The following is a 55,828-nucleotide window of genomic DNA, read 5'->3' on the forward strand; positions in this document are numbered from 1 at the left end:
GAAAAACCCTAAAGCGCGGTCACATCGCGCTTCAGTCTGCGCCGCCGGGATCTGGATGGTCGCGGTTCAGCCGCTCGCGCATTTCCTTGCCGGTCTTGAAGAACGGAACGCTCTTCTGGTCGACTGGCACATGGGCGCCGGTGCGTGGATTGCGCCCTGCGCGGGCAGGGCGGTGCTTGACCGAGAAGGCACCGAAGCCGCGCAACTCGACGCGATCACCGCGCGCGAGGGCCGCTACGATCTCTTCGAGAATCGCATTCACAATGTTCTCGACATCCCGCTGGTACAGATGCGGGTTGTGCTCGGCGATACGCTGAACAAGTTCGGATTTGATCATCGAGAGATAGGACCCGGAAGCGTGCGGATGACCATTTCCGTGAAAATACCGTGATCTGTCAAGACGCTAAATCAAGGCTGAGCGTCGCGAAAATACGTGACAAATGCCGAAAAAGCGTGCTGCGCCGGCACTCGTCCCACGAGAAAACCTCGCGGAACTCGCCTGCTCCAGTCAGTTTGATGCGGCCGGCTGCCACAGGGCCAGCATTCCATCCATTCCGAGCCGGTCGACCGCCTGCGCGACACCGGTTTGGCCGATTTGATGCGCAATCGAGCCCAAACCGAGCGCTTCCAGCGTCACGGCGGCGGCGGTCTTGAGGAAAGTCAGATCGCCAAAGCGCGGCTCAAGCTTGTAATCGCGTACCGGAAGTCCCTTTTTGACGCCCTTGTGCTCGATCAGCCAGGTCACCGCCGTCTTCTCGTCACCGATCTGGTCGATCAGCTTGAGATCGATCGCCTGGCGCCCGGTAAAGACACGACCATCGGCGACTTTTTCGAGCTGCGTGTCATCCATGCCACGCCGCTCCTTCACCATTCCCTTGAACCAGGCGTAGGAATCCTTGACCAGCGCATCGAGCGCGGCACGCGCCTCCGGACTGGTCGGCTCAAAACCGTTGGGAGCTGCCTTCAGCGGCGAGGACTTCACCTCCTCGACCCTGACGCCGATGGTCTTCAGCAGCTCGGAGACATTGGGATACTGGAACAGCACGCCGATCGAGCCGACCAGCGAGCTCTGCTGGGCGACGATGTGGTCGCTCGCGATCGCCGTGATGTAGCCCCCCGATGCGGCGAGGCCCTCGACGACGACGACCAGCGGCTTCTTCGCTTTCAGCCGGGTGAGCGAGTCGTAGAGCTGCTCGGAGCCGGCGGTGGTGCCGCCCGGCGAGTTGATGTGAACGATGACGGCGGCGGCCCGCGAGCTCTCGAGCCGCTCCAGCGCCTGCGTGCGCTCGGAATCGCTGCGGATCAATCCATCGATGTGAACGCGTGCGATCGAGCCGGCGGATGCGAAGGTACCGCGCGCTCCGGGCGTCGCGATCAGCGCAAAGCTCGCAATCGCCGCGATCGCGATCAGCGCGGCCATCACACGCCAGAACGTGAGCTTGCGGCGGATCCTGCGGCGATCGACGATGATGTCCGAATCGAGCGACATCGGAGTATCTCCAAATGAAAGGCTGGGCGCGTTGTGCCGTCACAGCGTGACCATTGGCTTAGCTGAATACATCAATTGCGGCGCAATTAGAAGAAAACAAGGCCTGCGGCGACGTAGCCCGGATGGAGCGCAGCGTAATCCGGGATTCGTGCCACACTGGGGCGGTCCGGATTTCGCTCCGCTCCATCCGGGCTACAGAAAGACAAGCACAACAAAAAAGCCCCGGCTCGCGCCGGGGCTTCGATGCAGCAAAACGGAAGTTTCGCTTACTTGCTGTCGCGGTTCTTGAGCGCGGTGCCCAGGATGTCGCCGAGCGTCGCGCCCGAATCGGAAGAGCCGTACTGCGCGATGGCTTCCTTCTCTTCGGCCACTTCGAGCGCCTTGATCGACACCTGGACCTTGCGGGCCTTCTTGTCGAACTGGATCACGCGGGCATCGACCTTCTCGCCGACGGCGAAGCGTTCGGCGCGCTGGTCGTTGCGATCACGCGCGAGCTCGGAGCGCTTGATGAAGGTGGTGAAATCGGTACCGGCGATCTTCACCTCGATACCGCTCTCCTTCACTTCGAGCACTTCGCAGGTCACGACCGCGCCCTTCTTGACATCGCCCGGCTCGGCGAAGGGGTCGCCTTCGAGCTGCTTGATGCCGAGCGAGATACGCTCCTTCTCGACGTCCACATCGAGCACCACGGCCTTCACCATGTCGCCCTTCTTGTAGTTGTCGATCACCTGCTCGCCCGGAAGCTTCCAGTCGAGGTCGGAGAGGTGGACCATGCCGTCGACGTCGCCCTCGAGGCCGAGGAACAGGCCGAACTCGGTCTTGTTCTTGACCTCGCCCTCGACCACCGAACCGGTCGGGTGGCTTTCGACGAAGACCTCCCACGGATTGCGCATGGTCTGCTTGAGGCCGAGCGAGATGCGGCGCTTGACGGAATCGACTTCCAGCACCTGCACGTCGACTTCCTGCGAGGTCGAGACGATCTTGCCGGGATGCATGTTCTTCTTGGTCCACGACATCTCGGAGACGTGGATCAGGCCTTCGATGCCCGGCTCGAGCTCGACGAACGCACCGTAGTCGGTGATGTTGGTGACGCGGCCTGTGAAGCGGGCACCCAGCGGGTACTTGGCTTCGATGCCCTGCCACGGATCGTCCAGCAGCTGCTTCATGCCCAGCGAGATGCGGTGCGTCTCGTGGTTGATCTTGATGATCTTGACCTTCACGGTCTGACCGATCGAGAGCACCTCGGTCGGGTGGTTGACGCGGCGCCACGCGATGTCGGTGACGTGCAGCAGACCGTCGATGCCGCCGAGGTCGACGAACGCACCGTAGTCGGTGATATTCTTGACCACGCCGTCGATGACCTGACCCTCTTCGAGGTTCTGCACCAGCTCCTGACGCTGCTCGGCGCGGGTCTCTTCCAGCACCGTGCGCCGGGAGACGACGATGTTGCCGCGGCGGCGATCCATCTTGAGGATCTGGAACGGCTGCGAGTTGTTCATCAGCGGCGCAACGTCGCGGATCGGGCGGATGTCGACCTGCGAGCGCGGCAGGAACGCCACCGCACCGTCGAGGTCGACCGTGAAGCCGCCCTTGACCTGGTTGAAGATGACGCCGTTGACCTTCTCGTTGTTCTGGAACGCCTTCTCGAGCTTGCCCCAGCTCTCTTCGCGGCGCGCCTTGTCGCGCGACAGCACGGCTTCGCCGAGGGCGTTTTCGATGCGATCGAGGAACACTTCCACCTCGTCGCCGACCTTGAGATCGCTTTCACGGCCGGGGCCGGAAAATTCGCGCAGCGCGACGCGGCCCTCGGTCTTCAGGCCGACGTCGATGACGGCCATGTCCTTTTCAATTGCAACCACCTTGCCCTTGACGACGGAGCTTTCCTGCAGGTTGCCGCCTGCAAAGGACTCGTCGAGCATCGCGGCGAAATCGTCACGCGAGGGGCTATAGGTATCAGCAGAAGTCGAAGCCATTTGTTCTCCAATTGCGGATGTCTTGCCGGCCGTTGGGTTCGTGGGCGCATCGCACGCGCAGTGTCGGAAGGTCCGCAAAACCTTCGAGCGACCGCTCGCTGCCCCGGCCTGCGACCGGAACGGCGGAAGCGGGCCGGCTGAGGCCCGCGCGTTCGATACGTGGAATCTTTGTCCGGACCCTGGATCGCGCCGGACCCTGAAGCAGGGACCGAGGGTATCGACATCAAAGAGGCGGGAGCGGGCGCTTCCTCCAATGACGGCAGCGGCTTAACCCCGCGACCGGCCCGCTCGGACGGCCTCGATAATGTCGATGGCGGCCCGGACGCCGCCTTCTATATCCAGTTGGGAGTTATCTAGCAAGTAAGCATCCGGGGCCGGCTTTAAAGGCGCAATCGGCCGGTTCTTGTCGCGTTCGTCACGCTGGATGATGTCGGCGAGCACGGCGGCCTCGTCCGCCTCCTCGCCCCTCGCCCTGGCCTCCATGGTGCGGCGGCGCGCGCGCACCTTGGGGTCTGCGACGACGAAGATCTTCACGTCGGCATGGGGGCAGATCACGGTTCCAATGTCCCGGCCGTCCAGCACCGCCCCCGGCGGATCGGCGGCGAATTGCCGCTGGAAATTGACCAGGGCCTCGCGGACCCTCGGGATTGCCGAGACGATCGAGGCGCCCTCGCCGGCCTTTTGGGTCTTCAGCGCGGGATTGCCGAACTTCTCGGGATCAAGTTCCAATGCAGCCTGCACCGCGGCTGCCTCGTCGCGCAGATCATGGCCGGACTGCATCAGCTCGTAAGCCACCGCGCGGTAGATCACGCCGGTATCCAAGTGGCGATAGCCGTAATGGTGGGCGAGACGCTTGCCGAGCGTCCCCTTGCCCGAGGCCGCCGGCCCGTCGATGGCAATGATCATGAGAACTCGGCCCCTAGCGAACGCATCATCGGAATGAAATCCGGGAAACTGGTGGCAATGAAAGCGGTGTCGTCGACCGTCACCGGCTGGTCGGAGGCGCAGCCCATCACCAGGGCCGACATCGCGATGCGATGGTCCATGTGGGTGGCGACGATCCCGCCACCGGGAACATGGCCGCGGCCCTCGACGATCAGATCATCGCCCGAGATCTCGACCTTGACGCCGTTGACGCGGAGCATGGCGGCGGTCGCCTCCAACCGGTCGGATTCCTTGACGCGCAACTCCTGCAGGCCGCGCATGATCGTCGTGCCCTCGGCGAAGGAGGCCGCCACCGCCAGCACCAGATATTCGTCGATCATCGAGGGCGCGCGCTCCGGCGGCACTTCGACACCGCGCAGCTTCGAGGCGCGCACACGAAGCTGCGCCATCGGCTCGCCGGCATCGCCCCGCACTTCGCTCTCCTCGATCGAGGCGCCCATTTCGCGAAGCGTGGTGAACAGACCGATGCGCAGCGGATTGGTCATGACGTCGGACAGCACGACATCGGAGCCTTCGACGATCAGCGCTGCGACGATTGGGAAGGCCGCCGAAGAGGGATCGGCGGGCACGACGACGGTCGCGCCGTGCAGCTCGGGCTGGCCCACCAGCGTGATGCGGCGGCTATGCTGGCCTTCCCGGGCCGAGGTGATGTCCGCGCCGAAATGCTTCAGCATCAGCTCGGTGTGGTCGCGGCTGGCCTCGCTCTCGATCACCGTCGTGGTGCCCGGCGCAGCCAGGCCCGCCAGCAGCACGGCCGATTTGATCTGGGCCGAGGCGACCGGGGTCTTGTAGGTGATCGGCAGCGGATCGCGCGCGCCCTGGAGGGTCAGCGGCAGACGGCCGCCCTCGCCGCCGGAGATGACCCTGGCGCCCATCTTTTCCAGCGGATCGAGGATCCGGCGCATGGGGCGGCTGCGCAGCGAGGCGTCGCCGTCGAACACCGCCGAGATCGGGCAGCCGGCGACGGCGCCCATGACCAGCCGGCAGCCGGTGCCGGAGTTGCCGAAATCGAGCGGCGCCTTGGGCTGGGCGAAGCCGGCGACACCAACGCCCTGCACTTTCCACGCGAAATCGCCGATGCGCTCGACGCTGGCGCCGAGCGCCTGCATGGATTTGGCTGTGTTGAGGACGTCCTCGCCCTCCAGCAGGCCCGAAACCCTGGTCTCGCCGACCGCGAGCGCACCCAGGATGAGGGCACGGTGGGAGATCGACTTGTCCCCGGGCACCCGTACTTTCCCGGTCAGGGGACCGCTGGCACGAGCCTTGAGCGGCCTCGGTTGGTCGGAATGGGTCAAGATTGTGTCCTTGAATAGGCCCTGTGGGCTGGCGCGCAGGTACCACATGGTCTGGCCCCCGTCACGGCATGTCGTTCTGCCGTAATGCGCTATTGACAGCGGGCCGCCAACTAGCCAAGTGAAGCACCGCTTTTCAGACATTCCCAGGATTCCTGCCGTGGCCAAGTCCGAACTCGGAACCAAACGTATTTGCCCGACCACGGGCAAGAAGTTCTATGACCTCAACAAGAATCCGGTGATCTCGCCCTATACCGGCGAGGTGGTGCCGATCGCCCCGATCGCCCCTGCGCGCGCGCCCCGCGGCGCCGATGCCCGCAATATGGCCCAGGACACCGCGCCGGAGCCGGCAGAGACCGAGGAATTGGTCTCCCTCGAGGAGGCCGATGCCGAGGAGAACACCGGCAAGGTCAAGGCCGTCGTGCCCGAATCCGAGGACGATATCGAGGTCGACGAAACGATCGACGACGACGATGACGATGATTCGACCTTCATTGCCGACGAAGAAGAGGGCGATGAGGACGTGACCGACATCATTGGTGACGTCGGAGGTGATGAAGAGACTTGAGATCAGCCCTGATCTGTGAAAAAGGGTGCACCGCGCGAGTCGCTCGGCTCGCCGGTCTGGGGTGATCAACCAGGTTCACCCCGGTGAAGGACTAAGGGGCCATAGCTCAGCTGGGAGAGCGCTTGCATGGCATGCAAGAGGTCGGCGGTTCGATCCCGCCTGGCTCCACCAGCCTTCGCTCGCTTCGCGAGCTTCGGCTGGGCAAGCCTAGGGAAGTCCCTCGTAGCGAAGTGAGTGAAGGCTGCCCCGCCATAGCCCGAAGGGCGACGGCGGGCTCCATCTACGAGCGCGAGCAAAAGCCCCACACTGGTTCCAGGCTGCTATCCTGCCCTCTGGGGGGAAGCAGAATGAAATACGTCTATATCCTCGAAAGCCTCGATTCCCAGCATTTCTATGTCGGCATCACGGACGACCTACGAGCCCGTTTGGCGAAGCATAACGCCGGCGAGGTGTCGCACACCTCGAAATACGGGCCTTGGCGAATTCGGACCTATTTTGCGTTCGATGACGCTGCACGCGCTGTCGCATTCGAGCGATATCTCAAATCTGGCTCGGGGCGAGCATTTGCGAAGAAGCATTTCTGATCGCGCGTAGCAGCCCCCCTACTCCCCAATCACCGCATTCAGCCTGTCGCGCAACGCGACGATCTCGTCCTTCATCGCGACCAGCTCCGACACCGAGCAGTCCGACGCCGCCAGGATCGACTGCGGCACGCTGCGTGCCTTTTCCTTCAGTGCATGGCCCTGTGGCGTCAGCGCGATCAGCACCTGACGCTCGTCCTCGCGCGAGCGGCTGCGCTTGACGAGATGGGCGGCCTCGAGCCGCTTGAGCAGCGGCGTCAGCGTGCCCGAATCCAGGAACAGCTTGTCGCCGATGTCCTTGACCGGCACGTCGTCGCGCTCCCACAGCACCAGCATGACGAGATATTGCGGATAAGTCAGGCCGAGCCCGTCGAGCAGCGGCTTGTAGACGCGGTTGAAGGCATGCGCGGCGGAATAGACTGCGAAGCAGATCTGGTTGTCGAGCCGCAGCGGCGCGTCCGCTGCCGATGGTTTCCGGGCCATTGCAGAATCTCACGAGGTTCGGCCGCATTGTGAGGCCGGTCGGCGGCACATTCAATTGCGAACAATTAAATGTGAGACGGTGCAATTTCAATTGCGCACAATCTAATTGCCTGCAATAAAGATCGCGTCCCACCCCAAAACCCCAGGGAGACCACAATGTCCGTGAACGTCCTTTACAAGACCAGCGCCAAGGCCACCGGCGGCCGCGACGGCCATGCTGCGACCCTCGACGGCGCGCTTGACGTCAAGCTCACCACGCCGAAGGAGCTCGGCGGCGGTGGCGGCGCCGGCAACAATCCCGAGCAGCTGTTTGCGGCCGGCTATGCCGCCTGCTTCATCGGCGCGATGAAGTTCGTGGCGTCGCAGGGCGGCCCGAAGGTTCCGGCCGACGCCTCCGTCACCTCGACCGTCGGCATCGGACCGCGCTCCGAAGGCGGCTTCGGCCTCGACATCGACCTCGCCGTCTCGCTGCCGGGCCTTGGCCGCGCGGAAGCCGAGGCGCTGGTCGCGAAGGCGCATCAGGTGTGCCCCTACTCCAATGCCACGCGCGGCAATGTCGATGTTCGCCTGACGGTGGTCTGATCGAAAGTGCGGATGGGCTGGCCCGGGATCCCCCTCGGGCCGGCCTTCGTCGTTTTGCCACGCCGCGGCATTGACGCGCGACAGCGCATGCAGCCCCACGCCAGGAGCCATTGCTGCTCCTGGCAAACCTCGCTAGGCCTGTGACCGAACCTCGACACAGGAGAAGCGAAGGCATGACTGAAGCAGCAACGGGCGCAATGAGCGGACTGCGAGTCATCGATCTCACGCGCGTGCTCGGCGGTCCCTACTGCACCCAGATCCTCGCCGACCATGGCGCCGACGTGATCAAGGTCGAGCCACCCGCGGGCGACGAGGTGCGCGAATGGGGCCCTCCCTTCCACGAGGAGGATGCGGCCTATTTCGTCGGCATCAACCGCAACAAGCGCTCGATCGGCCTCGACCTCGCCTCCGAGGGCGGCCGCGCCGTGCTGCTCAAGATGCTGGAGACCGCCGACGTCCTGATCGAGAATTTCAAGCCGGGCACGCTGGAGAAATGGGGCATCGGCAACGATGTCCTCAGCAAGAAATATCCGCGCCTCGTGCATTGCCGGATCTGCGGCTTCGGCGCCGACGGCCCGCGCGGCGGCAATCCCGGCTACGACGCCATCATCCAGGCCATGACCGGCATGATCGCGGCGACCGGCTCGCCCGAGAGCGGTCCGATGCGGATCGGCGTGCCCTTGGTCGACATCACCACCGGACTTTATGCCGCGATCGGCATCCTGATGGCGCTGTCGGAGCGGCAGCGCTCCGGCAAGGGCCAGTTCCTGGAAACGACCCTGTACGAGACCGGTCTTGCCATCATGCATCCGCACACCGCGAACTATTTCATGCATGGCAAGCCGCCTGGTCTCACCGGCAACGAGCACCCCAACCTCGTGCCCTACGCGATCTTCCCGACCAAGACCGACGACATCTTCATCGGCGTCGGCAATGACGGCACCTTCCGCAAGCTGGCCAAGGAGATCGGCAAGCCCGAGCTCGGCACCGACCCGCGCTTTGCCCGCAACAAGGACCGCATCGCCAATCGCGAGCTGCTGCGCGCCGAGCTTGCCGCGGTGTTCAGCCAGCACGAGGCCGAGCCGCTGTGCAATCGCCTGCTCGCGGCAGGACTGCCCGCTGGCCCGGTGCAGAAGATCGACCAGGCGTTGACCAACCCGCACACGCTCTACCGCGGCGATATTATCGAGAAGGACTGGTACAAGGGCGTGGCGTCACCGATCCGGCTCGATCGCTCAAAGCCGAGCCTGCGCCGTCTGCCGCCGAAATTCAGCCAGCACGCGGCGGAGGTGCTCGGCGAGTTCGGCTACTCCAAGGCCGAGATCGACGCGATGGTCCAGAAGGGCACGGTCTGCGGCCCCGAGCGCAAGCGCTGAGATAAGACACAGATCGAGCGGCAGCGCCCAGGTGCGCTCCCTCCCCGCTTGCGGGAGAGGGCTGGGGAGAGGGTGTCTCCGCAATGGGACTACCCCCAAGGGGAGAAAGCCCTCACCCGCGCCTTCGGCGCGACCTCTCCCGCATCCGCCTTCGCCAAGGCTTCGGTGGACAAGAGCGGCGGAGGTTAAGAGAGCCCGGAGCTGCGTCCATTCCGCCCAACGTCATTCGGCGCTGACGGCGCTCACCTTCCCACATTCACCCATGCCGCACTGCGGCGCGCGTACGCCTGTGCAGCGCGAACGGCTGCGGCTGTCGCTGCGTATTCGCCTATTTGACGGCTTCCCTTTTCCAGCGCTTGCCGCTTTCGTTTCGGCCGCTTACACAGTCATGTGAACGTCATATGGCGCTGCTAGCGCAAGCGCTTCTTTAGTGACGGGCAAGGGAGGATTCTTGATGGCTCTTCGACATTTTGGTGCGGCTGCCGCATTTGCACTCACGGTCGGCTTGTCGGCTTCGCCGGCGCTGGCCGTGACCGAGATCCAGTGGTGGCACGCGATGACCGGCGCCAACAACGACGTCATCGTCAAGCTCGCCAACGACTTCAACGCCGCGCAGAGCGACTACAAGGTGATCCCGACCTACAAGGGCAACTACGCCGACACGATGAACGCCGGCATCGCGGCGTTCCGCGCCGGCAACGCCCCGCACATCATGCAGGTGTTCGAGGTCGGCACCGCCACCATGATGGCCGCGACCGGCGCCGTGAAGCCGGTCTACAAGCTGATGGCCGAGACCGGCGAGAAGTTCGACCCCAAGGCCTATCTGCCCGCGATCACCGGCTACTATTCGACCTCGAAGGGCGAGATGCTGTCCTTCCCCTTCAACTCGTCGTCGACCGTGATGTGGGTCAACCTCGACGAGCTGAAGAAGGCGAATGTCACGATCCCGAAGACCTGGCCTGAAGTGTTCGACGCCGCCAAGAAGCTGCACGACAACGGCCATCCCACCTGCGGCTTCTCCAACTCCTGGGTCACCTGGGTCAATCTCGAGCAGCTCTCCGCCTGGCACAACGTGCCGCTGGCCAGCAAGGCCAACGGCCTCGACGGCTTCGACACCGTGCTGCAGTTCAACGGACCGCTCCAGGTCAAGCACCTCGAGAAGCTGGTCGAGCTCCAGAAGGACAAGACCTACGATTATGCCGGCCGCACCAACACCGGCGAAGGCCGCTTCACGTCAGGCGAATGCCCACTCTACCTGACCTCGTCGGCCTTCTTCGGTAACGTCAAGGCGCAGGCCAAGTTCAACTTCACCGCGGTGCCGATGCCCTATTATCCCGACGTGAAGGGCGCGCCGCAGAACTCGATCATCGGCGGCGCTTCGCTCTGGGTGATGGGCGGCAAGCCGGCCGACGACTACAAGGGCGTCGCGAAATTCCTTTCCTTCCTGTCGGACACCGATCGCCAGGTCTACATCCACAAGGCATCGGGCTATCTGCCGATCACCAAGGCCGCGTATGAGAAGGCCAAGGCCGAAGGCTTCTACAAGGACCAGCCCTATCTCGAGACCCCGCTGCTCGAGCTGACCAACAAGGAGCCGACCGAGAACTCCCGCGGCCTGCGCCTCGGCAACATGGTGCAGCTCCGCGACGTCTGGGCCGAAGAGATCGAGCAGGCGCTGGCCGGCAAGAAGACCGCCAAGCAGGCGCTGGACTCGGCCGTCGAGCGCGGCAACACCATGCTGCGGCAGTTCGAAAAGACCGCCGTGAAGTGAGGCGACAAGCGGCAGGCCGGTGAAGCCGGCCTGCCGCTGCTGCGGGCATCATGCAAAAGCAAGCCATTTTCCAGTCGAAGCTATTGCCCTACGCGCTGGTTGCGCCGCAGCTCGCGATCGTCCTGATTTTCTTCTACTGGCCGGCGTTGCAGGCGGTGATCCAGTCCTTCCTGCTCCAGGACGCCTTCGGCCTCTCGACCAGCTTCGTCTGGTTCGAGAACTATATCGACCTGTTCAAGGAGCCCGCCTATTTCGAGGCGATCCTGCGCACCTTCTTCTTCTCCTTCGCGATCGCGGTGTCGTCGCTGTCGTTTGCGCTGCTGCTTGCCGTGATGGCGGACAAGCCGCTGCGCGGCTCGATGCTGTACCGCACGCTTCTGATCTGGCCCTACGCGGTGGCGCCGCCGGTCGTCGGCGTGCTCTGGATTTTCATGCTGCATCCCTCGCTCGGCGTGCTCTCACGCTACCTGCGCGCGCTCGGCATCGACTGGAATCCGCTGCTCGACGGCGACCAGGCCGCCGCGCTGATCATCCTCGCCGCCGCCTGGAAGCAGATCTCCTACAATTTCCTGTTCTTCCTCGCCGGCCTGCAGAGCATCCCGAAGAGCGTGCTCGAGGCCGCCGCGATCGACGGCGCGCGGCCGATGCGGCGGTTCTGGACCGTGACCTTCCCGCTGCTGTCGCCGACCATCTTCTTCCTCCTGGTCGTCAACATCGTCTACGCGTTCTTCGACACGTTCGGCATCATCGACACCATGACCCGGGGCGGCCCCGGCAAGTCGACCGAGACGCTGGTCTACAAGGTCTATACCGACGGCCTGCTCGGCGGAAATCTCGGCAGCTCCGCGGCGCAGTCGGTGATCCTGATGATCATGGTCATCGTGCTGACGGGCATCCAGTTCCGCTTCGTCGAACGCAAGGTGACCTACTGATGGTCGAGGAAGAAGGCTTCCGGCGCTACATCGCCCACATCATCCTCTGGATCGGAATCGCGATCGTCGCCTTCCCGGTCTATCTCGCCTTCATCGCCTCCACGCAGGACAACGCGGTGATCGCCAACGGCCAGATGTCGCTGCTGCCGGGCGGTCATTTCTTCGAGACTTACTACCAGACGATCTTCGTCGGCACGAGCGGCTCGACCCGCGAGCCGGTCGGCAACATGATGCTGAACTCGCTGGTGATGGCGCTCTTGATCGCGGTCGGCAAGATCGCGATCTCGATCATCTCGGCCTATGCGATCGTGTATTTCCGCTTCCCGTTCCGGATGGCGCTGTTCTGGCTGATCTTCATCACCCTGATGCTGCCGGTCGAGGTCCGCATCTATCCGACCTACAAGATCGTCGCCGACCTGCACATGCTCGACAGCTATGCCGGCCTGTCGCTGCCGCTGATCGCCTCGGCCACCGCGACGCTGCTGTTCCGCCAGTTCTTCATGACCGTTCCGGACGAGCTCCTGGAGGCCTCGCGCATCGACGGCGCAGGCCCCTTCCGCTTCTTCTGGGATACGCTGCTGCCGCTGTCGCGCACCAACATGGCGGCGCTGTTCGTGATCCTGTTCATCCTCGGCTGGAATCAGTATCTCTGGCCGCTGCTGATCACCACGCGCGACGACATGCAGACCATCCAGATCGGCATCCGCAAGATGATCACCACCACCGACGCGCTGACCGAATGGCCGATCGTGATGGCGACCGCCGTGCTGGCGATGCTGCCGCCGGTGTTCGTCGTCGTGGTCATGCAGAAGCTGTTCGTGCGCGGACTGGTCGAGACGGAAAAGTAAGAAGCGAGTTTTCATGGCTAACGTCACCCTGCGCAACGTCCGCAAGACCTATACCGGCGGCTTCGAGGCCATCAAAGGCGTCGACGTCGATGTCGGCGACGGACAGTTCTGCGTGCTGGTCGGACCTAGCGGCTGCGGCAAGTCCACGCTGCTGCGCATGGTCGCCGGGCTTGAGACGGTCACCGACGGCGAGATCGACATCGGCGGCCGCGTCGTCAACGGAATCGAGCCCGCCGACCGCGACATCGCGATGGTGTTCCAGAACTACGCGCTCTATCCGCACATGAGCGTCTACAACAACATGGCCTATGGCCTGCGCAACCGCGGCATGGCGGAAGCCGAGATCAGGACCCGCGTCGACGAAGCCGCGCGCATCCTCGAGCTCACGTCGATGCTGGAGCGCAAGCCGCGCCAGCTCTCGGGCGGCCAGCGCCAGCGCGTCGCCATGGGCCGCGCCATCGTACGCCAGCCCAAGGTGTTCCTGTTCGACGAACCGCTGTCGAACCTCGATGCCAAGCTGCGCATCGCGATGCGGGTCGAGATCCGCAAATTGCAGCGCCGGCTCAACACGACATCGATCTACGTCACCCACGACCAGCTCGAAGCGATGACACTCGCCGACATCCTCGTCGTGATGAACGGCGGCCAGGTCGAGCAGGTCGGCAATCCCCTTGATATCTACGAGAAGCCGGCGACGACCTTCGTCGCCTCCTTCATCGGCGCGCCGCCGATGAACCTGATGTCGACGCGCCCTGAGGAGATCCGTTCGCAGCTCGCCGGCAGCGCCGCGGCCGACGCCGGCATCCTCGGCATCCGCCCGGAAGACTTCGTCATCACCGACCAGACCCCGGATGGCGGCGTCGCACTGCCGCTGACGGTGGAGGCAAGCGAGCGCGTCGGTGCCGAAACCTTCGTCTACGGCTCCCGCGAGCAGGAGGAGCAGCGCGTCGCCGCCACCCCCGGCGAGCTGCCGCCCGGCGAGATCATCGTCCGCATTCCCGGAACCCACGCCCCCGCGATCGGCACGAGGATCCGCGTCGCGGCGGTGCGCGCCAAGCTGCATCTGTTCAGCGCCGACGGGCGGACGCGGCTCGAGGCCTGAGGGGTTCCGCAGAGCCAAACGCCAAAGTGCGAAAACAACCCCATGCACAGTAGAACGGGGGTTGTTTTCACTAGAGAATATTCAGCGACAGAGTCGTCATGCCAGGACAAGCCCGGCCGCGACGATCCGCGACTATCCGAGGGCGCAATGCCCGTCCACAGCCTCCGGCTACGTCCTTGAACCCACAGCAGAACGTGCCCATATTGCTGGTCAAGGGGTGCCACTACGGGCCCTGAAACACCAAAGTCGCTTCTGCGAGGACTTTGTAAACTATGTCTCGTGTTCCAACGCTCTCCAGTCCCTTTCTGCTGGGCTTCGACGAGATCGAGCGCGTGCTCGACCGCGTCGTCAAAGGCGCCGACGGCTACCCTCCCTACAATATCGAGAGGTGCGGCGGCGCGGACGGCCAGCCCGAGCGTTTGCGCATCACGCTGGCGGTCGCCGGATTCACCCGCGATCAACTCGATGTAACCATTGAGGAAAACCAGCTCGTGATCCGCGGGCGGCAGCAGGACGACAAGTCTCGGCAATACATCCATCGCGGCATCGCCGCGCGCCACTTCCAGCGCACCTTCGTGCTGGCGGAGGGAATGCTGGTGCTGGGTGCGGATCTGAAGAACGGGCTGTTGTCGATCGATCTGGCCCGGCCAGAACCGGAGAGGATCGTTAAGACAATCGCTATCAATGAGCACGAATAATGGAACGAGTAGCGGACTCGACCGCTTAGTGTTCCAGAGGAGTCGAGACCATGAGTGAAGGTCACGTTGCGTTCGAATACGAAGCCAAGAACGTCTCTCCGGAGACACTGGCAACCCTGGGCGAAGGCCATATCGCCTATGTGAAGCAGATCCGTTCCGAGGACGTGCCGGACCTGTTCCCCGAGGCGCCCAAGATTGCGCCGGGCCTCAAGCTTTTCGCGCTCCACGCCGCCGACGGCACGCCGATCATGCTGACCGACAGCCGCGAAGCCGCGGTCGCCAACGCCTGGAGCAACGAGCTGCAAGCGGTGAGCGTGCACTAGAGCGCGCGCGTCGCATAAATAGAGTTTCAAGCGGGCATGCCTTCACGCGAAGGCGTGCCCGTCTTGCTTTGTCGACAAGTTCGGATATTCTAAAATCTGGTTGATCCGATCAGAAAGAGCGACATGACGGCAAAGCGCCCCTCTTCGAAGAAGGGCCTTCAATCGAGGCGATGGAGCCTTCAGGATGCGAAAACGCACCTAAGCCAGATTGTCAGAGAGGCCCAACGGTCCGGGCCACAGCGCGTGACGGTGCACGGAAAGGATGCCGCAGTCATTGTCGCGGCAGAGGAGCTGGATAACACGCTTCGGCCGTTGTTCGCAGGGCGAGTTCTCGGCATCACGGAGGACGTGATCGTTCGAGGGAGAACGATCGTCGCCGAGGGGCGCAAGCGCCGCCACACCTTCGGAGAACCGGATTTGTTCATCGCAGCCGTCGCCGCTTTACAGGACCTGATCGTGGTTACACGCGATATCAACGAATTCGTCGAGACGCGCGCCCCGGTATTTGACCCGTGGACACACAGGTTTCATCGTCACGGCAAAGCGACGCTCATGCGGCAACCGGTGACGCTCGAAGCACTCTCTATGACATAAGTGCAAGCCGTCGCTATTGCCGATCTCGCAAGCAGCAGTGACTGCACGAGTCGATCGCATGGTGTTCCGCAATCGTGCGACGCCTTCACGCGAAGGCGTGCTTGTTTTGCTTTTGCGCGATGAATTTTCCGCATCGTCATTGCGAGCGCGGCGAAGCAATCCAGGATCTTTCCGCGGCGGAGCTCAGGTCGCAAAGGCTTCCCGCTTCAACGCACCGCCGGGATCAGCGCCCGCATGATCTCAGGCTTCCAGGTCTGACGCGCGCTGTCGAAGGCCGCGAAATCATGGTCGAACTGCCAGTAGGCCCAGGCCCAGCCAAGCCGCTCCGCGCTTCGCGCGACGAACGACAGATATCTGGTCCGGGCTTCGGCTGGGGCGGCCTCGTACACGCCGAACTCGCCGAGATAGATCGGACGCTTTTCGCGTTCGGACCAGATACGAACCTTCTCGAAATCGGCGCGTGCCTTTCGTTCGTCCTCCGGCGTGCCCCAATCGAGCGGCCCTATTCGCGAAAACGTTTCGGACCACGGCGCGCCCTGATGGGTGAAACGGATCGGCGCGTAATAGTGAAACGTCACGATGAGGTTTCTGTCCTCTGAGGGCAGAACCAGTTCTTCGACCGGCATGTCATCGACGTTGAGAACGGCAGCAATGACCGTCCGCCCGGGGTTGGTTCTGCGGATGATGCCGAGACACTCGTTCAGAAGGGCGTTCCAGCCGGCGGACGTCATCTGCCCGCCCGGCTCGTTGAGAACCTCGAAGACGAGCGCCGGATATTTTCCGGCATAGCGCTCGGCGATCTGCGTCCAGAACGCCTTCAGCTTCTCGGCGCATTCGGACACATCGCGCTGGCAGGTATTGGTATCGTGCTCGTCGAGGACGGGGATGAGATTGCGGGCGAGCACCTCCTCGATGACGGCGTCAAGCCGCCTCAAGACGATTTCATCCAGCAGATTTCCGGGGCCCATGAACTTGAAGCCGAAGAAATTGATCCGAACGTGCGAGAAGCCGGCCTTTCTGATCGAAATGAGGTTGTCCAGGCGAAACGGCGCGTTCCGGCCTCCTTCCCAGATGCCGTCGTAACCAAGGATGTTGATGCCGCGCCTCAATTTCGGGGGAGCGGGCGCGGCGCCCTGCCCGGCTGCCTCGGCCTGCGAGACGATCGCAAGCGCGGATATTGCCAGGGTGAGGCCGCAAATTACCGACCAGCGGGCGCAGACGGCTTTCATCCTGCTTGCCTCATCATTGCTGCAGGATTTGCTGCCGCACCGGCCTGCACACCGCAAAGAAGAATGCGACCAGCAGCACCGACGTGAACATCGTCGAGCGAAGGAACATCGTCTCCGTGAAATTCGATTGAAAGCTCAGGACGACGAATCCGATGACGAGAGCGCAGTGGCAACGATCGATCGACCGAGTTGCGATCAAATACAGGACCTTCTCCGAAAACAGATAGACGCTCGCGACGAACAGCACGTATCCCAGAAATCCCGTTTCAATCGCCACCGCGATGTAACCGCTGTGATAATTGTCGAGCACCCAGCCATGGTTCTGGTTGAAATAGTCGTAAATTGCGGGACGCGTCCAGAATCCGTTGATGCCGAAGCCCAGCAGCGGCGCATCGTCGAAATGGCTGATGGCGTACTGCCAAATGAAGGTCCGCTCGGTCAAATTGATGGTGGATTCGCCGAGATGGATGGAATCGTACCCCGTCACGTAGAAATACAGGATCAGCAGGGTGGCCAGGATGCACATGATGAAGGGCAGAACCGCGTAAACTCTCATGCAGCGGATCGACCACATCGAGGTCACGAGCAGTGCACCCGCGGCCACGGCAACGGCACCGGCACCACGGGATTCCGAGGCGATGACGCACGTCGATGCCAGGAGAAACGTCGCGAGAAAAACGGTCCATTTCTGCCCCGTCATCTTCTGGTAGCAGGCAAAGAACATCAGATATGCGCTGATGAAGCCGAGCGTCTGCTTCGATTCATATATTCCCTGCCATTGGCCCTTGTGCATCCAGCTCTGGTCTACGCCGATCTCGGGCACGAAGACCGCACACAAGGCGGAGGCGGCGACCAGCATGAAGAGCCCCAGCGTCGTCGATCCGACGATCTCGTCGATGTCGATGCGCGTGATGAGGCAGTACGCACCGAAGGTCGTCACCGCAAGTGCCGCGCTCTTCATGATCGCTGCGGTGGCGAGGCTGGTCCAGAGAACCGAAGCGACGGCGAGAGCATAGAATGCGACCAGCGCGATGAGATCGGGATTGCACTGCACTCTCACGCGCGGGCGTACGAAGGCACTGGCGTAGATCAGGATGATCCACATCAGGAGCGCAACGGCCTGTTGCACATAGCTCCACTCTGCCGGAAGCAACCCGGGGTTGAAGACGCCCATCGAGGCGATCACGTTGACGGTGATCGAAATGCGGATCACGTTTCTGGCAAGCGTTTCCACGCCGGCGCCGCGCGCTTTCCAGATCGCGCTGTCGTATGCCTCGGAATCAGCTACGGTGTGCAGGCTGGCCATGAGCTGACCTTCCAGAAGCACGGTTAATATTGTCCTTAATGCCCATCGCGACCGCCTTCGCGCCGGCGGCGTTCCCAGGGCTTGAGATTCATCCGATGCTGAGATCCCGAGGCAGCGGACGAAGCTTGGCATCGCACGTGCAATCGATTCTCGCCAACCGCGGCGCGCACGCCTCGCTTTGCTCGTCTATCACGTCGAGCAAAGGGTGCAGTCCGCCCCCGAGCGATGTCGACAGTCGGCCTAGGCCGCCGTCGCCGGCGGCAGCGCGAGCACGGAATAGATCGCCTGGGCATCGCGCGAGGCGCGGAGCTTCTTGGCGATGTCCTGGTCGCGCAACAGGCGGGCGATGCGGGCGAGCGCCTTCAAATGATCGGCGCCGGCGCCTTCGGGGGCGAGCAGCAGGAAGACGAGATCGACCGGCTGGCCGTCCATCGCCTCGAAATCGATCGGACGATCGAGCCGCGCGAACAGGCCGAAGATCTTTTCCAGCTTGGGCAGCTTGCCGTGCGGAATGGCGACGCCATAGCCGACTGCGGTGGTGCCGAGCTTCTCCCGCTGCAGCAGCACCTCGAACACCGAGCGCTCGTTCTGCCCGGTCAGCTCGGCGGCCTTGGCTGCGAGCTCCTGCAAGGCCTGCTTCTTGCTGTTGACCTTCAATGCCGGGAGAATCGCCTCGGGTGCGACCAGATCGGTAATCGGCATGGAGGGTTTCCGAGGTGAATTAAACCGTCAGGTTCCGATTTGGCCAGCTTGATAGACCAAGCTGAGCCGGCGTCAATAACATGAAGCAGGAGGCGCACTTAGCCCCGGTCGAGATGTGGGGGGCTTCTACTCCAACGCAATCCCGGTGCCAACTCCCGCGTGTGGCTTTGCCACCGTCAATGTTAAGGGCCGGGACGGGAACCATGCCCGAATCCCGGGCCTAGCCTTGCGATTGGCCGTCCACCTTCGCCCCCGGCGGGTCAATCCAGCCCACATTGCCGTCCGCCCGGCGGTAAATGATGTTCACCCGGCCTGACGAACCGTGCTGGAACACCATGCAGGGCGCCCCGCTGAGGTCGAGTTCCATGACCGCTTCGCTGACCGAGAGCCGCTTCAGCGACGTGGTTTGCTCCGCGATGATGACCGGGCTGTAGCCGGTGATCTCCTCCTCGCCCTCTCCGGGCGCTTCCAGCACGTAAGACGTGGCGTCGAGCGCAGCCATCGCCTCGGAGGCGGCATGGGCCTTGCGCGCGGAGCGGTCCTTGAGCCGGTTCTTGTAGCGACGCAGCCGCTTCTCGATCATCAGCAGCGCCTGGTCGGCGCTGGCATAGGCATCCGGTGCGTTCGAATCGGCCTCCAGCGTGATTCCCGAATCGAGATGCAGGGCACAATCGGTACGAAAGCCGAAGCCGTCCTTGCTGAGCGTGATGTGGCCGGAATAGTTGCCGTCGAAATATTTGCGCAGCACCTCGTCGGTGCGGTCTGCAACGCGGCCGCGCAGAGCCTCGCCGACGCTGATGCTCTTTCCCGAAATCCGGAGAGTCATTTGATGCCTCGCTTGCTTTGTTGCCGCAGCTGCGATGACGAATCATCGCAGCTGAAGTTGCTCCTCGCGCATGATCTTCGCGCAAACGCGCTCCGCGTTTGTCGCGAGGGAAAGCCGCTGCACATTTTTCCGGATCACGCGCATGCCTGGATCGGTCTCGAAGGACGACGAGAGTAGCGCGATTTCGCGTCGGCGCAATCAGGCCGGCTCGGTGTTGCGGGAGCGATCGGACAATGCTGTGGAGAGAACGTTACCAAGGGCGCTCTGCTTGTCGCGGCGGCGTTGCACCGAGGAGGGTATGCGCATGGCTTCGCGGTACTTCGCGACCGTGCGGCGGGCAATATCAATGCCCGAAGCGCGCAAGCGTTCCACGATGGTGTCATCCGACAGGATCGCGGAGGGCTCCTCCGAATCGATCAGCTGCTTGATGTGGTGACGCACGGCTTCGGCCGAGTGCGCCTCGCCGCCGTCGGCCGAGGCGATCGAGGCCGTGAAGAAATATTTCAGCTCGAACGTGCCGCGATTGGTCGCCATGTATTTGTTGGCGGTGACGCGCGACACCGTGGATTCATGCATCTGAATGGCATCGGCGACGGCCTTCAGATTGAGCGGCCGCAGGTGCGCCACGCCATGGGTGAAGAAGCCGTCCTGCTGGCGCACGATCTCGGTTGCAACTTTCAGGATGGTGCGGGCGCGCTGGTCGAGCGCGCGCACGAGCCAGGTCGCGTTCTGAAGCGCGTCGGTGAAATAGGACTTGTCGCCGTCCTTGCCGACCTTCTTCGACAGCTCGGAATAATAGGTCTGGTTGACCAGCACGCGCGGCAAGGTGTCGCTGTTGAGCTCGACATGCCAGCCGCCGTCGGGACCCGGACGGACATAGACGTCGGGCACCATGGTCTGCAGGCGCGCCGAGCCGAACTTCATGCCGGGTTTGGGATTGAGGCGGCGGATCTCGCCGATCATGTCGGCGATGTCCTCGTCGTCGACACCGCAGATCTTGCGCAGGGCAACGATGTCGCGCTTGGCAAGCAGATCGAGATGCTCGACCAGGGCCTGCATCGCGGGGTCGTAGCGGTCGAGCTCGCGGAGCTGGATCGCCAGGCATTCGCTCAAATTGCGCGCGAAGACGCCGGGTGGATCGAATTTCTGCAGCACGGCGAGGACGGCTTCGACTTCGGCTTGCGATGCGCCAAGACGCTCGGCGGCCTGGCCGAGATCGGCCGGCAGATAGCCGGCCTCGTCGATGAGGTCGATCAGGTACTGGCCGATCATGCGCTGGGCGGGTGCGGTGAAGGCGACCGAGAGCTGCTCGGCGAGATGGTCCGACAACGTTGTCTCGGCCGCGACAAAAGCTTCGAGATTGTAGTCTTCGGCACCAGAGGCGCCGCCGCCCCATTCCGTATAGGTGGTCGGCGCAGCGTCCTGGGCGTTGCGCGCCGCAGCCTCGGCGGGCTCCTCGGAAAAGACGTTATCCAGGCCCGTATCCAGGGTCTGCTCGATCTCGGCACGGCTGCCGAGCTCCTTGCTCATCCATTCTTCCTGGCCCGGCTCGAAGCCCTCGGCGCCCCCGCCGAAGCCGTCCTCGCCTTGACCGTCGCCTTGGCCATCGCCTTGGCCGTCGGAATCGCCGTAACTCCTGGCCTCGACGGAACCCTCCTCCGCGGGGGCCTCGTCACTGGCCCGTTCCAGCAGCGGATTGCGCTCGAGCTCCTCTTCCACGAACGTCGTGAGATCGAGATTGGACAATTGCAGCAGCTTGATCGCCTGCATCAGCTGCGGCGTCATCACCAGCGACTGCGACTGCCGGAACTCTAATCTCTGCGTGAGCGCCATGAAGCAAGAACCGTTCCCAACGTTTGGTCCGATTTTTGCTTATCCTAGTCCGAGCCCGATGTACACGTCTTGACGAAACGCAAAAAAGGGCTAGAGGCGGAATTCCTCGCCAAGGTAAAGGCGGCGGACATCCGGATCGGCAACGATCTCATCCGGGGTTCCCTCGGTCAGGATTTCCCCGGCATAGACGATATAGGCGCGGTCGGTCAGGCCGAGCGTCTCGCGCACATTGTGATCCGTGATCAGGACGCCGATGCCGCGATTGGTGAGATGGCGGACGAGATCCTGGATGTCGCCGACCGCGATCGGGTCGATGCCGGCGAAGGGCTCGTCGAGCAGCATGTAGTTCGGCCGCGTCGCCAGCGCGCGCGCGATCTCGACGCGGCGGCGCTCGCCGCCGGACAGCGCGATCGACGGCGATTTGCGCAGCCGCGTGATGTTGAACTCGTCGAGCAACGAATCGAGCTGCTGCTCGCGCTTCTTGCGCGAGGGCTCGACCACTTCGAGCACCGCGCGGATGTTCTGCTCGACGGTGAGGCCGCGAAAGATCGAGGCCTCCTGCGGCAGGTAGCCGATGCCGAGCCGCGCGCGCTGATACATCGGAAGCTTCGTCACGTCGTGGCCGTCGAGCTCGATTGCACCGCGGTCGGCCTTGATCAGGCCGGTGATCATGTAGAACACGGTGGTCTTGCCGGCGCCGTTCGGCCCGAGCAGGCCGACCGCCTCGCCGCGGCGCACATAGATGCTGACGCCGCGCACCACCTGGCGGCTGCCGAAGCTCTTTTCCACGCTATGCACAGCCAGGAAGCCGGGCCGATTCAGCAGCTGCGGCCCGCCCTCGCCATTGGGCTTGGCGGCGGCCCTGACCGGGTGAACGGCCTGCGGACGCGCCGGCTCGACCTGATAGTCGGCCTGGTAGTCGCCCTGGAACTGGTCTGGCGCACGCTTCCGCTGGTCGCGGGCGATCGGCGGCACGTCCCTGACAGGACTGGTCACCAAGCCGCCGACGCCGTCACCGAGCGCGGTGATGTCCTGACGCGCAAATCCTGGCCGGCCACGTTTGGCGGGGCGCCGACGGAACATGCTGAAGAGATCGACCATCCCGCCTTCCAGCCTTTTCGCGACGATCCTGCGCGAATTCGTGCGATCTGCCGCACCGGCCTTTCGATTCGCCGTTGCAGCATGAGTGAAGGGATGTCTCATGCCCAGTGAAACACGCCCGAAAAGCGGCGGATCCCGCTTCGAAAGCCCTGCGCGCTAAATACAGTCTCGCCGGGCAAGCTTCAACCTCGGATCGCGAGCATCCGGGACAAGCGATTGAATTTACTTTTGTTTACTTGCGCCGGGCAACTGCAAAGGCGGTGCCGCGCCGGGTTTGGCTCCTTGTCCCCCTTGGCCGCAATCGTTGCTGCCCCCCTGCGGCAGCAGGGCCTGTACCCGGCCGCTGTCGGATTCGACACGTGACACGCCGGTCGTCATGTCGACCATCAGGCGGTCGCCGCGCAGCACGTTCTTGCACTGCGTCAGAACCACCTGGCCGCCCGCGCCGCCGAGCATGGTGATGAGATTGGTCCTGGTGTCGAACACGGCGGTCTCGCCGGTCACCACCTGGTCCTTCTGAGTCACGACGACATTGCCGCGCGCCTCCAGCCGCTTGATCGACGAGCTGCCGCCCGGGCCCGGCGTCGCCGACTGCATCGGCGCCGATTTCGCGCCCTTCGGCGCAGGCTGAGGCGCGGCCGGCTTGTCGCCGCCGGACTCGTAGAACACCACCAGCGTCTTCGAGGTCATGGTGGTGTCGCCCTGCACGACCTTCACATTGCCGGCGAAGGTCGCCTCCTTCTTCTTGTCACGCATCTCCAGCGAGGCGGCTTCGATCTGGATCGGCTGATCGCGGTTCTGCGAGAAGCCCTGCATCGCGTTGGGCACGCCCTGCATCGTGCTCTGTGCGATGGCGGCGCCCGTTGCGACCAGCGCGACAGCGGCGGCGAACGCGGCCGCACCGAGGATGGCGCCACGCTTGTCTTCGCTGCGCGGAAAAAACCTGATCATGAAAATCACTTTGAATTGGCGGACTTGTTTTGCGGCGTACGTGTCTTCACCGGCGGTGCTGGCGGCGTCGGCTCGACCGGCGCAGGCTGAGCCGTAGCCGGGCCATCCAGCTTGTCCAGGTGCATCACCACATTGCCCTCGAAGCGGATGACGTCACCACCTTCGGTAATTCGCAAGCGATCCGCGGTCAGCGTGCCATTGGTCAGCGTGACGTCGACGCGCTCGTCCGAGGAGACCGTGCCCTTGCCCATGTCGACGAACGCCGAGTTCAGCCGCGCCTCATAGCCGGTCGAGGTGCGCAGGAAGATGTCCTTGTGCAGGTCGAGCTGCTGCTGCTTGTTGTCGAAACGGCCGGTGCGGGCATCGAGGAACAGCGTCGATTGATCCTCCATCAACACCTTCGCGCGCAGGTCCTTGAGATCGACATGATCTGGGTCGGTGATGTCCTGGGTCGCGGTCTTGGCCCAGAGCTCGTAGGGCCGCTGGTCCGGCGTGAAACCGGCGAGGTGCGGCGATTCCATCGTGATCTTGGTGCCCGACACCACCATGTTTCCGGAATCGAGCGGCAGCTTCGGCATCAGCATGCGGAACGGATTGAAGATCGAGACGCCGACGATAGCAGCCATGGACAACAGCACCGCGCCCGGAACCGCAATGCGCAGAATCCGCACCAGGCGGCTGTGTCGCGCCGCGCTGGCGAACTTCGCCGCAAGCGCGGCGTCGTAGGTGGGATTCTGGGCCGAATTCACCTGGGTTCCTACTTGCCTGGGCTCCTGAAGTCTCGTCCGCCGTGTCCGGCTCCGGGCACCCCATTCTATCCCGTGCCGCCCGAATATGCAGCCGGCGACAGGCCGTTACGAAAGTGTCCGAAACGGGGCGGCAATCTCAGGCTAACCGCCGCGCCGGGCCTTCAGGAATGCGCGAAAATGTCCTCTTCCGCCCAGCCCTGGAGATCGAGCAGGGCGCGGGTCGGCAGGAAGTCGAAACAGGCCTGTGCCAGCTGGCTGCGGCCCTCCCGGACCAGCATGGCATCGAGCCGCTCGCGCAAGGCGTGCAGATGCAGCACGTCGGAGGCGGCGTAGGCGAGCTGCGGCTCGGTCAGGCTGTCGGAACCCCAGTCGCTCGACTGCTGCTGCTTGGAGAGGTCGATGTTGAGCACCTCGCGCACGAGGTCCTTGAGGCCATGGCGGTCGGTATAGGTGCGGGTCAGGCGGGAGGCGATCTTGGTGCAGTAGATCGGCCCGGTCATGATACCGAAGGTCTGGTACAGCACCGCGATATCGAACCGCGCGAAGTGGAAGATTTTCGTGACGGCCGGATTGGCCAGGAGCGCCTTCAGGTTCGGCGCGTCGGTGTGCCCCTTGGGGATCTGCACCACGTCGGCGCTGCCGTCGCCGGGCGAGAGCTGCACCACGCAGAGCCGGTCGCGGTGCGGGTTCAGCCCCATGGTCTCGGTGTCGATCGCCACCGCTCCGGTGTAGCGGGACAGGTCAGGCAGGTCGCCGCGGTGCAGGCGTACGGTCATGGCGTGTCAAAACCTCGGGTCGAATCGGTGCGTCGATATCATAGGCTAAAACGGATGGACCGCGATGTAGCCACTGGCGACAGGTCACGCAAGCGGCCGCCGCGGCCTTACGGGCGATCAGATCGCGGCGATGACGTGCAGGTCGCGACTGGAGGGATCGGCTGGCCCTGCGTTCGCGAGCCAGTCGCGACGCAATCAAAGTGATTCACATCCTCCACGGCGCGCGAGATGATGAGCCGCTGCTCTCCCCGGCGGAGCAGGTTTTCAGGCCAGCCCGCTGCAATTCGCCCCGGCGCACCCTATCTGTTGCCGGCCTCTCCGCCCTCGCCCGCTCACGACGAATAGAAGTGCCAATGACCGAACAGACGCTCGCCGCGCCGATCGACGACCAAGGCAAACGCCAGCGCGGCTTCTCGCGCTACCAGGCGCTCCTCATCGCGCTGCTAACGTTCACGCAGTTCACGATCATTCTCGATTTCATCATCATGTCGCCGCTCGGCGCCATCCTGATGCCCTCGCTCGACATCACGGCGGGGCAGTTCGGCGTCGCGGTGTCGGCCTATGCGTTCAGTGCGGGACTATCGGGGATTCTCGCCGCCGGCTTCGCCGATCGCTTCGATCGCAAGCGGCTGTTGCTGTTCTTCTATGTCGGCTTCACGCTCGGCACTGCGCTCTGCGCGGCCGCGCAGAATTACCATGTGCTGCTGCTCGGCCGGATCGTGACCGGATTGTTCGGCGGCGTGATCGGCGCGGTCGTGCTCGCCATCGTCACCGACCTGTTTCCACTGCACCTGCGCGGCCGTGTCATGGGCTTCCTCCAGACGGCGTTCGCCGCGAGCCAGGTGCTCGGCATTCCCGCCGGGCTGTTTCTCGCCAATCACTGGAATTGGCATGTCTGCTTCGCGGCGATCGTCGTGGTGTCGATCGCAGCGATCGCAATCATCACCCTGGTCATGGAGCCGGTCGATGCGCATCTGAAACCGAAGCAGGACAGGAACGCGTTCCGCCATCTGATCGCGACGCTCGGCGAGCCACGCTATACGCTGGCCTTCGCCGTCACGACGCTGCTGGCGACGGGCGGCTACATGCTGATGCCGTTCTCCAGCGCCTTCACCGTGCACAATCTCGGCATCGACATCACGCATCTGCCGACGATCTATCTCGTCTCCGGCCTGTTCAGCATCGTCACGGGACCGCTGGTCGGCCGTGCCAGCGATGCGTTCGGCAAATATCCGACCTTCGTGTTCGGCTGCGCGATGACCGTGGTCATGGTGCTGATCTACACACATCTCGGCCACGTCTCGCTCGCGACCGCGATCCTCGTCAACGTCCTGATGTTCGTCGGCATCTTCTCACGGATGATCCCGTCGCAGGCGCTGATGTCGGCGATTCCCGACGCGAGCCAGCGCGGCTCGTTCAGCGCGGTCAGCGCCTCGCTGCAGCAGCTCTCCGGGGGGCTCGGCTCGGTGCTCGCCGGCGCGATCATCGCGCAGGCGCCCGACGGTTCGCTGATCCATTTCGACCGGATCGGCTACGTCGTCGTCGCGACGACGATCGTCACATTGGTGATGATGTACTTCGTGCAGAAGGCGGTGGCGGAGCGGATGGGGAAGCAGGTGGTGTGATCAGCCGCCGCCGAACTTGGATGGATCGTCATAGGCGGGAGGGTCGTCGTGGTCGGTCCGCAGACCGCCGGGAACGGAATCGTCGCGATAGATGCGCACACCATTCGGAGTGACATAGACCGGAGCCGCGGCCTGGCCCGGCCGAACGGTGACATGTCGCAACTTGTGATGCCCTCTTGCTGCGGCGTTCGCGGAAGCACACGCACCGACCAAGAGGCACAAGCCCAAAGCACACGATCCCAAGACACAGCGCACTGCACTTTCTCGGCTCATGGCCCCGATGCCAACGCAACACTCTGAAAGGGCTTATCTATCTGGATTTGTTTGCGATCCAGAAATGTATGGTGCCCAGGAAAGGACTCGAACCTTCACGGCCGTTAAGCCACTGGCACCTGAAGCCAGCGCGTCTACCAATTCCACCACCTGGGCATGCCGTTTGGGGCACGGAGGCGGTTACTACGGTTCGGTGACGCCGTTGTCAATTCATGCGTGAGGCCGGCTTCCGGATGCCGATTGCGCATCGCAAACCGGCCCGATACAAGCCTGACAAGACGCACTCTTTTCCGCAGGAACGGACACCCCCATGGCATCGAATCTGGACACGCTCGTCACGGTTTTCGGCGGATCGGGGTTTTTGGGCCGCAGCGTCGTCCGCGCCCTGTGCAAGAGGGATTACCGTATCCGGGTCGCGGTGCGGCGGCCGGAACTCGCCGGATACCTCCAGCCTCTGGGCCGGGTCGGGCAGGTCCACACCGTACAGGCGAATCTGCGCTATCCGGCCTCGGTGGAGGCGGCGCTGCGTGATTCGCATGTCGCGATCAACCTCGTCGGCGTCCTCACCGAGGGCGGCGAGCAGACCTTCGACGCCGTCCAGGCCAGGGGCGCCGAAACCGTCGCAAAGGCGGCGGCCGCGGCCGATGCCAGCCTCGTGCATGTCTCCGCGATCGGCGCGGACGCGGAATCGCCGTCGCGCTACGCCAGGGCCAAGGCGGCCGGCGAAGCCGCGGTCCTGGCCGCGGTTCCCTCCGCCACGATCTTCCGCCCCTCCGTGATGTTCGGCCCCGAGGACCAGTTCACCAACCGCTTTGCCGCGCTGGCCCGGATGTCGCCGGTGCTGCCGCTGATCGGCGGAACGACCCGGATGCAGCCGGTCTATGTCGGCGACGTCGCCACCGCGATCGCGGATGCCGTCGACGGCAAGGCCAAGGCGGGCGCTGCTTACGAGCTCGGCGGGCCGGAAGTGCTGACCATGCGTGAGATCATCGAGACCATCCTTGCCATCACCGACCGCAAGCGGATGCTGATGCCGCTGACGTTCGGCCTCGCCCGCTTCCAGGCCGCCTTCCTGCAATTCGCGCCGGGCGCGTTCAAGCTGACACCGGACCAGGTCACGCTGCTCGAGCGCGACAACGTCGTCTCGGAGGCGGCGAAGGCGGCCGGCCTGACGCTGGAAGGCCTCGGCATCACCCCCGATTCGCTGGAAGCAATCGCCCCGCAATATCTCTGGCGCTTCCGCGCCGCCGGTCAGTTCCAGCGCATGAGCGTGTGAGGCAGGTTTGCTTCTCCCGCTTGCGGGCGAGGGAGCGCACCAAGCGAGTTGCTGCTCTAAAGCGCGATGCGATCAGGATGAATCGTCATCGCGCTTCAGGTTGTTGTTTAAGCATGATATTTCCGGAAAACCGCTGCGCACTTTTCCGGATCATGCTTCAGTGGCCCAGCGCCAGCGCGATCAGGCCGAGCGTGCCGACGATGACGCGCCACCAGGCGAACACCACGAAGCCGTGCCGGGTGACGTAGGTCAGGAACGTCTTCACCACGATGATGGCGGTGATGAACGACACCACGAATCCAATCGCGACGATGTTCATGTGGTCCATCGTCATCTCGGCACGGCTCTTGTAGAAGTCGTAGGCGAACGCACCGATCATGGTGGGAATGGCGAGGAAGAACGAGAACTCCGCCGCCGCGCGCTTGTCGGCCCCGAGCAGCATCGCCGCGACGATGCTGGCGCCGGAACGTGACACGCCCGGGATCATCGCCACGCACTGCGCGATGCCGATATAGAGATACATCAGCAGCGGAAATCTGGTGGCGTCGTGCTCGCGCGGCTTGAGATCGAGCTTGTCGACCCAGAGCAGGATGGCGCCGCCGACGATCAGCGTGAAGCAGATGACCCAGGGATTGAACAGCAGGCTCTTGATGTACTTGCCGGCGACGAGGCCGACGACCACGGCCGGCAGGAACGCCACCAGCACGCCGATCACGAAGCGCCGCGCATCGGCATCGCCCGTGAACAGGCCGATCACGACGTCCCACAACTTCCTGAAATACAGCCCGACGATCGCGAGGATCGCGCCCAGCTGGATCAGAACCGTAAACGAATCCCAGAACGCGCCTTCGCCGAGATGGAAGAAGCGCTCCGCGAGCAAGAGGTGACCGGTCGAGGACACGGGAAGGAACTCGGTCACACCCTCGATGATGCCGAGGATCACTGCCCGTATTGCGTCTGACATATTTACGGTCCATTTCGGCTGGAAAAGCGAGGCTCTTCTCGCCTATTCGTCCCCATGCCGCAATCGCAAAATACGAAATCACGACCTTGCTTCGCGGTTTTGAGGGCCTGGTGTGGCGCCGCACAAACATTGATGGATTCTTAAGCACCATCAAATAGTCAAAGGCTTCATGTTTACGCTGTTTCATCATCCGTTCTGTCCGCATTCGCGCTTCGTCCGCCTGATCGCGGGCGAATACGGGCTTGACCTGAAGCTGATCGAAGAGCGCAGCTGGGAGCGGCGCGAGGCGTTTCTGCTGCTCAACGCGGCCGGCACCACGCCGGTGCTCGTCGACGAGGAGCAGCCGCCGATCCCCGGCGCAGCCATCATCGCCGAATATGTCGACGAGGCCTATGGTGCCGAGATGGGGCCGAAACGCCTGATGCCGCAGACGACCTTCGAACGCGTCGAGGTGCGCCGGCTGATGGCCTGGTTCAACGAGAAGTTCTTCGAGGAGGTCTCGCACCCGCTCGTCACCGAGCGCATCTACAAGCGCTTCATGAGCGAGGAGAACGGCGGCGGCCCGCCTTCGGCCGACGTGATGCGCGCCGCGAAGGCAAATGTGCGCTATCATCTGGCCTATATCGGCTGGCTGGCGCAGACGCGCAATTTCCTCGCCGGCGACCGGCTCACCTACGCGGATCTCGCCGCCGCGGCCCATCTCTCGGCGATCGACTATCTGGGCGACGTGCCATGGAGCGAGGACGACGCAGCAAAGGCGTGGTACGCGCGGGTGAAATCCCGCCCGTCGTTCCGTCCGCTGCTCAGCGAATGGCTCGCCGGCGTGCCGGCGTCGCGGACCTACGTGGACCTGGATTTCTGAGCTCCGATCCGACTGAACTGAAGGCGGCGCTTGCCCGCGAAGCGCGCGCGCTCGGCTTCGACTGCATCGGCATCACCGCGCCGGGCACGATCGAGAGTGCCGGCAAACACTTCCTCGAATTCATCGCATCGGGCGGCCATGGCGACATGGATTGGCTCGCAGCGCAGCCGGAGCGCCGCGTCGATCCGCGCGGGCTGTGGCAGGACGTGCGCAGCGTCATCATGCTCGGCGTCAATTACGGTCCCGACTCCGATCCGCTGGCGATTCTCGAGCAGCCCACGCGCGCGGCGATCTCGGTCTATGCGCAGGGCGACGATTATCACGACCTCATCAAGAAGCGCCTGAAGGCGCTGGCCCGCTGGCTGGTCGCGACCGCGCCGTCGGACGTGAAAGTGTTCGTCGACACCGCGGCGGTGATGGAGAAACCGCTGGCACAGGCGGCGCATCTGGGCTGGCAGGGCAAGCACACCAACCTCGTCTCGCGCGAGTTCGGCTCATGGCTGTTTCTCGGCGCGATCTACACCACGCTGGAGCTGCCGCGCGATGCAGCCGAGATCGATCATTGCGGCTCGTGCCGGGCCTGTCTCGACATCTGCCCAACGGCGGCGTTCCCCGCACCCTACAAGCTCGATGCGCGACGCTGCATCTCGTATCTCACCATCGAGAACAAGGGACCGATCCCGCGCGAATTTCGCAGAGCCATCGGCAATCGCATCTATGGCTGCGACGATTGCCTTGCAGCCTGCCCCTGGAACAAGTTTGCGCAAGAGGGGCGCGAGGCCAAGCTCGCGGCGCGCGACGAATTGCGCGCGCCTGATCTCGCCGAGCTGGCACGGCTCGACGACGCGGCGTTTCGCGCGCTGTTCACGAAGTCGCCGGTGAAGCGCATCGGCCGCGACCGGTTCTTGCGGAACGTGCTGATTGCGATCGGCAATTCGGGCGAGGTCGCGCTGGCTGGGGAGGCGCGGCGCTTGCTGGATGACGCAAGCCCGCTGGTGCGCGGGGCTGCGGTGTGGGCGCTCGGGCAATTGGTGGCGCGGGAGGCGTTTGCGGCGATGAGGAGCGCGGCGATGAGTGGCGAGCTGGACGAAGGTGTGCGCGAAGAATGGCACGCCGCCTCCTAACTCTCCGCTGTCATTCCCCGCGAAGGCGCGGAATCCAGTACGCCGCGGCTCCTCGACTCCATCACTGCCGTCTCGGAATACTGGATCGCCCGGTCAAGCCGGGCGATGACACCTTTTGTGTGGCGAGCACGCATGCACCTCCCCATACTTGATTTCCCCATCCATTCCCGCAATCTCGCGCGCATGACAAACATGCCTTTCTTCACCCGCGACGGCGAGACATTCCACCCGACGGAAGTTGCCAATGGTCCCTGGGATCCGAAGTCGCTGCACGGGCGCGTCATCGTCGGCCTGCTCGGCTTCGCCATCGAGGAACGCCATTCCGGGCCAGAGTTCGTGCCCGCGAGGCTCACCGTCGACATGTTTCGGCTGCCGACCATCGACAAGCCAATTCAGGTCACGACGCGTCTGGTGCGCGATGGAATGCGCATCCGCGTGGTGGAAGCGGAATTTTTCTCCGGCGGGATCAGCATGGCGCGCGCCTCGTGCCAGCTGCTGCGCAAGACGCAGAATCCGGACGGCAATGTCTGGTCGCCGCCGAACTGGGACGCGCCGAAGCCGGCCGACATTCCCAAGCCCACCGATCCCAGGCTCGGCATGAATGGCAAATGGGCGACGCGCCCGATCGTCGGCCATATGGGCTCGCTCGGCCCGCGCCGGCTCTGGATGAGCGAGGTGCGCGAGCTCGTTGCGGCCGTGCCGATGACACCGTTCGTCCATGTCGCCACCGGCGCCGATTTCGCCAGCCCGTTCGCCAATGCCGGCGACAAGGGGCTCGGCTACATCAACAGCGACGTCACGATCTATCTGCACCGCCTGCCAGTCACTGGGTGGATCGGCTTCGAGGTCGTGAACCACCACGCCACCGACGGCGTCGCGATCGGCGAATGCTGGCTCTATGACGAAGATGGCCCGATCGGCACCGCGACCGTGGCAGCGCTGGCGCAGCGCAAGCCGATGGCGAATCCGTCGAAGCGGTAGGCCGCGCGCCGCCCTCTCTCCGTCATTCCGGGGCGCGCCACTTGGCGCGAGCCCGGAATAACGAGTGGGGACAGTCAGCCCAAATGCCGCTGCATCTCCGGCCGCGCCTTCAACTCGGCGCCCTGCTTGGCGACGATCTTCGCGATCCGCTCCGGTGCAAACTTCAAATCGACGAACGCCGGCGCGGTGTTGGCGACCTCGTGATAGCTCGCGATCTTGCCGTCGCGGAGCGTCATGATCGCGACGCCCTCGAACATCGCCCGCGCGCCGTTCGCTTCCGGCAGGGTTGACTTGTAGCTGAAGGTATAGCGCGCATAGAGCGTGGTGCCGTCGGAGACGGGATCGTGCATGTCCCAGCGGAAATCGGTCGCCGTGCGATAGAACCAGTCGTCGATCATCGCTGCGATCTTCTCGCGGCCGGCAAAGGCGCCGTAGAACACGTCGTGATAGACGCCGTCCTCGGTGAACAGCTCGGCAAAGGCGCGGCCATTGCGCTGCTCGACCGCATCGCAGAAGGCGCGCAGCATGGCGGTGGTGGTCATTGGCGTTGCTCCTTCCCCGTTCTCCGTCATGCCCCGCGGAGGCGGGGCATCCAGTACGCCGCGGCCTGTCGATTGAACCACGCCGTCTTGGAATACTGGATCGCCCGATCAAGTCGGGCGATGACACCGATTGTTGGGCAACACTTCACCCGATCTCCGCCACGGCCGCAAGCATGCGCGCGATGTCCTGCGGGCGGGACAAGCGGTGATCGCCATCCTGGATCATGGTCAGCACGACGTCGTCGGCCGGCAGGCGGTGTGTCAGCGCGAACGCGTGCTGCCACGGCACATCAGGATCTTTCGCGCCTTGCAGGATTCGAACGGGGCAGCCGAGATCGATGGCGCTGCCGAGCACGAGATGGTTGCGGCCCTCCTCGATGAGGCTCCGCGTGATCGGATAGGGTGAGCCGTCGCCGTATTCCGACGGCCGCATCCAGACGCCCTTGGTCTCGATCTCCTTCTTCACCGCGGGCGAAAAATTCTTCCACATCAGCTCCTCGGTGAAGTCGGGCGCGGGCGCGATCAGGACCAGGCCGGCCAGCGATGCCTTGTCGGAACGCTTCTTGATCTCGCGCGCGAGCAGCAGCGCGATCCAGCCGCCCATGGATGAGCCGATCAGGACTTGCGGGCCGTCGCAAAACCGCTCGAACACCGCGACGCTCTCCTCCAGCCAGCGTCCAATGGTTCCGTCAGCGAAATCGCCGCCGGACTCGCCGTGGCCGGAATAGTCGAACCGGACCATTGCGCGGCTGTGATCCCGAGCCCAGGCGTCCAGCGCCAGCGCCTTGCTGCCCTGCATGTCCGAGTTGAATCCGCCCAGCCAGACCAGCCCCGGTCCCTGTCCACGCCGACTGCGTACCGCGATCCGGCGTGCGGACGGGCCCTCGCCCACATTGACGAAGTCGAGCACGGCATCAGGAATTATATCAGTCATGGAACATTTACTCTGGCTGTGCGGTTTGAGCTGTCCGGGCGCGTCCCGCGATGCAAGCTGAGGCTGCATTGGCCGCCCTTTGGGACGCTTGCGGAACAGAAGCAAGGTGTCTATGTCGTCTGCGTGCCCGGGCGTGACCAAAATGCCTCGCATTTGAGGGTTTTTCGCGTGCCGCACGAGCGACTTGCTTGCCGGCAAACGCATCTTCCTTCAAGATAGCCGCTTCCTTCACAACTTTGGAGAACCACCCATTCGCCGTCCTAATAAAGCTCCGCCCGCTGCCAGCAAAGACGGGCCGCGCATCAATGATGATATCCGCAATGCGCAGATCCAGCTGATCGACCAGACCGGTGAGAACAAAGGCACGGTCGAGACCGTCGTCGCTATCCGGATGGCTCAGGAAGCCGGCATGGATCTGGTCGAGATTTCGCCGAATGCCAGCCCTCCCGTCTGCAAGATCATGGATTACGGGAAGTACAAATATTCCGCTCAGAAAAAAGCCGCGGAAGCCCGCAAGCGGCAGAAGACCGTCGAGATCAAGGAGATCAAGCTCCGCCCGATGATCGACGACCATGATTACGACGTGAAGATGCGCGCGATGCAGCGGTTCTTCGAAGAGGGCGACAAGGTCAAGATCACGCTGCGCTATCGTGGCCGCGAAATGGCGCACCAGGAAATCGGCACCAAGCTGCTGGACAAGATCAAGACCGACGTCGCCGAGCTCGCCAAGGTCGAGCAGGACGCGCGGTTCGAAGGTCGCCAAGTCGTGATGGTGCTGGCGCCGCGCTGAAGCGAAGCGCTTTGGGACTGAGAATTCAACGGCCCGTCCGGATCACCGGCGGGCCGTTTTGTTTTTGCCGAGGTGCAAGCCGCGAACTCCGCTGCACCCACGCCCGCTTGCGCAGGCGGAGGAGGGAGCGCACCGTGGCTGTGGCGATGGCTCGTTCGACTACGTCCGCGTCGCCTGCCAGGTGCCGCTGCACTGGTCGCCGGAGATGACACCTCTCCACGAGCCGGCGCCGTTCATGCCGGCGAGCCGGCCGCCGCCGCTGGCATGAGAGGCGCCGACCGAGACCTGGACAGCCACAGCACCGGAGCGGTTGACTTTGCCCGAGACCCGGCCGCCCCCGGCGGACGAGACGCGGCTGCCCGTCACGGTGAAGGGGACGCTGTAGCCCGAGCTACAACTGCCCCTCGTGGTGGCGAAGGTGACGTTCCAGATGCCGTCATAGCCGCCGATTCGGGCATCGGCAGCCGACGGCAGCATGACGGCCGCAAGCAGGGCCAACACCGCCAGATGACGCGGGCGGATGAAACCAGTCAAAGACGAAGGCGATCGGGACAAATGGGCCATTTTGGTCCTGCTCCGGGCGACACGGCTAGGGACACGATGGTGGCAACACCGGATAGTCTCCGGGCCTGTTCCGCCGGTTCATCGTTGCCATTTGGCTCCCGCTCTGTCATAAGCCCAGCCTTCATCGCCCGGCTGATTAAGGGCTGCCGTGGCGGTGTTTCGTGTGGGTTTTGCGCTCGTTCGCAAAAACCTGAACACAATCAACGCTCTAACGAGCATTATAGACGGCCAGCCGCCTTCACGGGCGGATTTCTGTTGTGGCCATAGGAGAGCCAAATGCCCAAGCTGAAGACCAAATCGGGCGCTAAAAAGCGCTTCAAGGTGACTGCCACCGGCAAAGTGATGCACGCCCAGCGCGGCAAGCGTCACGGCATGATCAAGCGGACGAAGAAACAGATCCGTCAGCTCCGCGGCACCCGCGTGCTGTTCAAGACCGACGGCGACAACGTCAAGAAGTACTTCTTGCCGAACGCCTGATCGCGTCCACGATCACTGCCGCCTCTGCCGCGCATCCCGCGGCGATCCGAAAACCAAGTCATCTCTGAAGGAATTTTGTCATGTCTCGCGTCAAACGCGGTGTGACCGCCCACGCCAAGCACAAGAAAGTCTACAAGGCCGCCAAGGGCTTCTATGGCCGCCGCAAGAACACCATCCGCGCCGCCAAGCCGGCCGTGGAAAAGGCGCAGCAATACGCCTTCCGCGACCGCAAGCGTAAGAAGCGGACGTTCCGCGCGCTCTGGATACAGCGCATCAACGCTGCCGTCCGTCCGTTCGGCCTGACCTACAGCCGATTTATCGACGGCATGGCCAAGTCGGGGATCACCGTGGACCGCAAGGTGCTGTCGGATCTCGCGATCAGCGAGCCCGCCGCGTTCCAGGCGATCGCCGAGAAGGCCAAGGCCGCGCTGGCGGCGTAAGCCGTCTTCCACCGTGCTCTGCGCAGCATTCAGCTTGTGATGGCCCGGGCCAAGGCGCCTTCGCGCTTGTCCCGGCCACCACTTCTCGCGCAAACACTTCTCCGACGTGGATGCCCGGCCAATCTAACGCGAAGACGCGCTTTGCGCTTTTGGCCGGGCGTGACGGGCTAGGATCATCGGCTCAGCATCCTGGCCAAAAGGGATTGCCATGACCGATCTTGCCCAGCTCCAAGCCCAGATCATCGCCGACATCGCCGGCGCCGCCGACGAGGCCGCGCTGGAGGCCGTGCGTGTTGCAGCCCTCGGCAAGAAGGGCTCGATCTCGGCGCTCCTCGCGACGCTCGGCAAGATGTCGCCGGACGAGCGCAAGACGCAGGGAGCCGCGATCAACCAGGCCAAGGAGGAAGTCAGCCAGGCGCTTGCCGCGCGACGCGACGTGCTGAAGTCCGCGGCGCTCGATGCGCGGCTCGCCTCCGAGACCGTCGACGTCACCCTGCCGCTGCGCGATGCACCGGCAGAAGCCGGCCGCATTCATCCGCTGAGCCAGGTCTGGGACGAACTGACCACGATCTTCGCCGACATGGGATTCTCGGTCGCCGAAGGTCCCGATATCGAGACCGACGACTACAACTTCACCAAGCTGAATTTCCCGGAAGGCCATCCGGCGCGCGAGATGCACGACACCTTCTTCTTCCATCCGAAGGAGGACGGCTCGCGCATGCTGCTGCGGACCCACACCTCGCCGGTGCAGGTGCGCACCATGCTGAGCCAGAAGCCGCCGATCCGCGTGATCTGCCCGGGCCGCACCTACCGCATCGATTCGGACGCGACCCACACGCCGCAATTCCACCAGGTCGAAGGCCTCGTCATCGACAAGACCTCGCATCTCGGTCACCTCAAATGGATCCTGCACGAGTTCTGCAAGGCGTTCTTCGAGGTCGATCACATCAACATGCGCTTCCGGCCGTCGTTCTTCCCGTTCACCGAGCCATCACTGGAAGTCGACATCCAGTGCCGCCGCGACAAGGGCGAGATCCGCTTCGGAGAGGGCGAGGACTGGCTCGAGATCCTCGGCTGCGGCATGGTGCATCCGAACGTGCTGCGCGCCTGCGGCATCGATCCCGACGAGTACCAGGGCTTTGCCTGGGGCATGGGCATCGACCGCATCGCCATGCTGAAATACGGCATCGCCGACCTGCGCCAGCTGTTTGACAGCGACGTCCGCTGGCTGAGCCACTATGGCTTCAAGCCGCTGGAGGTGCCGACGCTGGCCGGGGGATTGAGCTCGTGATGCTCGCACTCAAGCAAGAGCTTGCGAAGACTCTCTCCGTTCCCGTCGCGGAGAGAGCCCCCACCCCAGCCCTCCCCCGCAAGCGGGAGAGGGAGCAGACCGTCTCCGTGGAGAAAGAACAGCCATGAAATTCACCCTCTCCTGGCTGAAGGATCATCTCGACACCGACGAGCCGCTCGACAAGCTCGCCGAGAAGCTCACCATGATTGGGCTCGAGGTCGAGAACATCGAGGACAAGGCGAAGGCGTTGAAGCCTTTCACCATCGCGAGGGTGATCTCGGCCGAGCAGCATCCGAACGCGGACCGGCTGCGGGTTTGCATGGTCGACACCGGCAACGGCGGTGCGCCGGTGCAGGTCGTGTGCGGCGCGCCGAATGCGCGGGCCGGGCTCGTCAGCGTGTTCTCGCCACCCGGCACCTACATTCCCGGCAAGGACATCACGCTCGGAATCGGCACCATCCGCGGCGTCGAGAGCCGCGGCATGCTGTGCTCGGCGGCCGAGCTGCAGATCTCCAACGACCATGACGGCATCATGGAATTGCCGGCCGATGCGCCTGTTGGCGCTGCCTACGCCGAATGGGCCGGGCTCGGCGATCCCGTGGTCGAGATCAACCTGACGCCGAACCGGCAGGACTGCACCGGCGTGCACGGCATTGCCCGCGACCTCGCCGCCGCCGACATGGGCAGGTTCAGGGATCCGACCATCAAGCCCATCAAGGGCGAATTCCCTTGCCCGGTGAAGGTCACGGTCGAGGATGCCGCGTTGTGCCCGGGCTTCGCGCTTCGTCTCGTGCGCGGCGTCAGGAACGGACCGTCGCCGGAATGGCTGCAGAAGCGGCTGACCGCGATCGGACTGCGCCCGATCAACGCGCTGGTCGACATCACCAACTTCATGACGTTCGATCGCGCGCGGCCGCTGCATGTGTTCGACGCCAAGAAGGTGAAGGGCAATCTCGTAGTGCGTCGCGCCCGCGAGGGCGAGAGCCTGCTGGCGCTCGACGGCCGCACCTACGATCTCGATCCAGCGATTTGCGTCATCGCGGACGAGCACGGCGTCGAATCGCTTGCCGGCATCATGGGCGGCGAGGCCTCGGGCTGCGATGATGAGACCACCGACGTGCTGATCGAATCGGCGCTGTGGAACGAGATCAACATCGCCCAGACCGGCCGCAAGCTCGGCATCAATTCCGATGCGCGCTACCGCTTCGAGCGCGGCGTCGATCCGGCCTTCATGGTGCCGGGGCTCGAGCTCGCGACCAAGCTGGTGATGGAGATGTGCGGCGGCACGCCGTCCGAGACCGTGGTGGTCGGCAAGGCCTTCGGCGATGACCGCCTGATCGAGTTCCCGGTCACCGAGGTCAAGCGGCTCTCCGGCATCGAGGTGCCTCAACCAGAGATGAAGCGCATCCTGGCCCATCTCGGCTTCATGATGGCGGGCCCGGGTCCGGTCGTGAAGGTGGCGGTGCCGTCCTGGCGCACCGACGTGCACGGCAAGGCCGACATCGTCGAGGAGATCGTCCGCATCTTCGGCGTCGACAAGGTGCCGGAGACGCCGTTCGAACGCGGCGAGGATGCGCGCAAGCCCGTTTTGACCTCGCTGCAGCTGCGCACTCGCCGGGCGCGGCGCGCGCTCGCAAGCCGCGGCATGGTCGAGGCCGTGACGTGGTCGTTCATCGCAAAACCCGCGGCCGAATTGTTCGGTGGCGGCCAGCGCGAGCTCGAAGTGGCCAACCCCATCGCGTCTGATCTCTCCGACATGCGCCCGACCTTGCTTGCGGGCCTGATCGCGGCCGCCCAGGCCAATGCCGATCGCGGCTTCGGCGACGTCGCGCTGTTCGAGGTCGGCCAGATCTTCAAGGACGACCGCCCGCAGGACCAGTTCATGGCGGCAAGCGGCGTGCGCCGCGGCTTTGCTTCCTCGGAAGGTCTCGGACGGCACTGGACCGGCTCGGCGCAGGCTGACGTATTCGACGCGAAAGCGGATGCGCTGGCGGTGCTGGCCGCTAGCGGTGCGCCGATGCAGGCGCTCCAGGTCGTGGCGGGTGGTCCCGGCTGGCTGCACCCGGGACGTTCCGGCACGATCCAGATCGGCCCGCAGAACGTGCTTGGCCATTTCGGTGAGATGCATCCCCGCGCGCTCGAGGCGCTCGGCGTCGACGGTCCGGTGATGGTGTTCGAGGTGATCCTGGACCGCATCCCCGAGGCGAAGAAGAAGCCGACCCGCGCCAAGCCGTTGATCGAGCTCTCCGCCTTCCAGCCTGTTACGCGCGACTTCGCCTTCATCGTCGAACGCGCCGTGAAGGCGGGCGACATCGTCCGCGCCGCGCAAGCCGTCGACAAGAAGCTGATCACCGGCGTGAACGTCTTCGACGTCTACGAGGGCAAGGGCATCGATGACGGCAAGAAGTCGATCGCGATCGCGGTGACGATCCAGCCGCGCGAGAAGACCCTGACCGACCAGGAGATCGAGGCTGTCGGCGCCAAGATCGTGGCCGAAGTCGTGAAGAAGACCGGCGGCACTTTGAGAGCATGAAGCCGAAGAGCGTGAAGCGGCTTTCGGACAACGTCGTGCCCCAGAAGCACGGAGCATGAGTCTCGCCGCCTTTCTCTCGAGGGATGTCGGCCTCACCACTGCGATGGCGCTCTGCGCCGTCGCTTTCGTTTCGGGCACCGCGCGCGGCTTCTCCGGCTTCGGCTCGGCGCTGATCTTCATGCCGCTGGCGAGCAGCATCGCTGAGCCGCGGCTCGTTGCAGCCTTGCTGCTCGTCATCGACTTCGTCGCAGCCGCGCCGCTGCTGCCTGACGCATGGCGGAAGGCCGACCGCAGGGCCACCGCGGTCATCGTGCTCGGGGCGCTGATCGGCGTGCCCATCGGCACGTACTTTCTGAGCGTGCTGCAGCCCGTCACCACGCGCTGGATCATCTCCTGCTTCGTCGCGGCACTCCTGCTTCTGCTGCTGTCGGGCTGGCGCTATCGGGGCAAGGACCACGCCTGGCTTTCGGTAGGTATCGGCGGCCTCTCCGGCTTCTGTAGCGGCCTCGCGCAGACCGGCGGCCCGCCGATCGTCGGCTACTGGCTCGGCCGCCCGATCGCCCCCATCGTCGCACGCGCCAACATCGTGCTGTTCTTCGGCGCGTCGGATTTCTTCTCGATGGTCAGCTATGCGACGACAGGCCTGATTTCGCGCGAATCGCTGGTGCTCTCGCTGATTGTCGGGCCGGTCTATGCGATCGGCGTCGCCTTCGGCGCCTCTCTGTTCGGCCGCGCGAGCGAGAAGGTGTTTCGCGGGATCTGCTATGCGCTGATTGCGATGGCGGTGATTTTTGGAATGCCGGCGTTGGACGGGGTGTTGCGCTGATAATCGCCGTCGTCCCTGCGAACGCAGGGACTCATACCGCGTGATTCATCGATAAAGCGCAGATGGCAGTGCCGACCAAGAACCCCTAACTGCCGGCTTTCGCCAAACTACTTCCTGTGGTTATGGGTTCCTGCGTTCGCAGGGACGACGGCAGAGCTTTTTAGAGCGGGCTTAATTGCCCTGCTGCCGCGGCGCCCTGCGCTTCTTCGTCGATTGCGTCGGCACGTCGGCCGGCTCGGCCTTGAGTGCGCCGATCTTGCGCAAGGCGGAATCCGCGGCGCGCTCGCCGCTTTCCCAGGCCCCGTCGACGGTGCCCCAGAGCGTCTCGTGCGTGGCTTCGCCGGCGAGGAACATGTTGCCGACCGGCTCGCCCAGGGTTTTCCGCGAAAGCTGGCCGCCGGGCGCGGATGCCGACATTGCGCCCATCACATAGGGTGCGGCATTCCAGCGCGTGGCGCTGGTCTTCTGCACGGCCGAAGCGGCCTCGCTACCGAACAGCTTCGTGATCCACTCCTTCGCAAACGCGGTCATGGCCTTCTCGCCCTGCTCGGAGAGATCGCGGCCGAACGAGCCGCCGATATCGATCGAGCACAACGAGGAGCCGCCGATATTGGCGAACATGAGCGCCGTGCGCGTCGAGTTGCTCTGCTCGATGAGGATATCGTCGCGCGATAGGCCGAGCGGATTGCCCGGCAGTTGCAGCACGATGCGGTCGTAGCTGCCCAGGGTGAGCTTCGAGGCCGCGTCCAAGGTGCGCTTGGGAAGGTCGGGTGCGAACTTGATCGCGCCCGACGTCAGCACATTGGTCGAGACCGTGAGGATGGCGGCGCGTGCGGCGATCTTGCCGGCCTGCGTCTCCACGCTGACGTCGCGGTTGCTCCAGACGATCCGGCTTGCCGGCGTCGACAGCACCACCGGCGCCTGTTCGCCGAGTTTGGCGATCAGAGTGCCGAGGCCCTGACGGCAGGCGATCGCCGCATTGCGGTCCTGCGCGCGTCCCTTGTCGATCGCGGACAGCTCCTTCAGGTCCTTGCCGGCGAAGCTCGCGCCCAGCATGAACTCGGCCGCGCCCGCCCAGTCGCCGAGATCCTTCGGCAGCACGGATGCGCAGGAGGTATCCAGCTTGCCGCGCGCGGCCTCGTCGATGGCGCGGTTGGCGCGCACCAGCGCCGCCAGGAACTGCTCGGTCTCGCCCGCGCGCGCGTTGCGGCGGCCGATGCGCATCTTCTGGCCCGACGGCGCCGGCAGCGCGTCCAGCCCGACACTGCGCGCCAGCCGGATCATCGGATTGGCGTCGGGATTGTACATCCAGCGCGCGCCGCGGTCGAACGGCGTGTCGAAGGTCGTGCTATCGGTGATGCAACGGCCGCCAACTTGCGATGCCGCTTCCACCACGATGACCTTGCGGCCGGTCGCCATGATGCGGCGCGCCGCGGCGATTCCAGCAGCTCCCGCCCCGATAACGACGATGTCAGCCTCGCGCGGCAGGGGCGCGGCGGATGCGCGCAGGACCGGCATCGCCGCAAGGGCCGCCGACGCGACAAGGAAACCGCGGCGCGTGATTGTCATGTCATGGTTTCCGGGGGCTTGCGGCGTAAGGGAACAGCCCGCGAACCTTGCTGCATTTGATGTTGCACGGCAACCATCATGGTGAATCAATCGTGCTTGATCTCACAGAGTGATGAACCGAATTGCAACACGTTTCGACCATGATAGAGAAGGGAAAAAGACGGCCGGAAAAGGCCGTGGGGGGAGTTTGACATGGGGACGGTCCTGGATTCGGTCGGCAAGCTGATTGCCGCGTACCTCTCGAAGGAGGTGCCGGGCTACGAGCCGTTCACGCCGAGCGACCCGGAGCATCTGCGCGGGATCATCGAGCCCGGCGACGTGCTGCTGGTCGAAGGCAACAACCGCATCTCCGGCATCATCAAGTATCTGACGCAGTCGACCTGGTCGCATGCCGCGCTCTATGTCGGCCCGGTCGCGGGTGCGGAGGAGGCTGATGGCGAGCCGCATGTGCTGATCGAGGCCAATATCGGCGAAGGCGTCACCTCCGCACCACTGTCGAAATATTTCCCCTATCACACCCGCGTGTGCCGCCCGGTCGGGCTGTCCTACGAGGACCGCACCACGGTCTGCCGCTACGCGATCAACCGCATCGGCTTCGGCTACGACACCAAGAACATCGTCGACCTCATGCGCTATCTGTTCCCGATGCCGATTCCGCAGCGCTGGCGTCGGCGCATGATCGCGATCGGCTCGGGCGACCCGACCAAGATCATCTGCTCGGCGTTGATCGCGCAGGCTTTCGATGCCGTGCGCTATCCGATCCTGCCGAGGATCACCAAGGCCGGCAGCCGCGCCGCCCGCCGCGAGATCCTGCACATCCGCGATTCCTCGCTCTACATGCCCCGCGACTTCGACATCTCGCCCTATTTCGAAGTCGTCAAACCCACCATCGTGCACGGGTTCGACTACACCGCCCTGCACTGGGCCGACAAGCAGAAGCCGCTCGAGGAGGTAGCGGGCTCGTTCAGTGTGTTTCCAGAAGCGGTCATGGCGCCGCCGCTCGTTCCTGAGGCGATTGACGAAGAGGCGCCGGCTGAGATTCCGGCTCAAGAAGTGAGCGCGCAGGCCGCGGGCATGAGCGCAACGTTCTCCGAGCATTTCGTGCAACTGAGCGAACTCGCGATGTATCGCGCACGGCGCCGCGGAGACGCGTGCGAGATCGCGGCATAGGTCTCACTGTCGTCCCTGCAACTGTTGCTTGCGTGGTGCGATCACATCCAAACAACCATCATTGCGAGGAGCGCAGCGACGAAGCAATCCAGACCGCCGCCGCGCTCACAGTCTGGATTGCTTCGCTGCGCTCGCAATGACGGCGGAATGCTGACCTACCTTTCCGCCCGTCCGATCACCGCCATCAGCTCCGCGATCTTCTCGCGCTGGTCGGCCTTGTCGCCGCTCGCAATGGCGTGCTCGACGCAGTGGGCGACGTGGTCCTTCAGAATCTCCTCCTCGACCCGGCGCAGTGCGGCGCGCACCGCCGAGATCTGCGTCACAATGTCGATGCAGTAGCGGTCTTCCTCTACCATTTTCGACAGGCCACGAACCTGGCCTTCGATCCGGCCGAGACGTTTTCCGACAGATGCCTTGATGTCCTTGCGCATGAGGTCTATATACCCCTACCGGGTATGGGTTGCAAGACCAGGGTACAGGACCGGAGCATGGCAATGAACAGCAGCGAGCATCGTCACGACGCGGAAACGCATTCCGGATGTGGCTGTTCCACGAAAGCTGCACCGCCGGCGGCAAAACCCCCGGCATCCTCATGCTGCGGCGGCCATGGCGATCATTCCAGCCATGCCCATCATCACGGCCATGACCAGGGCGAGGCCGCGACCAAGGTGAAAGACCCCGTCTGCGGCATGACGGTCGATCCTGCGACCTCGAAGCATCACTTCACACATCGCGGCGAGACCTTCCATTTCTGCTCGGCCGGCTGCCGGACCAAGTTCGCCGCCGATCCTGCCAAATATCTTGCGAAGGAGAAGGCGCCCGAGCCCGAGATGCCCGCGGGCACCATCTACACCTGCCCGATGCATCCGGAGATCCGCCAGGTCGGACCGGGCTCCTGTCCGATCTGCGGCATGGCGCTGGAGCCTGAGGTCGCGAGCCTCGAGACCGGCCCCAACCCGGAGCTCGCCGACATGACGCGTCGGTTCTGGATTGGCACCGTCCTGTCGCTGCCGCCGGTGGTGCTGGAGATGGGCGGCCATCTCGCGGCCCCCCACAGCTGGATCGATCCGACGCTGTCGAACTGGATCCAGCTCGTCTTCGCAACGCCCGTGGTGCTATGGGCGGGCTGGCCGTTCTTCGTCCGCGGCTGGCAGTCGCTGCTGACGCGCAACCTCAACATGTTCACGCTGATCGCGATGGGCACCGGCGTGGCCTATGTCTACAGCGTCCTCGGCACCGTCACGCCGCAGATTTTCCCCGCCACCTTCCGTGGCCATGAAGGCGCGGTCGCGGTCTATTTCGAGGCAGCCGCCGTGATCACCGTGCTGGTGCTGCTCGGCCAGGTGCTGGAGCTGCGCGCGCGCGACGCGACCTCGGGTGCAATCAAGGCGCTGCTCCAGCTTGCGCCGAAGACCGCGCGCCGCGTCGATGCTGACGGCAGCGAACACGAGGTCGAGATCGACACGCTCCATGCCGGCGACCGCCTGCGCGTTCGTCCCGGCGAGAAGGTGCCGGTGGACGGTATCATCCTGGAGGGCCGCTCCTCGCTCGATGAATCGCTGGTGACGGGCGAATCGATGCCGGTCACCAAGGAGGCTGGCGCAAAAGTCATCGCCGGCACGCTGAACCAGTCGGGCAGCTTCGTGATGCGCGCGGACAAGGTCGGACGTGAGACGCTGTTGTCGCAGATCGTGCAGATGGTCGCGGACGCGCAGCGCTCGCGCGCGCCGATCCAGCGCTTGGCCGACCAGGTCTCCGGCTGGTTCGTGCCGATGGTGATCGTGGTCGCCCTCGCGGCCTTCGGCGCCTGGGCCTGGTTCGGACCGGAGCCGCGGCTGGCCTTCGGCCTCGTCGCAGCCGTCAGCGTGCTGATCATCGCCTGCCCCTGCGCACTCGGCCTCGCGACCCCGATGTCGATCATGGTCGGCGTCGGACGCGGTGCGCAAGGCGGCGTCCTGATCAAGAACGCCGAGGCGCTGGAGCGGATGGAGAAGATCGACACGCTGGTGGTCGACAAGACCGGCACGTTGACCGAGGGCAAGCCCAAGGTGGTCGCGATCGTGCCGGCGGCCGGCTTTGCGGAAGACGACATCCTTCGACTCGCGGCCAGCGTCGAGCGGGCGAGCGAGCATCCTTTGGCTGACGCCATCGTGCGCGCGGCCAAGGAGAAGCAGCTCACGCTTGGCCAGGTCGAGCAATTCGATTCGCCGACGGGCAAGGGCGCGACCGGCAAGGTCGACGGCAAGACCATCGTGCTCGGCAATGCAAGATACCTGACGTCGATCGGCATCGAGACCAAGACGCTCGACACTGAAGCCGAACGGCTGCGTGGCGACGGCGCCACCGCGATCAACATGGCCGTCGACGGCCGGCTGGCCGGCCTGTTCGCGATCGCCGATCCGGTCAAGGCCTCGACCCCGGAGGCGCTGAAGGCGCTCGCCGCGGAAGGCATCAAGGTCATCATGCTGACCGGCGACAACCGCACGACGGCCGAGGCCGTGGCACGCCGGCTCGGCATCGCCGAGGTCGAGGCCGAGGTGCTGCCGGACCAGAAGAGCGCGGTGGTCACCAAGCTGCAGAAGGCCGGCCGCAGCGTCGCGATGGCCGGCGACGGCGTCAACGACGCGCCGGCGCTGGCGGCGGCGGAGGTCGGCATCGCCATGGGCACCGGCACCGACGTGGCGATGGAGAGCGCCGGCGTCACGCTGCTCAAGGGCGATCTTGTCGGCATCGTGCGGGCGCGAAAGCTGTCGCAGGCGACCATGAGCAACATCCGCCAGAACCTGTTCTTCGCCTTCATCTACAACGCCGCCGGTATTCCGATTGCGGCCGGCGTGCTCTATCCCGCCTTTGGCGTACTGCTCTCGCCGATCATCGCCGCAGCGGCGATGGCGCTGTCCTCGGTGAGCGTAGTCGGCAATGCGCTGCGCCTGCGTGCGACGCGGCTATGAGCGCACTGCGTAGCCCGGATGGAGCGCACGCGAAATCCGGGGGTCCTGCCCACATATTGGCACCGTCCCGGATTGCGCTTCGCTCCATCCGGGCTACGGTTCAAGGGGCACGGGCGAGACCTACGAGGATTATCTGATGCAGCGGATAACGATCACGATCGAGGACGATCTCCTGGCGGAGATCGACGCCGCGGCGGAGGCGCGCGGATACCAGAACCGCTCCGAGATCATCCGCGATCTCGCCCGCGCCGGCCTGCAACAGAGCACGGAGGGCACGGCACAGACCGGCCAATGCGTGGCCGGTCTCGTCTATGTCTACGACCACGCCGCGCGCGATCTCTCGAAGCGCCTGGTGCAGGAATTCCACGGCCATCACGACCTCGCGCTGGCGACGCTGCACGTCCATCTCGACGACAACAACTGCATGGAGATGACGGCGCTGCGCGGCAGCGCCTCCGAAGTCAGGCACTTCGCCGACCACATCATCGCCGAACGCGGGGTACGCTACGGCCGGGTGGTGATGATCCCGACCGGCGACGGCAAGCCGGCGAAGGCGCGCAAGCACGGGCACAGGCACGGGTAGCCAGGAGCTTGCGTGCCCCGGACGCAGCGCAGCGCGCACTTGCGCGATGTGCTGTAGAGCCGGGGCCCATCTCGCCGCAAGCTCCTGGGTCCCTGTGTCTGGGAAGTCTGGCATGATGATGGTGGGCGGGAAGCCGTTGGGTCCTTGGCGCTTGACGCCGTGAGCCGGCTCGGTCTCCCGCCCGTTCCATCTATCAACCTGAACAGTTGCACGAGGCTGCGTCAACAGACCTCGCATCACAGGGACAGGCACCGTGATCATATCCTCTCGTTGCGTCGGGATCGACATCTCCAAACATCACCTTGATATTTTCGATGAGGCCATCGGCGTAGCGGAACGCATCGCCAACGCGCCACAGGCCATCACACAGCTGGTGGCGCGTTGGCGATGTGATGCGCTGATCGTCTTCGAGGCTACGGGGGTCTATGACCTCGAGCTTCGGGAGGCCCTGCATCGGGCCGGCATCCGCTTTGCCCGGATCAATCCGGCCCGTGCCCGCGACTTTGCCCGCGCCAGCGGCCAGCTCGCCAAGACCGATCCGATCGATGCGCGGATGCTGGCGGCCTTTGCCCGCGCCATGAAGCCCGCCACCGAGCAGGCCGCGACGCCTGCTCGCAACACTTTGGCAAGGCTTGCAAAACGGCGGGACCAACTGGTTGCCATGAGGGCCCAGGAAAAGAACCGCCGCAGCGAAGCCGAGGACCGCGCCATGGTGGAACGCATCGCTCGCCTCATCGAGGTCCTCAATGATGAGATCGCCGAAATCGACACTGAGATTCATGCGCTCGTCAAAGCCGAACCGGAGCTTGCCAATGATGCACAGTTGATGCGCTCGGTGCCCGGCGTGGGACCCGTCGCTTGCATGCAACTCCTCACCCAGATGCCCGAACTTGGGCGTCTCGGGCCAAAGGAGGTGGCCGCTCTTGCCGGCCTGGCTCCCTTCAATGTCGATAGCGGGGCTTATCGTGGCAAGCGCAAGATCGGCGGCGGACGAAAGCGCGTCCGCGACGCCCTCTACATGGCTGCTCTCAACGCCGTTCGTCGCGCCGATCACTTCAAAATCTTCTATGACCGGCTCCGTCTGGCCGGCAAACCAGCAAAGCTCGCCCTCATTGCTGTCGCAAGGAAGCTGCTGACCATCCTCAACGCAATGCTGCGCGACCGAAAACCCTATAAAATCGCACCATCAACATAACAGTTGCCGGCTCCACAGCGCGTCATTGCATGCCGCGCTGCGTCCGGGACACGGGACCCGCAATCCGCAGACCTGGGCAGCCACCCGCCCTTGCCGAAGCTGCCGTGCATCTCTACCTCTCGCGAAGTGTTGACCTCAGAGGGTGCCCCCATGCTGGATGCCGCCATCAAGGCGCTGTCGCAAATGCTCTCGCCGCCGATGCGCTCGATCCTGTGGCGATCGGTCGGCTTGGCGCTCGTGCTGATCACCGTGCTGGCGATCGGCCTGCAGCGGCTCCTCAGCTGGTTTGCGACCAATGGCGAGGTCTGGCTGGAAGGCATGCTCGGACCGGGCTGGCATTCATCGATCGAAGTCCTGTCCTGGATCGTCTCGATCGCGGCGGGCCTGGGCGTCGTGTTCGGTGGCATCTTCCTGATGCCCGCGATCACCTCGCTGGTGGCGAGCCTGTTCGTCGACGACGTCGCCGACATCGTCGAGCGTGAGCATTATCCGGCCGAGCGGCCCGGCGTTGCGCTGCCGTTCAGCCAGGCGATCCTCGAGGGCATCAAGACCGCCCTCTTGACGATCCTGGTCTATCTCGCCGCCTTGCCGCTGGTGTTGTTCGCCGGCGCTGGTTTCCTGATCTTCTTCCTCGCCGCGGCCTGGCTGCTTGGCCGCGAGTATTTCGAGCTCGCGGCGATGCGCTTCCGCCCGCCGGAGGAAGCCAAGGCGATGCGGCGTGACAACTCCGCCACGATCTTCACGGCCGGGCTCTTCATCGCCGCCTTCGTCTCGATCCCGATCGTCAACCTGGCAACGCCGATCTTCGCCATGGCCTTCATGGTCCACATGCACAAGCGCCTGTCAGGCCCGCGGCCCGAGCTGATCGATCCGGCGCGACAGGTGCGGTGATCGTGCGCTCCTCTCCGGCAAGCTTGCGGGAGCGGTGACCACTCCCCTCGCGCGAGCGAACGAACCAGCCATCGCCGCATTCAGGCGACCCACACACCACACTTTCGCAGCAGCATCCTGGCGAAGCCGAACGGCGCCGGCGTGAAGGGACCCGTCGGCGCGCGGGTGACCAGCGCGACGACGCCGAGTGCGATCACCGCGAGCCAGAAACACAGCCAGAAGCCGTCGATATAGGCGAGCACATTGGCCTCGCGCTGGACGATGCCCGCCAGCGTGCCGACGGCGCGCGCCTGCGCCGATCCTGCGCCATCGGCGGCGAAGTGATCGGCGAGCTGCTTCAGCCTCTGCACCACATCGGCATCGCCCACGCTGAGGTTCTGGCCGAGATAGAAGGAATGGACCTGTTCGCGCACGCGCAGCCATGTGCCCATCAGCGCCACGCCGATCTCGGCGCCGCCGAGGCGCATGATCTGGATATAGGCGGCGAAGGAGGTGGCACGGCTGGGATCGGAGTTGGAGAGCAGCGTGATGATCAACGGCAGCAAGGTGAGCGACTGCCCGATTGCCTGGAGCAGCACGATGCCGACGAAGTCCTCGCGCGCCCAGACGTGGGTGAGCTGCGTGCCCCAGAGATTGGCCGCGGCGAAGCAGGCAAAGCCCACGACGACCACCGTCCGCGTATCGAAATGCCTCAGCAGCCAGATCGAGACCGGCACCAGCACGAACATCGGCAACGCGCCACAGGTGAGCAGCAACAGGCCGCTCTGCTCAGGCCTCAGCAGCGCGATCGTGGCGAGGAAGTTCGGCACCAGCGACGCATTGGACAGGCTGGTCAGCGTGTACAGTAGGATCAGGACCAGTCCCAGGCCGACGTTGCGCGAGAACAGCACGTTGACGTGTGCCCAGGGCTTCCGCACCAGGGACTCGTTGACGAGAAAGGCCAGAAACAGCACAGCGCCACCGGCCAGCAGTGCCATCACCGTGCCGGAACCGAGCCAGTCCAGCCGGTTGCCCTGGTCAAGCCCCGCATAGATCATCGACACCGAGGCGCCGAGCAGCAGCATGCCGCCCCAATCGGCCTCGCGCAGCAGCTCGCGGTTCACCGGCTCGTTCGGCGTGCCCAGATAGACCATCAGCCCCATCAGCGGCGCGATCACCACGCCTTGCCAGTACAACCATTGCCAGCCGAGATGGTCGACATAGAAGCCGACCAGCGAGGTCGAGGTGTCCAATGCGAAGCCGACGCGGATTGCATAGATCGAGATCGCCGGCAGCCACCAGCGGATCGGCAGATTGCGGAACACGATCATCAGCGTCGCCGGCACGAAGGTACCGAGCAGAAGACCATGCACGACGCTGAGCGCGAGCAATGTCTGATAGTCGTGCACGAACGGGATGATGAACGAGACGGCCGCATAGACCAGGCTGGGGATGCCGAGCACGCGGCGCAGGCCGAACACCGTGGCAAGCCAGGCCACCGCAGGCGCGATGAAGATCTGCGATCCGATGCCGGCGGTCGAGAGCCAGGCGCCCTCGTCAAAGCCGAGCGAGAACGCGCCGCGCAGGTCCGGCAGGCCGACCGTGGTCAGCCGGCTGTCGAAATTGGCAAGGAACGAGCCGAGCAGCACCGCCGCGACGGCGAACAGGGGCTGCGGCGCGACGCCGCCGCGCGAGAGCGGCTCTCGGCTGGCATCGTCATTTTCGGCCATTCGCGGCCTTCGTATCGATGCTGGTGACCACCGACATACCCGGCACCAGCCGCGCCAGCAGCGGTTGATTGTCATCGAACTGAATGCGCACCGGAATGCGCTGCACGACCTTCGTGAAATTGCCTGTTGCGTTGTCGGGCGGCAGCAGCGCCACCTGTGCACCCGTCGCCGGCGCAATGCGCTCGACCCTGCCGCGCAGCTTCTCGCGCGGGAAACTGTCGACGGTGATCTCGACCAGCTGGCCCGGTGCCACGTGCGTGAGCTGGGTCTCCTTGTAGTTCGCGATCACATAGACCTTGGGCAGCGGCACCACGTTGATGAGGTTGGTGCCGATATTGACGTAATCGCCGGGCTGCACCTGGCGCTCGCCGACGACGCCATCGAACGGCGCGGTGATCTTCGTATATCCAAGCTTGAGCTTCGCACCCGCCAGCGTCGCCTTGGCTGCCTCCACATCGGCCGCGCGCTGCTTCCTGGTACCTTGCAGGACTTCGAGCTGGTGCTGCTGGGCCGCGATCACGGCGCGGCTCGCGCGCACGTCGGCCTGTGCCTTGGCGTAGGCGGCGACCGCCTGCTCGAGGCGCTGGCGCGTGCCGGAATCGGTCTGCGACAGCGATTGCTGACGCTCCTGCTCCTGCCGTGCCTCGACCTCCATCGCCTCCGCAGACAGCCGCGCGGCCTGCGCCTGCGCGATCGTCGCATATTGCAGCTCGATCTGGTTGGCGAGATTGTCGAGTGCGGCTTGCGCCCCGGCGACCGCAGCTTCGGCCTGCGCGACTTGCGCCTGGTAATCGGCAGGATCAATCTGGATCAGGAGGTCGCCGGCCTTGACGCGCTGGAAATCGGTGACCCCCACGCTCAGCACTTCGCCCGAGACGCGGCTCGAAAGCTGCGTCAGATCGGCGCGCACATAGGCGTCGTTGGTGGTCTGGATCACCGCATTGCCGACCCATTCGTCGAAGCGCAGCGTCGCCAGTGCGACGAAGGCGAGCGCGACGATGACCGCAAACAGCGGGATCGCGAGCCGGCTCCAGAGCGGCGTGGCCGGCCGCTGTGTCGGCTTGGGCGGCAGGGCCGGTGATGCGGCTGGTGCGTTCTGTTCTTGTTGACTCACGAGATCACCTCAACCCGGCGCTGCTAAAAACACAAATCCCACCTTGTCATTGAATCACACCGTCTTCTCCGGCCACCGGCAGAGATCGTTGATCAGGCACACCTCGCAGCGCGGCTTGCGCGCGAGGCAGGTATAGCGGCCGTGCAGGATCAGCCAATGATGGGCATGCAGCATGAACTCTGCCGGGATGACCTTTTCGAGTCCGAGCTCGACCTCGAGCGGCGTCTTGCCGGGCGCAAGTCCGGTGCGGTTGCCGACGCGGAAAACATGCGTGTCGACCGCCATGGTGTGCTCGCCGAAGGCCATGTTGAGCACGACGTTGGCCGTCTTGCGCCCGGCGCCGGGCAGCGACTCGATCTCGGCACGCGTGCGCGGCACCTGGCCGCCGAATTCGCTGAGCAGCTTCGCCGACAGCGCGATCACGTTCTTCGCCTTGGTGCGGTAGAGGCCGATGGTCTTGATGTATTCGCGCAGACGCTCCTCGCCGAGATCGAGCATCTTCTGCGGGGTGTCGGCGACCTCGAACAAGGCGCGCGTCGCCTTGTTGACGCCGGCGTCGGTCGCCTGCGCCGACAGCACCACCGCGACCAGTAGCGTGAATGGATTGACGTGCTCGAGCTCGCCCTTCGGCTCCGGATTGGCCTTGCGGAAACGGCTGAAGACCTCGCGGATCTCGGCCGGCGTCCAGGGTCTTGTGCCTCTGAGCGATTTCTTCGCGGGCGCTTTCGGTTTCGACGCGACCGGCTTTGCCTTTTTCTTCGGCACCGCCGCTTTGCGCGGGGCCGGCTTGCGGGTGATTTTCGCCATGATCGGGATATACTGACGGACGATGAGCACAGGCAACGAAATTGAGCGCAGCGATTCCGAAGATCCATGCGACGTGCAGATCTTCTCCGCGCGGCTGACGCCGCACCGCTCGCTGAACCGCTCCGGCTTTCTCGCCGTGATGCTGTTCCTGAGCGTCGTGAGCTTCGTCACCGGCTTCGCTTTCCTGATGATGGGCGCCTGGCCGGTGTTCGGTTTCTTCGGCCTCGACGTGCTGGTGATCTGGTGGGCCTTCAAGGTCAATTTCCGCGCGGCGCGGGCCAGCGAGGAGATCGTGGTTACGCCGTCGGAACTTCGGGTGCGGCGCGTCAGCCATCGTGGCCAGGTTGCCGAATGGACATTCAATCCGCTCTGGGTCCGGCTCGACCAGGAGGTCGACGAGGAATACGGCATCGAGCACCTCTATCTGATCTCGCGCGGCCGCCGGCTGCTCATCGCCGGCTTTCTCGGGCCTGAGGAAAAAGCAAGCTTTTACAATGCGTTGGTCGGAGCCCTGAACGCCGCCCGGCGTGGCCCGACCTATAATCCGGTGACCTGAGCACAGTCGGAAATCGGGTGGTTTCGAGCCACCCCTTCTCCTACATTTCCGGCCATGATGACCCTCGCGATACATGACCAGCGCCTGGCCAAGCCGGGCACCCAGAACGCCGCGTTGCGCGACTATGATTCGGTGCGCCGGGCGATCGCCTTCATCTCGGCGAACTGGCGCGCGCAGCCGACCATCGAGGCGATGGCGGATGCCGCCGGCGTCACGCCGGATGAGCTGCACCATCTGTTCCGCCGCTGGGCTTCGATCACGCCGAAGGCTTTCATGCAGGCGCTCACCCTCGACCACGCCAAGAACCTGCTCAGGGATTCCGCCAGCATCCTCGACGCGGCGCTCGACTCAGGCCTGTCGGGGCCGGGCCGGTTGCACGATCTCTTCGTCACCCATGAAGCGATGTCGCCGGGCGAATGGAAGAACGGCGGTGCCGGCCTCACCCTGCGCTACGGCTTCCATTCCTCGCCGTTCGGCACCGCGATCGTGATCGCGACCGATCGCGGCCTGTCAGGACTTGCGTTCGCCGATCACGGCGAGGAGAAGATCGCACTCGCCGACATGACGCGGCGCTGGCCGAACGCCACCTATGTGGAAGATCACGAAGGCACCGCACCACTCGCAGCGCGCGTCTTCGACCCCAAGCTGTGGCGGCCGGACCAGCCGCTACGCGTGGTCCTGATCGGCACCGATTTCGAGGTGCGGGTGTGGGAGACGCTGTTGAAAATTCCGATGGGACGCGCGGTGTCCTATTCCGACATCGCCTGCAACATCAAGAGTCCGAAGGCCTCGCGCGCCGTCGGCGCTGCCGTCGGCAAGAACCCGGTGTCCTTCGTCGTGCCCTGCCACCGCGCGCTCGGCAAGAGCGGCACGCTCACCGGCTATCATTGGGGCATCACCCGCAAGCAGGCGATGCTGGGCTGGGAGGCCGGTCAGCTGGGGCTGCAGTAGTTCTTCTCCCTCTCCCCGCACGCGGGGGAGAGGGAAGAAATCAGCCCGCCAGATCGAGCTTCGAGGCCACCGTCGAATCCGCGTTGAGCCGGTAGATGATCGGCACACCGGTGGCGAGCTCGCGCTTCAAAATGCCTTCGGGCGAGAGCTTCTCCAGCACCATGATCAGCGCGCGCAGCGAGTTGCCGTGGGCGGCGACCAGCGTGCGCTTGCCGTTGAGCACGGCGGGCAGAATCTCCTGCACGTAGTACGGCAGCGCGCGCGCGAGCGTGTCCTTCAAGCTTTCGCCGCCGGGCGGCGGCACGTCGTAGGAACGGCGCCAGATCAGCACCTGGTCCTCGCCCCATTTCTTGCGCGCATCGTCCTTGTTGAGACCGGAGAGATCGCCGTAATCGCGCTCGTTCAACGCGAGGTTCTTCGAGGTCGGCAGACCGGTCTGGCCGAGCTCGGCGAGGATGAGATCCAGCGTGTGCTGCGCGCGCGTCAGGACCGAGGTGAAGGCGACGTCGAACACGAGACCCTGTGCCTTCAGCTTGCGGCCGGCTTCCTTGGCTTCGTTCACACCGAGCTCTGTGAGATCAGGATCCTTCCATCCCGTGAACAGGTTCTTCAGATTCCATTCGCTCTGGCCGTGACGCACGAGCACGAGAAGACGTTCGCTCATTGACTGCTTTCCGTTAGGTTCGCTCAGATGTCGGAGAGGCCGAGCACGTCGGCCATGGAGTAGTGCCCTGGCTTTTTGCCGTGCGCCCACAGCGACGCCTTCAGCGCGCCATGGGCGAAGAGCATGCGGTCTTCGGCCTGATGCGACAGCGTCAGGCGCTCGAACGGGCCGAGGAAGCTGACGCTGTGATCGCCGGCCACGGTGCCGCCGCGCAAGGACGCGAAGCCGATATTGCCCGGCCTGCGCGCGCCGGTGATGCCGTCGCGCCCGCGCTCGGAATGGTCGTCGAGGTTGACACCGCGGCCGCTGGCTGCGGCCTGGCCCAGCATCAGCGCCGTGCCCGAGGGCGCGTCGACCTTCATGCGATGATGGGTTTCGACGATCTCGATATCGAAGCTCTGGTCGAGCGCCTTGGCGACGCGCTTGACCACGGCGGCGAGCAGATTGACGCCGAGGCTCATATTGCCCGATTGCACCACGACGGCGCGATTGGTGACGCTCTTGATCACGGCGTTGTCGGAGCCGGACAGCCCGGTCGTGCCGATGACGTGGACGATGCCGCGCTCGGCGGCAATCGCGACATTGGCGATGGTCGCCGCCGGGACGGTGAAATCGAGGATGCCGTCGGCATCCTTGGACATTGCCCAGAGATCGGCGGAGAGCTTGATGCCGTTGGCCGGCAGGCCTGCGAGCACGCCGGCATCCTTGCCGAGCAGCTCCGAGCCCGGCGCCTCCAGCGCGCCCGCCAGCACCGCGCCCTTGCTCTCGGCAATCGCCCGCGTCAGCGCCCGGCCCATCCGGCCTCCGGCTCCTGCAACAATCAAGCGCATGTCGGACATGGTGCGATCCTTTCCATGGCCCTAATACCGGTCGCGGGCGGTTTGAGCAACCGATGGAACTGCCGGGATGCGCGGACGAGGAGTTTTAGCGACGGGCGGCCAATTGCCGTCCCTCCGCAGACCAAAGGAAAACATCAGATCAACGCGATTGAACCGGGAGTTCCCAGAGTTCTCTCAAGACGACCTGGCCGGCCTGCTCAACGGTATATTCCGCCTTGTAGGTGCCCGGATCCCAGCCATTGGCGGGGCGCTTTCGACCCGTGAATAGAAAAGCTTGCGCTTTATTGTGCTCGACGG

The 55,828-nt window shown here is 64.4% G+C and carries 57 protein-coding genes and 2 tRNA genes (1 of these 59 running past the window's edge); 30 read left to right on the forward strand and 29 right to left on the reverse strand.

All coding sequences use genetic code 11. From position 1 onward, the window contains the following. Positions 1–31: 31 nt before the first annotated feature. The 5 genes from ABIG06_RS11900 to aroA form a co-directional block, all read right to left on the reverse strand. Positions 32–337: an integration host factor subunit beta gene (locus ABIG06_RS11900; RefSeq protein WP_124162406.1), complete on the reverse strand. Its 306-nt coding sequence runs from the start codon at positions 335–337 to the stop codon at positions 32–34. Between the two features lie 171 nt (positions 338–508). After that, entirely contained in the window at positions 509–1,489 is a 981-nt protein-coding gene (gene sppA / locus ABIG06_RS11905) for a signal peptide peptidase SppA (protein ID WP_370136587.1), read from the reverse strand. Between the two features lie 266 nt (positions 1,490–1,755). After that, positions 1,756–3,462 (reverse strand): 30S ribosomal protein S1, encoded by a 1,707-nt coding sequence (rpsA, locus tag ABIG06_RS11910; RefSeq protein WP_124162404.1) that lies wholly within the window; start codon positions 3,460–3,462, stop codon positions 1,756–1,758. 267 nt (positions 3,463–3,729) lie between these two features. Then, a complete protein-coding gene (cmk, locus tag ABIG06_RS11915; protein WP_370136588.1) occupies positions 3,730–4,368 on the reverse strand; it encodes a (d)CMP kinase in 639 nt (212 codons plus the stop codon). Beyond that, positions 4,365–5,702, reverse strand: a complete 1,338-nt coding sequence (gene aroA, locus ABIG06_RS11920) for a 3-phosphoshikimate 1-carboxyvinyltransferase (protein WP_370136590.1) — start codon at positions 5,700–5,702, stop codon at positions 4,365–4,367. The genes cmk and aroA overlap by 4 nt, the downstream gene beginning before the upstream one ends. 157 nt (positions 5,703–5,859) lie before the next feature. Between aroA and ABIG06_RS11925 the strand changes: the two genes are divergently transcribed. The 3 genes from ABIG06_RS11925 (at position 5,860) to ABIG06_RS11935 (ending at position 6,851) form a co-directional block, all read left to right on the forward strand. Continuing rightward, positions 5,860–6,267: a TIGR02300 family protein gene (locus ABIG06_RS11925; protein WP_124162401.1), complete on the forward strand. Its 408-nt coding sequence runs from the start codon at positions 5,860–5,862 to the stop codon at positions 6,265–6,267. Positions 6,268–6,362: 95 nt separating this feature from the next. Beyond that, positions 6,363–6,438: transfer RNA gene (locus ABIG06_RS11930), tRNA-Ala, on the forward strand. Positions 6,439–6,614: 176 nt separating this feature from the next. Then, entirely contained in the window at positions 6,615–6,851 is a 237-nt protein-coding gene (locus ABIG06_RS11935) for a GIY-YIG nuclease family protein (RefSeq protein ID WP_158626779.1), read from the forward strand. An 18-nt stretch (positions 6,852–6,869) separates the two neighbouring features. Here the strand turns inward: ABIG06_RS11935 and ABIG06_RS11940 are convergent, their stop codons facing one another. Then, on the reverse strand, positions 6,870–7,331 hold the full coding sequence (locus ABIG06_RS11940; RefSeq protein ID WP_370136593.1) for a MarR family winged helix-turn-helix transcriptional regulator: 462 nt from the start codon (positions 7,329–7,331) through the stop codon (positions 6,870–6,872). Between the two features lie 156 nt (positions 7,332–7,487). On the opposite strand from ABIG06_RS11940, the gene ABIG06_RS11945 reads away from it, so the two are divergent. The 9 genes from ABIG06_RS11945 to ABIG06_RS11985 all read left to right on the forward strand — a co-directional run bounded on the left by ABIG06_RS11945 (position 7,488) and on the right by ABIG06_RS11985 (position 15,557). Continuing rightward, positions 7,488–7,913: an organic hydroperoxide resistance protein gene (locus ABIG06_RS11945; protein ID WP_124162399.1), complete on the forward strand. Its 426-nt coding sequence runs from the start codon at positions 7,488–7,490 to the stop codon at positions 7,911–7,913. 173 nt (positions 7,914–8,086) lie between these two features. After that, positions 8,087–9,289, forward strand: coding sequence for a CaiB/BaiF CoA transferase family protein (locus tag ABIG06_RS11950; protein WP_370136595.1), 1,203 nt, complete (start codon positions 8,087–8,089; stop codon positions 9,287–9,289). Positions 9,290–9,743: 454 nt separating this feature from the next. Continuing rightward, a complete protein-coding gene (gene ugpB, locus ABIG06_RS11955) occupies positions 9,744–11,060 on the forward strand; it encodes a sn-glycerol-3-phosphate ABC transporter substrate-binding protein UgpB (protein ID WP_370136597.1) in 1,317 nt (438 codons plus the stop codon). A gap of 50 nt (positions 11,061–11,110) precedes the next feature. Further along, on the forward strand, positions 11,111–11,992 hold the full coding sequence (ugpA, locus tag ABIG06_RS11960; RefSeq protein WP_124162396.1) for a sn-glycerol-3-phosphate ABC transporter permease UgpA: 882 nt from the start codon (positions 11,111–11,113) through the stop codon (positions 11,990–11,992). After that, the gene (ugpE, locus tag ABIG06_RS11965) at positions 11,992–12,840 is read left to right on the forward strand and encodes a sn-glycerol-3-phosphate ABC transporter permease UgpE (protein ID WP_124162395.1); all 849 of its coding nucleotides are present in this window, start codon (positions 11,992–11,994) and stop codon (positions 12,838–12,840) included. The genes ugpA and ugpE overlap by 1 nt, the downstream gene beginning before the upstream one ends. A 13-nt stretch (positions 12,841–12,853) precedes the next feature. Then, positions 12,854–13,942, forward strand: coding sequence for a sn-glycerol-3-phosphate import ATP-binding protein UgpC (locus tag ABIG06_RS11970; RefSeq protein WP_370136598.1), 1,089 nt, complete (start codon positions 12,854–12,856; stop codon positions 13,940–13,942). Positions 13,943–14,214: 272 nt separating this feature from the next. Beyond that, positions 14,215–14,640, forward strand: a complete 426-nt coding sequence (locus ABIG06_RS11975; RefSeq protein WP_018323442.1) for an Hsp20 family protein — start codon at positions 14,215–14,217, stop codon at positions 14,638–14,640. A 50-nt stretch (positions 14,641–14,690) separates the two neighbouring features. Continuing rightward, a complete protein-coding gene (locus tag ABIG06_RS11980; protein WP_018645064.1) occupies positions 14,691–14,963 on the forward strand; it encodes a DUF1150 family protein in 273 nt (90 codons plus the stop codon). Positions 14,964–15,086: 123 nt separating this feature from the next. Next, entirely contained in the window at positions 15,087–15,557 is a 471-nt protein-coding gene (locus ABIG06_RS11985; RefSeq protein WP_370136600.1) for a type II toxin-antitoxin system prevent-host-death family antitoxin, read from the forward strand. Between the two features lie 206 nt (positions 15,558–15,763). Here ABIG06_RS11985 and ABIG06_RS11990 read toward each other — a convergent pair whose 3' ends face one another. The 9 genes from ABIG06_RS11990 to ABIG06_RS12030 form a co-directional block, all read right to left on the reverse strand. Further along, positions 15,764–16,786, reverse strand: coding sequence for a glycoside hydrolase family 5 protein (locus tag ABIG06_RS11990; RefSeq protein ID WP_124162391.1), 1,023 nt, complete (start codon positions 16,784–16,786; stop codon positions 15,764–15,766). A gap of 13 nt (positions 16,787–16,799) precedes the next feature. Continuing rightward, positions 16,800–18,092 (reverse strand): O-antigen ligase family protein, encoded by a 1,293-nt coding sequence (locus ABIG06_RS11995; RefSeq protein WP_124162390.1) that lies wholly within the window; start codon positions 18,090–18,092, stop codon positions 16,800–16,802. A 240-nt stretch (positions 18,093–18,332) separates the two neighbouring features. Next, entirely contained in the window at positions 18,333–18,794 is a 462-nt protein-coding gene (gene ptsN, locus ABIG06_RS12000) for a PTS IIA-like nitrogen regulatory protein PtsN (protein WP_008141251.1), read from the reverse strand. Between the two features lie 220 nt (positions 18,795–19,014). Beyond that, positions 19,015–19,620: a ribosome hibernation-promoting factor, HPF/YfiA family gene (gene hpf / locus ABIG06_RS12005; RefSeq protein ID WP_370136602.1), complete on the reverse strand. Its 606-nt coding sequence runs from the start codon at positions 19,618–19,620 to the stop codon at positions 19,015–19,017. A gap of 198 nt (positions 19,621–19,818) precedes the next feature. Further along, positions 19,819–21,453, reverse strand: a complete 1,635-nt coding sequence (rpoN, locus tag ABIG06_RS12010) for an RNA polymerase factor sigma-54 (protein ID WP_370136604.1) — start codon at positions 21,451–21,453, stop codon at positions 19,819–19,821. Between the two features lie 90 nt (positions 21,454–21,543). Next, entirely contained in the window at positions 21,544–22,554 is a 1,011-nt protein-coding gene (lptB, locus tag ABIG06_RS12015; RefSeq protein WP_124162387.1) for an LPS export ABC transporter ATP-binding protein, read from the reverse strand. A gap of 222 nt (positions 22,555–22,776) precedes the next feature. Next, a complete protein-coding gene (locus ABIG06_RS12020) occupies positions 22,777–23,505 on the reverse strand; it encodes an LptA/OstA family protein (protein ID WP_370136606.1) in 729 nt (242 codons plus the stop codon). 5 nt (positions 23,506–23,510) lie between these two features. Then, positions 23,511–24,254: an LPS export ABC transporter periplasmic protein LptC gene (gene lptC / locus ABIG06_RS12025; RefSeq protein ID WP_370136609.1), complete on the reverse strand. Its 744-nt coding sequence runs from the start codon at positions 24,252–24,254 to the stop codon at positions 23,511–23,513. Positions 24,255–24,415: 161 nt separating this feature from the next. Then, complete coding sequence (locus ABIG06_RS12030) at positions 24,416–25,030, reverse strand: ribonuclease D (RefSeq protein WP_370136611.1); 615 nt, start codon at positions 25,028–25,030, stop codon at positions 24,416–24,418. A gap of 353 nt (positions 25,031–25,383) precedes the next feature. On the opposite strand from ABIG06_RS12030, the gene ABIG06_RS12035 reads away from it, so the two are divergent. Beyond that, a complete protein-coding gene (locus ABIG06_RS12035) occupies positions 25,384–26,655 on the forward strand; it encodes an MFS transporter (RefSeq protein ID WP_370136613.1) in 1,272 nt (423 codons plus the stop codon). Here ABIG06_RS12035 and ABIG06_RS12040 read toward each other — a convergent pair whose 3' ends face one another. Together ABIG06_RS12040 and ABIG06_RS12045 are read right to left on the reverse strand one after the other, a co-directional pair. Further along, positions 26,656–26,817 (reverse strand): hypothetical protein, encoded by a 162-nt coding sequence (locus tag ABIG06_RS12040; RefSeq protein ID WP_370136614.1) that lies wholly within the window; start codon positions 26,815–26,817, stop codon positions 26,656–26,658. Between the two features lie 180 nt (positions 26,818–26,997). Next, positions 26,998–27,084: transfer RNA gene (locus ABIG06_RS12045), tRNA-Leu, on the reverse strand. A gap of 154 nt (positions 27,085–27,238) precedes the next feature. Here ABIG06_RS12045 and ABIG06_RS12050 point away from each other — a divergent pair. Next, positions 27,239–28,204 (forward strand): complex I NDUFA9 subunit family protein, encoded by a 966-nt coding sequence (locus ABIG06_RS12050; protein ID WP_370136736.1) that lies wholly within the window; start codon positions 27,239–27,241, stop codon positions 28,202–28,204. A gap of 157 nt (positions 28,205–28,361) precedes the next feature. Here the strand turns inward: ABIG06_RS12050 and ABIG06_RS12055 are convergent, their stop codons facing one another. Next, positions 28,362–29,168, reverse strand: a complete 807-nt coding sequence (locus tag ABIG06_RS12055; RefSeq protein ID WP_370136738.1) for an undecaprenyl-diphosphate phosphatase — start codon at positions 29,166–29,168, stop codon at positions 28,362–28,364. A 169-nt stretch (positions 29,169–29,337) separates the two neighbouring features. On the opposite strand from ABIG06_RS12055, the gene ABIG06_RS12060 reads away from it, so the two are divergent. The 3 genes from ABIG06_RS12060 (at position 29,338) to ABIG06_RS12070 (ending at position 32,135) form a co-directional block, all read left to right on the forward strand. Next, entirely contained in the window at positions 29,338–30,030 is a 693-nt protein-coding gene (locus tag ABIG06_RS12060; protein WP_124162364.1) for a glutathione S-transferase family protein, read from the forward strand. Then, positions 29,979–31,154 carry a tRNA epoxyqueuosine(34) reductase QueG gene (gene queG, locus ABIG06_RS12065; protein WP_370136740.1) on the forward strand — a complete coding sequence of 392 codons (1,176 nt, stop codon included), beginning with the start codon at positions 29,979–29,981 and terminating at the stop codon, positions 31,152–31,154. Before ABIG06_RS12060 ends, queG begins: the two co-directional genes overlap by 52 nt. Positions 31,155–31,337: 183 nt before the next feature. Beyond that, positions 31,338–32,135: an acyl-CoA thioesterase domain-containing protein gene (locus ABIG06_RS12070; RefSeq protein WP_370136742.1), complete on the forward strand. Its 798-nt coding sequence runs from the start codon at positions 31,338–31,340 to the stop codon at positions 32,133–32,135. Positions 32,136–32,209: 74 nt separating this feature from the next. On the opposite strand, the gene ABIG06_RS12075 is transcribed toward ABIG06_RS12070, so the two are convergent. Further along, positions 32,210–32,677, reverse strand: coding sequence for a nuclear transport factor 2 family protein (locus ABIG06_RS12075; protein WP_370136743.1), 468 nt, complete (start codon positions 32,675–32,677; stop codon positions 32,210–32,212). 145 nt (positions 32,678–32,822) lie between these two features. Then, entirely contained in the window at positions 32,823–33,611 is a 789-nt protein-coding gene (locus ABIG06_RS12080; protein ID WP_370136744.1) for an alpha/beta hydrolase, read from the reverse strand. Positions 33,612–33,861: 250 nt separating this feature from the next. Between ABIG06_RS12080 and infC the strand changes: the two genes are divergently transcribed. Next, positions 33,862–34,401, forward strand: a complete 540-nt coding sequence (infC, locus tag ABIG06_RS12085) for a translation initiation factor IF-3 (RefSeq protein ID WP_124162475.1) — start codon at positions 33,862–33,864, stop codon at positions 34,399–34,401. A 159-nt stretch (positions 34,402–34,560) separates the two neighbouring features. Here the strand turns inward: infC and ABIG06_RS12090 are convergent, their stop codons facing one another. Further along, positions 34,561–34,965: a hypothetical protein gene (locus ABIG06_RS12090; protein WP_124162359.1), complete on the reverse strand. Its 405-nt coding sequence runs from the start codon at positions 34,963–34,965 to the stop codon at positions 34,561–34,563. 276 nt (positions 34,966–35,241) lie between these two features. On the opposite strand from ABIG06_RS12090, the gene rpmI reads away from it, so the two are divergent. The 5 genes from rpmI (at position 35,242) to ABIG06_RS12115 (ending at position 40,532) form a co-directional block, all read left to right on the forward strand. Then, a complete protein-coding gene (rpmI, locus tag ABIG06_RS12095; RefSeq protein WP_008539890.1) occupies positions 35,242–35,442 on the forward strand; it encodes a 50S ribosomal protein L35 in 201 nt (66 codons plus the stop codon). A gap of 80 nt (positions 35,443–35,522) precedes the next feature. Next, on the forward strand, positions 35,523–35,882 hold the full coding sequence (gene rplT, locus ABIG06_RS12100) for a 50S ribosomal protein L20 (protein WP_027561620.1): 360 nt from the start codon (positions 35,523–35,525) through the stop codon (positions 35,880–35,882). Positions 35,883–36,090: 208 nt separating this feature from the next. Next, on the forward strand, positions 36,091–37,173 hold the full coding sequence (gene pheS, locus ABIG06_RS12105) for a phenylalanine--tRNA ligase subunit alpha (protein WP_370136746.1): 1,083 nt from the start codon (positions 36,091–36,093) through the stop codon (positions 37,171–37,173). Positions 37,174–37,297: 124 nt separating this feature from the next. After that, positions 37,298–39,706, forward strand: coding sequence for a phenylalanine--tRNA ligase subunit beta (pheT, locus tag ABIG06_RS12110; RefSeq protein WP_370136747.1), 2,409 nt, complete (start codon positions 37,298–37,300; stop codon positions 39,704–39,706). Positions 39,707–39,761: 55 nt separating this feature from the next. Beyond that, complete coding sequence (locus ABIG06_RS12115; protein ID WP_370136748.1) at positions 39,762–40,532, forward strand: sulfite exporter TauE/SafE family protein; 771 nt, start codon at positions 39,762–39,764, stop codon at positions 40,530–40,532. 171 nt (positions 40,533–40,703) lie between these two features. On the opposite strand, the gene ABIG06_RS12120 is transcribed toward ABIG06_RS12115, so the two are convergent. Further along, on the reverse strand, positions 40,704–42,101 hold the full coding sequence (locus tag ABIG06_RS12120; protein ID WP_370136750.1) for a flavin monoamine oxidase family protein: 1,398 nt from the start codon (positions 42,099–42,101) through the stop codon (positions 40,704–40,706). Between the two features lie 192 nt (positions 42,102–42,293). Between ABIG06_RS12120 and ABIG06_RS12125 the strand changes: the two genes are divergently transcribed. After that, a complete protein-coding gene (locus ABIG06_RS12125; protein ID WP_370136752.1) occupies positions 42,294–43,271 on the forward strand; it encodes a YiiX/YebB-like N1pC/P60 family cysteine hydrolase in 978 nt (325 codons plus the stop codon). Positions 43,272–43,426: 155 nt separating this feature from the next. Here ABIG06_RS12125 and ABIG06_RS12130 read toward each other — a convergent pair whose 3' ends face one another. Next, on the reverse strand, positions 43,427–43,702 hold the full coding sequence (locus ABIG06_RS12130) for a metal-sensitive transcriptional regulator (protein WP_024338640.1): 276 nt from the start codon (positions 43,700–43,702) through the stop codon (positions 43,427–43,429). A 63-nt stretch (positions 43,703–43,765) separates the two neighbouring features. Here ABIG06_RS12130 and ABIG06_RS12135 point away from each other — a divergent pair, with 63 nt between their 5' ends. From ABIG06_RS12135 to ABIG06_RS12150, 4 genes are all read left to right on the forward strand, one after another. Beyond that, complete coding sequence (locus ABIG06_RS12135) at positions 43,766–46,222, forward strand: heavy metal translocating P-type ATPase (protein WP_370140828.1); 2,457 nt, start codon at positions 43,766–43,768, stop codon at positions 46,220–46,222. A gap of 136 nt (positions 46,223–46,358) precedes the next feature. Next, positions 46,359–46,805 (forward strand): nickel-responsive transcriptional regulator NikR, encoded by a 447-nt coding sequence (gene nikR, locus ABIG06_RS12140; protein WP_370136753.1) that lies wholly within the window; start codon positions 46,359–46,361, stop codon positions 46,803–46,805. A gap of 253 nt (positions 46,806–47,058) precedes the next feature. Beyond that, positions 47,059–48,000: an IS110 family transposase gene (locus tag ABIG06_RS12145; RefSeq protein ID WP_370134307.1), complete on the forward strand. Its 942-nt coding sequence runs from the start codon at positions 47,059–47,061 to the stop codon at positions 47,998–48,000. Between the two features lie 150 nt (positions 48,001–48,150). Beyond that, positions 48,151–48,891: a sulfate transporter family protein gene (locus ABIG06_RS12150; RefSeq protein WP_370136756.1), complete on the forward strand. Its 741-nt coding sequence runs from the start codon at positions 48,151–48,153 to the stop codon at positions 48,889–48,891. A gap of 80 nt (positions 48,892–48,971) precedes the next feature. On the opposite strand, the gene ABIG06_RS12155 is transcribed toward ABIG06_RS12150, so the two are convergent. Genes ABIG06_RS12155 through nth form a run of 3 tightly spaced genes read right to left on the reverse strand, consistent with a single transcriptional unit; the run spans position 48,972 to position 52,521 of the window. Next, positions 48,972–50,600, reverse strand: a complete 1,629-nt coding sequence (locus ABIG06_RS12155; protein WP_370136758.1) for an MFS transporter — start codon at positions 50,598–50,600, stop codon at positions 48,972–48,974. Further along, on the reverse strand, positions 50,587–51,714 hold the full coding sequence (locus ABIG06_RS12160; protein WP_424578284.1) for an HlyD family secretion protein: 1,128 nt from the start codon (positions 51,712–51,714) through the stop codon (positions 50,587–50,589). The genes ABIG06_RS12155 and ABIG06_RS12160 overlap by 14 nt, the downstream gene beginning before the upstream one ends. Positions 51,715–51,768: 54 nt before the next feature. Beyond that, positions 51,769–52,521, reverse strand: a complete 753-nt coding sequence (gene nth, locus ABIG06_RS12165; protein WP_370136761.1) for an endonuclease III — start codon at positions 52,519–52,521, stop codon at positions 51,769–51,771. A gap of 22 nt (positions 52,522–52,543) precedes the next feature. Here nth and ABIG06_RS12170 point away from each other — a divergent pair, with 22 nt between their 5' ends. Further along, positions 52,544–53,077, forward strand: coding sequence for a DUF2244 domain-containing protein (locus ABIG06_RS12170; protein ID WP_370136762.1), 534 nt, complete (start codon positions 52,544–52,546; stop codon positions 53,075–53,077). 54 nt (positions 53,078–53,131) lie between these two features. Beyond that, the gene (locus tag ABIG06_RS12175; RefSeq protein ID WP_370136764.1) at positions 53,132–54,028 is read left to right on the forward strand and encodes a methylated-DNA--[protein]-cysteine S-methyltransferase; all 897 of its coding nucleotides are present in this window, start codon (positions 53,132–53,134) and stop codon (positions 54,026–54,028) included. Between the two features lie 40 nt (positions 54,029–54,068). Here ABIG06_RS12175 and ABIG06_RS12180 read toward each other — a convergent pair whose 3' ends face one another. The 3 genes from ABIG06_RS12180 to ABIG06_RS12190 form a co-directional block, all read right to left on the reverse strand. Then, entirely contained in the window at positions 54,069–54,692 is a 624-nt protein-coding gene (locus ABIG06_RS12180; protein ID WP_061023579.1) for a 2,3-bisphosphoglycerate-dependent phosphoglycerate mutase, read from the reverse strand. Positions 54,693–54,715: 23 nt separating this feature from the next. Further along, positions 54,716–55,531 (reverse strand): 4-hydroxy-tetrahydrodipicolinate reductase, encoded by an 816-nt coding sequence (gene dapB, locus ABIG06_RS12185; RefSeq protein WP_370136766.1) that lies wholly within the window; start codon positions 55,529–55,531, stop codon positions 54,716–54,718. A gap of 139 nt (positions 55,532–55,670) precedes the next feature. Continuing rightward, positions 55,671–55,828 carry the 3' portion of a M23 family metallopeptidase gene (locus tag ABIG06_RS12190; RefSeq protein WP_424578285.1) on the reverse strand. The gene runs 886 nt beyond the window's last position, so 158 of the gene's 1,044 nt are visible here — the last part of the coding sequence; its start codon lies beyond the right edge, outside the window — the gene reads right to left on this strand; the stop codon is at positions 55,671–55,673.

Origin of the sequence: Bradyrhizobium sp. USDA 326 (assembly GCF_049739485.1) — a bacterium.
In the GTDB taxonomy this organism is placed as follows: Bacteria; Pseudomonadota; Alphaproteobacteria; order Rhizobiales; family Xanthobacteraceae; genus Bradyrhizobium.

Coding starts and splice junctions, on each gene's coding strand:
- ABIG06_RS11900 (WP_124162406.1), bottom strand. CDS start 337: ATGATCAAATCCGAACTTGTTCAGCGTATCGCCGAGCACAACCCGCAT.
- sppA (WP_370136587.1), bottom strand. CDS start 1,489: ATGTCGCTCGATTCGGACATCATCGTCGATCGCCGCAGGATCCGCCGC.
- rpsA (WP_124162404.1), bottom strand. CDS start 3,462: ATGGCTTCGACTTCTGCTGATACCTATAGCCCCTCGCGTGACGATTTC.
- cmk (WP_370136588.1), bottom strand. CDS start 4,368: ATGATCATTGCCATCGACGGGCCGGCGGCCTCGGGCAAGGGGACGCTC.
- ABIG06_RS11935 (WP_158626779.1), top strand. CDS start 6,615: ATGAAATACGTCTATATCCTCGAAAGCCTCGATTCCCAGCATTTCTAT.
- ABIG06_RS11940 (WP_370136593.1), bottom strand. CDS start 7,331: ATGGCCCGGAAACCATCGGCAGCGGACGCGCCGCTGCGGCTCGACAAC.
- ABIG06_RS11945 (WP_124162399.1), top strand. CDS start 7,488: ATGTCCGTGAACGTCCTTTACAAGACCAGCGCCAAGGCCACCGGCGGC.
- ABIG06_RS11950 (WP_370136595.1), top strand. CDS start 8,087: ATGACTGAAGCAGCAACGGGCGCAATGAGCGGACTGCGAGTCATCGAT.
- ugpB (WP_370136597.1), top strand. CDS start 9,744: ATGGCTCTTCGACATTTTGGTGCGGCTGCCGCATTTGCACTCACGGTC.
- ugpA (WP_124162396.1), top strand. CDS start 11,111: ATGCAAAAGCAAGCCATTTTCCAGTCGAAGCTATTGCCCTACGCGCTG.
- ugpE (WP_124162395.1), top strand. CDS start 11,992: ATGGTCGAGGAAGAAGGCTTCCGGCGCTACATCGCCCACATCATCCTC.
- ABIG06_RS11970 (WP_370136598.1), top strand. CDS start 12,854: ATGGCTAACGTCACCCTGCGCAACGTCCGCAAGACCTATACCGGCGGC.
- ABIG06_RS11975 (WP_018323442.1), top strand. CDS start 14,215: ATGTCTCGTGTTCCAACGCTCTCCAGTCCCTTTCTGCTGGGCTTCGAC.
- ABIG06_RS11980 (WP_018645064.1), top strand. CDS start 14,691: ATGAGTGAAGGTCACGTTGCGTTCGAATACGAAGCCAAGAACGTCTCT.
- ABIG06_RS11985 (WP_370136600.1), top strand. CDS start 15,087: ATGACGGCAAAGCGCCCCTCTTCGAAGAAGGGCCTTCAATCGAGGCGA.
- ABIG06_RS11990 (WP_124162391.1), bottom strand. CDS start 16,786: ATGAAAGCCGTCTGCGCCCGCTGGTCGGTAATTTGCGGCCTCACCCTG.
- ABIG06_RS11995 (WP_124162390.1), bottom strand. CDS start 18,092: ATGGCCAGCCTGCACACCGTAGCTGATTCCGAGGCATACGACAGCGCG.
- ptsN (WP_008141251.1), bottom strand. CDS start 18,794: ATGCCGATTACCGATCTGGTCGCACCCGAGGCGATTCTCCCGGCATTG.
- hpf (WP_370136602.1), bottom strand. CDS start 19,620: ATGACTCTCCGGATTTCGGGAAAGAGCATCAGCGTCGGCGAGGCTCTG.
- rpoN (WP_370136604.1), bottom strand. CDS start 21,453: ATGGCGCTCACGCAGAGATTAGAGTTCCGGCAGTCGCAGTCGCTGGTG.
- lptB (WP_124162387.1), bottom strand. CDS start 22,554: ATGGTCGATCTCTTCAGCATGTTCCGTCGGCGCCCCGCCAAACGTGGC.
- ABIG06_RS12020 (WP_370136606.1), bottom strand. CDS start 23,505: ATGATCAGGTTTTTTCCGCGCAGCGAAGACAAGCGTGGCGCCATCCTC.
- ABIG06_RS12030 (WP_370136611.1), bottom strand. CDS start 25,030: ATGACCGTACGCCTGCACCGCGGCGACCTGCCTGACCTGTCCCGCTAC.
- ABIG06_RS12035 (WP_370136613.1), top strand. CDS start 25,384: ATGACCGAACAGACGCTCGCCGCGCCGATCGACGACCAAGGCAAACGC.
- ABIG06_RS12050 (WP_370136736.1), top strand. CDS start 27,239: ATGGCATCGAATCTGGACACGCTCGTCACGGTTTTCGGCGGATCGGGG.
- ABIG06_RS12055 (WP_370136738.1), bottom strand. CDS start 29,168: ATGTCAGACGCAATACGGGCAGTGATCCTCGGCATCATCGAGGGTGTG.
- ABIG06_RS12060 (WP_124162364.1), top strand. CDS start 29,338: ATGTTTACGCTGTTTCATCATCCGTTCTGTCCGCATTCGCGCTTCGTC.
- queG (WP_370136740.1), top strand. CDS start 29,979: ATGGCTCGCCGGCGTGCCGGCGTCGCGGACCTACGTGGACCTGGATTT.
- ABIG06_RS12070 (WP_370136742.1), top strand. CDS start 31,338: ATGACAAACATGCCTTTCTTCACCCGCGACGGCGAGACATTCCACCCG.
- ABIG06_RS12075 (WP_370136743.1), bottom strand. CDS start 32,677: ATGACCACCACCGCCATGCTGCGCGCCTTCTGCGATGCGGTCGAGCAG.
- ABIG06_RS12080 (WP_370136744.1), bottom strand. CDS start 33,611: ATGACTGATATAATTCCTGATGCCGTGCTCGACTTCGTCAATGTGGGC.
- ABIG06_RS12090 (WP_124162359.1), bottom strand. CDS start 34,965: ATGGCCCATTTGTCCCGATCGCCTTCGTCTTTGACTGGTTTCATCCGC.
- rpmI (WP_008539890.1), top strand. CDS start 35,242: ATGCCCAAGCTGAAGACCAAATCGGGCGCTAAAAAGCGCTTCAAGGTG.
- rplT (WP_027561620.1), top strand. CDS start 35,523: ATGTCTCGCGTCAAACGCGGTGTGACCGCCCACGCCAAGCACAAGAAA.
- pheS (WP_370136746.1), top strand. CDS start 36,091: ATGACCGATCTTGCCCAGCTCCAAGCCCAGATCATCGCCGACATCGCC.
- pheT (WP_370136747.1), top strand. CDS start 37,298: ATGAAATTCACCCTCTCCTGGCTGAAGGATCATCTCGACACCGACGAG.
- ABIG06_RS12115 (WP_370136748.1), top strand. CDS start 39,762: ATGAGTCTCGCCGCCTTTCTCTCGAGGGATGTCGGCCTCACCACTGCG.
- ABIG06_RS12120 (WP_370136750.1), bottom strand. CDS start 42,101: ATGACAATCACGCGCCGCGGTTTCCTTGTCGCGTCGGCGGCCCTTGCG.
- ABIG06_RS12125 (WP_370136752.1), top strand. CDS start 42,294: ATGGGGACGGTCCTGGATTCGGTCGGCAAGCTGATTGCCGCGTACCTC.
- ABIG06_RS12130 (WP_024338640.1), bottom strand. CDS start 43,702: ATGCGCAAGGACATCAAGGCATCTGTCGGAAAACGTCTCGGCCGGATC.
- ABIG06_RS12135 (WP_370140828.1), top strand. CDS start 43,766: ATGAACAGCAGCGAGCATCGTCACGACGCGGAAACGCATTCCGGATGT.
- nikR (WP_370136753.1), top strand. CDS start 46,359: ATGCAGCGGATAACGATCACGATCGAGGACGATCTCCTGGCGGAGATC.
- ABIG06_RS12150 (WP_370136756.1), top strand. CDS start 48,151: ATGCTGGATGCCGCCATCAAGGCGCTGTCGCAAATGCTCTCGCCGCCG.
- ABIG06_RS12155 (WP_370136758.1), bottom strand. CDS start 50,600: ATGGCCGAAAATGACGATGCCAGCCGAGAGCCGCTCTCGCGCGGCGGC.
- nth (WP_370136761.1), bottom strand. CDS start 52,521: ATGGCGAAAATCACCCGCAAGCCGGCCCCGCGCAAAGCGGCGGTGCCG.
- ABIG06_RS12170 (WP_370136762.1), top strand. CDS start 52,544: ATGAGCACAGGCAACGAAATTGAGCGCAGCGATTCCGAAGATCCATGC.
- ABIG06_RS12175 (WP_370136764.1), top strand. CDS start 53,132: ATGATGACCCTCGCGATACATGACCAGCGCCTGGCCAAGCCGGGCACC.
- ABIG06_RS12180 (WP_061023579.1), bottom strand. CDS start 54,692: ATGAGCGAACGTCTTCTCGTGCTCGTGCGTCACGGCCAGAGCGAATGG.
- dapB (WP_370136766.1), bottom strand. CDS start 55,531: ATGTCCGACATGCGCTTGATTGTTGCAGGAGCCGGAGGCCGGATGGGC.